Origin of the sequence: Streptomyces sp. NPDC126497 (assembly GCF_040302425.1) — a bacterium.
Lineage (GTDB): Bacteria > Actinomycetota > Actinomycetes > Streptomycetales > Streptomycetaceae > Streptomyces.
On sequence record NZ_JBEORT010000035.1, the window covers coordinates 1 to 56801 of the forward strand.

General features: G+C 73.9%; 50 protein-coding genes and 2 pseudogenes (1 of these 52 running past the window's edge). 26 read left to right on the forward strand and 26 right to left on the reverse strand.

Features of this window, described 5'->3' with window-relative positions:
• The 5 genes and pseudogenes from ABTY20_RS16870 to ABTY20_RS16890 all read left to right on the forward strand — a co-directional run.
• Positions 1-244, forward strand: a pseudogene (locus ABTY20_RS16870) (ATP-binding protein); the annotation flags it as partial.
• Positions 241-651 carry a roadblock/LC7 domain-containing protein gene (locus ABTY20_RS16875; protein WP_030821389.1) on the forward strand — a complete coding sequence of 137 codons (411 nt, stop codon included), beginning with the start codon at positions 241-243 and terminating at the stop codon, positions 649-651. The pseudogene ABTY20_RS16870 and the gene ABTY20_RS16875, both read left to right, overlap by 4 nt.
• Positions 648-1019 carry a DUF742 domain-containing protein gene (locus ABTY20_RS16880; protein ID WP_351997772.1) on the forward strand — a complete coding sequence of 124 codons (372 nt, stop codon included), beginning with the start codon at positions 648-650 and terminating at the stop codon, positions 1017-1019. The genes ABTY20_RS16875 and ABTY20_RS16880 overlap by 4 nt, the downstream gene beginning before the upstream one ends.
• Positions 1000-1605 carry a GTP-binding protein gene (locus tag ABTY20_RS16885; protein WP_351997773.1) on the forward strand — a complete coding sequence of 202 codons (606 nt, stop codon included), beginning with the start codon at positions 1000-1002 and terminating at the stop codon, positions 1603-1605. Before ABTY20_RS16880 ends, ABTY20_RS16885 begins: the two co-directional genes overlap by 20 nt.
• Complete coding sequence (locus ABTY20_RS16890) at positions 1602-2837, forward strand: cytochrome P450 (RefSeq protein ID WP_351997774.1); 1236 nt, start codon at positions 1602-1604, stop codon at positions 2835-2837. The genes ABTY20_RS16885 and ABTY20_RS16890 overlap by 4 nt, the downstream gene beginning before the upstream one ends.
• A gap of 40 nt (positions 2838-2877) precedes the next feature.
• Here the strand turns inward: ABTY20_RS16890 and ABTY20_RS16895 are convergent, their stop codons facing one another.
• Positions 2878-3909 carry a 7-epi-alpha-eudesmol synthase gene (locus ABTY20_RS16895; protein WP_351997775.1) on the reverse strand — a complete coding sequence of 344 codons (1032 nt, stop codon included), beginning with the start codon at positions 3907-3909 and terminating at the stop codon, positions 2878-2880.
• Between the two features lie 323 nt (positions 3910-4232).
• Between ABTY20_RS16895 and ABTY20_RS16900 the strand changes: the two genes are divergently transcribed.
• On the forward strand, positions 4233-4625 hold the full coding sequence (locus ABTY20_RS16900; protein ID WP_351997776.1) for a VOC family protein: 393 nt from the start codon (positions 4233-4235) through the stop codon (positions 4623-4625).
• Between the two features lie 41 nt (positions 4626-4666).
• Here the strand turns inward: ABTY20_RS16900 and ABTY20_RS16905 are convergent, their stop codons facing one another.
• Positions 4667-4978, reverse strand: a complete 312-nt coding sequence (locus tag ABTY20_RS16905; protein WP_351997777.1) for a DUF4235 domain-containing protein — start codon at positions 4976-4978, stop codon at positions 4667-4669.
• A gap of 61 nt (positions 4979-5039) precedes the next feature.
• Positions 5040-6068: a glutathione S-transferase family protein gene (locus ABTY20_RS16910; protein ID WP_351997778.1), complete on the reverse strand. Its 1029-nt coding sequence runs from the start codon at positions 6066-6068 to the stop codon at positions 5040-5042.
• On the opposite strand from ABTY20_RS16910, the gene ABTY20_RS16915 reads away from it, so the two are divergent.
• The gene (locus tag ABTY20_RS16915; protein WP_351997779.1) at positions 6067-7134 is read left to right on the forward strand and encodes a cation diffusion facilitator family transporter; all 1068 of its coding nucleotides are present in this window, start codon (positions 6067-6069) and stop codon (positions 7132-7134) included. The genes ABTY20_RS16910 and ABTY20_RS16915 overlap by 2 nt on opposite strands.
• Positions 7135-7223: 89 nt before the next feature.
• On the opposite strand, the gene ABTY20_RS16920 is transcribed toward ABTY20_RS16915, so the two are convergent.
• The 4 genes from ABTY20_RS16920 to ABTY20_RS16935 all read right to left on the reverse strand — a co-directional run bounded on the left by ABTY20_RS16920 (position 7224) and on the right by ABTY20_RS16935 (position 11642).
• The gene (locus ABTY20_RS16920; RefSeq protein WP_351997822.1) at positions 7224-7667 is read right to left on the reverse strand and encodes a nitroreductase family deazaflavin-dependent oxidoreductase; all 444 of its coding nucleotides are present in this window, start codon (positions 7665-7667) and stop codon (positions 7224-7226) included.
• A 96-nt stretch (positions 7668-7763) separates the two neighbouring features.
• Positions 7764-8396 carry a LysE family transporter gene (locus ABTY20_RS16925; RefSeq protein ID WP_351997780.1) on the reverse strand — a complete coding sequence of 211 codons (633 nt, stop codon included), beginning with the start codon at positions 8394-8396 and terminating at the stop codon, positions 7764-7766.
• A gap of 206 nt (positions 8397-8602) precedes the next feature.
• On the reverse strand, positions 8603-9250 hold the full coding sequence (locus ABTY20_RS16930) for a DUF4232 domain-containing protein (protein ID WP_351997781.1): 648 nt from the start codon (positions 9248-9250) through the stop codon (positions 8603-8605).
• A 13-nt stretch (positions 9251-9263) separates the two neighbouring features.
• Positions 9264-11642, reverse strand: a complete 2379-nt coding sequence (locus ABTY20_RS16935) for a SpoIIE family protein phosphatase (protein WP_351997782.1) — start codon at positions 11640-11642, stop codon at positions 9264-9266.
• 232 nt (positions 11643-11874) lie between these two features.
• Here ABTY20_RS16935 and ABTY20_RS16940 point away from each other — a divergent pair, with 232 nt between their 5' ends.
• The 4 genes from ABTY20_RS16940 to ABTY20_RS16955 all read left to right on the forward strand — a co-directional run bounded on the left by ABTY20_RS16940 (position 11875) and on the right by ABTY20_RS16955 (position 17048).
• Positions 11875-14118 carry a glycoside hydrolase family 9 protein gene (locus tag ABTY20_RS16940; protein ID WP_351997783.1) on the forward strand — a complete coding sequence of 748 codons (2244 nt, stop codon included), beginning with the start codon at positions 11875-11877 and terminating at the stop codon, positions 14116-14118.
• 119 nt (positions 14119-14237) lie between these two features.
• Positions 14238-14483, forward strand: coding sequence for a hypothetical protein (locus ABTY20_RS16945; protein ID WP_351997784.1), 246 nt, complete (start codon positions 14238-14240; stop codon positions 14481-14483).
• Between the two features lie 3 nt (positions 14484-14486).
• Positions 14487-14864: a toxin Doc gene (locus ABTY20_RS16950; protein WP_351997785.1), complete on the forward strand. Its 378-nt coding sequence runs from the start codon at positions 14487-14489 to the stop codon at positions 14862-14864.
• A 540-nt stretch (positions 14865-15404) separates the two neighbouring features.
• A complete protein-coding gene (locus ABTY20_RS16955) occupies positions 15405-17048 on the forward strand; it encodes an RICIN domain-containing protein (protein WP_351997786.1) in 1644 nt (547 codons plus the stop codon).
• A 75-nt stretch (positions 17049-17123) separates the two neighbouring features.
• Here the strand turns inward: ABTY20_RS16955 and ABTY20_RS16960 are convergent, their stop codons facing one another.
• The 3 genes and pseudogenes from ABTY20_RS16960 to abmR form a co-directional block, all read right to left on the reverse strand.
• The gene (locus tag ABTY20_RS16960) at positions 17124-18293 is read right to left on the reverse strand and encodes a lactate 2-monooxygenase (RefSeq protein WP_351997787.1); all 1170 of its coding nucleotides are present in this window, start codon (positions 18291-18293) and stop codon (positions 17124-17126) included.
• Positions 18294-18390: 97 nt separating this feature from the next.
• Positions 18391-19052, reverse strand: a pseudogene (locus ABTY20_RS16965) (alpha/beta fold hydrolase); the annotation flags it as partial.
• 47 nt (positions 19053-19099) lie between these two features.
• Positions 19100-19657, reverse strand: coding sequence for an ATP-binding transcription factor AbmR (abmR, locus tag ABTY20_RS16970; RefSeq protein WP_351997788.1), 558 nt, complete (start codon positions 19655-19657; stop codon positions 19100-19102).
• A 323-nt stretch (positions 19658-19980) separates the two neighbouring features.
• Between abmR and ABTY20_RS16975 the strand changes: the two genes are divergently transcribed.
• The gene (locus ABTY20_RS16975; protein WP_351997789.1) at positions 19981-20415 is read left to right on the forward strand and encodes a subtilase-type protease inhibitor; all 435 of its coding nucleotides are present in this window, start codon (positions 19981-19983) and stop codon (positions 20413-20415) included.
• A gap of 151 nt (positions 20416-20566) precedes the next feature.
• On the opposite strand, the gene ABTY20_RS16980 is transcribed toward ABTY20_RS16975, so the two are convergent.
• From ABTY20_RS16980 to ABTY20_RS16990, 3 genes are read right to left on the reverse strand one after another with little or no spacing between them, the layout of a single operon-like run.
• On the reverse strand, positions 20567-20764 hold the full coding sequence (locus ABTY20_RS16980; RefSeq protein ID WP_351997790.1) for a CDGSH iron-sulfur domain-containing protein: 198 nt from the start codon (positions 20762-20764) through the stop codon (positions 20567-20569).
• Entirely contained in the window at positions 20745-21428 is a 684-nt protein-coding gene (locus ABTY20_RS16985) for a HemK2/MTQ2 family protein methyltransferase (protein WP_351997791.1), read from the reverse strand. Before ABTY20_RS16985 ends, ABTY20_RS16980 begins: the two co-directional genes overlap by 20 nt.
• The gene (locus ABTY20_RS16990; protein ID WP_351997792.1) at positions 21418-22431 is read right to left on the reverse strand and encodes an iron-containing redox enzyme family protein; all 1014 of its coding nucleotides are present in this window, start codon (positions 22429-22431) and stop codon (positions 21418-21420) included. Before ABTY20_RS16990 ends, ABTY20_RS16985 begins: the two co-directional genes overlap by 11 nt.
• A 79-nt stretch (positions 22432-22510) precedes the next feature.
• Here ABTY20_RS16990 and ABTY20_RS16995 point away from each other — a divergent pair, with 79 nt between their 5' ends.
• A complete protein-coding gene (locus tag ABTY20_RS16995; RefSeq protein ID WP_351997793.1) occupies positions 22511-23119 on the forward strand; it encodes a flavodoxin family protein in 609 nt (202 codons plus the stop codon).
• 6 nt (positions 23120-23125) lie between these two features.
• Here ABTY20_RS16995 and ABTY20_RS17000 read toward each other — a convergent pair whose 3' ends face one another.
• The 6 genes from ABTY20_RS17000 to ABTY20_RS17025 form a co-directional block, all read right to left on the reverse strand.
• Positions 23126-23299, reverse strand: a complete 174-nt coding sequence (locus ABTY20_RS17000; RefSeq protein WP_351997794.1) for a hypothetical protein — start codon at positions 23297-23299, stop codon at positions 23126-23128.
• A 44-nt stretch (positions 23300-23343) separates the two neighbouring features.
• Entirely contained in the window at positions 23344-24363 is a 1020-nt protein-coding gene (locus ABTY20_RS17005; RefSeq protein WP_351997795.1) for a Ppx/GppA family phosphatase, read from the reverse strand.
• Positions 24364-24487: 124 nt separating this feature from the next.
• Positions 24488-27313 carry an NHLP bacteriocin export ABC transporter permease/ATPase subunit gene (locus tag ABTY20_RS17010; protein ID WP_351997796.1) on the reverse strand — a complete coding sequence of 942 codons (2826 nt, stop codon included), beginning with the start codon at positions 27311-27313 and terminating at the stop codon, positions 24488-24490.
• Position 27314: 1 nt separating this feature from the next.
• Entirely contained in the window at positions 27315-29537 is a 2223-nt protein-coding gene (locus tag ABTY20_RS17015; RefSeq protein ID WP_351997797.1) for an NHLP family bacteriocin export ABC transporter peptidase/permease/ATPase subunit, read from the reverse strand.
• Positions 29534-30340, reverse strand: coding sequence for an HlyD family efflux transporter periplasmic adaptor subunit (locus ABTY20_RS17020; RefSeq protein ID WP_351997798.1), 807 nt, complete (start codon positions 30338-30340; stop codon positions 29534-29536). The genes ABTY20_RS17015 and ABTY20_RS17020 overlap by 4 nt, the downstream gene beginning before the upstream one ends.
• Positions 30341-30448: 108 nt before the next feature.
• Complete coding sequence (locus ABTY20_RS17025) at positions 30449-30664, reverse strand: hypothetical protein (RefSeq protein WP_030863769.1); 216 nt, start codon at positions 30662-30664, stop codon at positions 30449-30451.
• Between the two features lie 567 nt (positions 30665-31231).
• Between ABTY20_RS17025 and ABTY20_RS17030 the strand changes: the two genes are divergently transcribed.
• Positions 31232-32494 carry a S1 family peptidase gene (locus ABTY20_RS17030; RefSeq protein WP_351997799.1) on the forward strand — a complete coding sequence of 421 codons (1263 nt, stop codon included), beginning with the start codon at positions 31232-31234 and terminating at the stop codon, positions 32492-32494.
• 35 nt (positions 32495-32529) lie between these two features.
• On the opposite strand, the gene ABTY20_RS17035 is transcribed toward ABTY20_RS17030, so the two are convergent.
• Positions 32530-34656: a SpoIIE family protein phosphatase gene (locus ABTY20_RS17035; RefSeq protein ID WP_351997800.1), complete on the reverse strand. Its 2127-nt coding sequence runs from the start codon at positions 34654-34656 to the stop codon at positions 32530-32532.
• A 235-nt stretch (positions 34657-34891) separates the two neighbouring features.
• Between ABTY20_RS17035 and ABTY20_RS17040 the strand changes: the two genes are divergently transcribed.
• From ABTY20_RS17040 to ABTY20_RS17055, 4 genes are all read left to right on the forward strand, one after another.
• A complete protein-coding gene (locus ABTY20_RS17040) occupies positions 34892-37339 on the forward strand; it encodes a SpoIIE family protein phosphatase (protein WP_351997801.1) in 2448 nt (815 codons plus the stop codon).
• A gap of 717 nt (positions 37340-38056) precedes the next feature.
• Positions 38057-38860: a class I SAM-dependent methyltransferase gene (locus ABTY20_RS17045; RefSeq protein ID WP_351997802.1), complete on the forward strand. Its 804-nt coding sequence runs from the start codon at positions 38057-38059 to the stop codon at positions 38858-38860.
• A 646-nt stretch (positions 38861-39506) separates the two neighbouring features.
• Complete coding sequence (locus tag ABTY20_RS17050; protein ID WP_351997803.1) at positions 39507-40007, forward strand: metallophosphoesterase family protein; 501 nt, start codon at positions 39507-39509, stop codon at positions 40005-40007.
• Positions 40008-40394: 387 nt separating this feature from the next.
• On the forward strand, positions 40395-42068 hold the full coding sequence (locus ABTY20_RS17055) for a multicopper oxidase family protein (RefSeq protein WP_351997804.1): 1674 nt from the start codon (positions 40395-40397) through the stop codon (positions 42066-42068).
• 88 nt (positions 42069-42156) lie between these two features.
• Here the strand turns inward: ABTY20_RS17055 and ABTY20_RS17060 are convergent, their stop codons facing one another.
• The 3 genes from ABTY20_RS17060 to ABTY20_RS17070 form a co-directional block, all read right to left on the reverse strand.
• Positions 42157-43407, reverse strand: coding sequence for a YncE family protein (locus tag ABTY20_RS17060; RefSeq protein WP_351997805.1), 1251 nt, complete (start codon positions 43405-43407; stop codon positions 42157-42159).
• 255 nt (positions 43408-43662) lie between these two features.
• Positions 43663-44028 (reverse strand): nuclear transport factor 2 family protein, encoded by a 366-nt coding sequence (locus ABTY20_RS17065; RefSeq protein WP_351997806.1) that lies wholly within the window; start codon positions 44026-44028, stop codon positions 43663-43665.
• A gap of 123 nt (positions 44029-44151) precedes the next feature.
• Positions 44152-45906, reverse strand: coding sequence for an ABC transporter ATP-binding protein (locus ABTY20_RS17070; protein ID WP_351997807.1), 1755 nt, complete (start codon positions 45904-45906; stop codon positions 44152-44154).
• A gap of 133 nt (positions 45907-46039) precedes the next feature.
• On the opposite strand from ABTY20_RS17070, the gene ABTY20_RS17075 reads away from it, so the two are divergent.
• The 6 genes from ABTY20_RS17075 to ABTY20_RS17100 all read left to right on the forward strand — a co-directional run bounded on the left by ABTY20_RS17075 (position 46040) and on the right by ABTY20_RS17100 (position 50246).
• Positions 46040-47128: an S-(hydroxymethyl)mycothiol dehydrogenase gene (locus tag ABTY20_RS17075; RefSeq protein ID WP_351997808.1), complete on the forward strand. Its 1089-nt coding sequence runs from the start codon at positions 46040-46042 to the stop codon at positions 47126-47128.
• On the forward strand, positions 47128-47757 hold the full coding sequence (locus ABTY20_RS17080) for an MBL fold metallo-hydrolase (RefSeq protein ID WP_351997809.1): 630 nt from the start codon (positions 47128-47130) through the stop codon (positions 47755-47757). The genes ABTY20_RS17075 and ABTY20_RS17080 overlap by 1 nt, the downstream gene beginning before the upstream one ends.
• Positions 47758-47858: 101 nt before the next feature.
• A complete protein-coding gene (locus ABTY20_RS17085) occupies positions 47859-48773 on the forward strand; it encodes an SDR family oxidoreductase (RefSeq protein ID WP_351997810.1) in 915 nt (304 codons plus the stop codon).
• A gap of 50 nt (positions 48774-48823) precedes the next feature.
• Positions 48824-49057 (forward strand): hypothetical protein, encoded by a 234-nt coding sequence (locus ABTY20_RS17090; RefSeq protein WP_351997811.1) that lies wholly within the window; start codon positions 48824-48826, stop codon positions 49055-49057.
• A 142-nt stretch (positions 49058-49199) separates the two neighbouring features.
• Positions 49200-49895 carry a L,D-transpeptidase family protein gene (locus ABTY20_RS17095; RefSeq protein WP_351997812.1) on the forward strand — a complete coding sequence of 232 codons (696 nt, stop codon included), beginning with the start codon at positions 49200-49202 and terminating at the stop codon, positions 49893-49895.
• 165 nt (positions 49896-50060) lie between these two features.
• Positions 50061-50246 (forward strand): hypothetical protein, encoded by a 186-nt coding sequence (locus ABTY20_RS17100; protein ID WP_078661831.1) that lies wholly within the window; start codon positions 50061-50063, stop codon positions 50244-50246.
• A gap of 411 nt (positions 50247-50657) precedes the next feature.
• On the opposite strand, the gene ABTY20_RS17105 is transcribed toward ABTY20_RS17100, so the two are convergent.
• The gene (locus ABTY20_RS17105; protein WP_351997813.1) at positions 50658-52037 is read right to left on the reverse strand and encodes a S1 family peptidase; all 1380 of its coding nucleotides are present in this window, start codon (positions 52035-52037) and stop codon (positions 50658-50660) included.
• Between the two features lie 336 nt (positions 52038-52373).
• On the opposite strand from ABTY20_RS17105, the gene ABTY20_RS17110 reads away from it, so the two are divergent.
• Positions 52374-52754: a PPOX class F420-dependent oxidoreductase gene (locus ABTY20_RS17110; RefSeq protein WP_351997814.1), complete on the forward strand. Its 381-nt coding sequence runs from the start codon at positions 52374-52376 to the stop codon at positions 52752-52754.
• 28 nt (positions 52755-52782) lie between these two features.
• Here ABTY20_RS17110 and ABTY20_RS17115 read toward each other — a convergent pair whose 3' ends face one another.
• Positions 52783-53199: a Zn-ribbon domain-containing OB-fold protein gene (locus ABTY20_RS17115; RefSeq protein WP_351997815.1), complete on the reverse strand. Its 417-nt coding sequence runs from the start codon at positions 53197-53199 to the stop codon at positions 52783-52785.
• A gap of 452 nt (positions 53200-53651) precedes the next feature.
• On the opposite strand from ABTY20_RS17115, the gene ABTY20_RS17120 reads away from it, so the two are divergent.
• Positions 53652-54482, forward strand: a complete 831-nt coding sequence (locus ABTY20_RS17120) for an ATP-grasp domain-containing protein (protein ID WP_351997816.1) — start codon at positions 53652-53654, stop codon at positions 54480-54482.
• A gap of 183 nt (positions 54483-54665) precedes the next feature.
• On the opposite strand, the gene ABTY20_RS17130 is transcribed toward ABTY20_RS17120, so the two are convergent.
• A protein-coding gene (locus tag ABTY20_RS17130) for a SpoIIE family protein phosphatase (RefSeq protein WP_351997817.1) crosses the window boundary here: on the reverse strand, positions 54666-56801 show its 3' portion. The gene runs 261 nt beyond the window's last position; 2136 of the gene's 2397 nt are visible here — the last part of the coding sequence; its start codon lies beyond the right edge, outside the window; the stop codon is at positions 54666-54668.

The following is a 56801-nucleotide window of genomic DNA, read 5'->3' on the forward strand; positions in this document are numbered from 1 at the left end:
GGCCGACACCACCCCCGGCGGACTGCCCCGCCGCCGCAGCGGCGGGCGGACCGGCGCGGACGCCCCGCGGACCGCCGCGCAGACCGGGGCCGGGCCGGGCGCCGCCGTGGCCGCCGTACCGCCGGACGCCTCCTTCGCCGGCCTCGCCGCCTTCGCCGTCGCCGGACGCGCCGGCGACCATGACACCCCCACCGGACGCGAGTCCACCGAGCACCGCACCGAAGAGAGCGACCAGACCGCATGACGCAGCAGGGAACCGACGTGAGCTGGGCGCTCCGCGACCTCGTCGAGAGCATCCAGGAGATCCGCTTCGCCCTCGTGGCCTCCAGCGACGGCAAGGCCATCACCTCCTACGGGGCGGACGACCCCGACGACGTCGACCGCTTCGCGGCGGTGGTGGCCGGTCTGCAGGCCCTGGCCCAGCCGGTCGCCGAGCAGTTCCCCGCCTACGCGGGACAGCTGCGGCTGGCGATGATCGAGGTCGACGGCGGCCACCTCTTCGTGGTCCGCGCCGGCGTGGAGACCTACCTTGGCGTCCTCGCCCGGGAAGGCCTGGACCAGGGACTGCTCGGCCACCAGATGAGGGACCTCGCCCGCAGAATGGGCGAACTCCTCGGGACCACTCCGCGCCTGGAGGAGCACTCTGGATGAGTGCTCCCCGCCGGCCGACGGACCCGTCCGGTCTCGAGCGCTACTACGTCCTCACCCGGGGGCGCAGCGGACCGGGCGGTGCGGCGGCCGGCCTCGACGTGGCGACCCTCGTCGTCTCCCGCCCGGGTCCCCTCCCGGGCCTGCAGCACGAGCACGAGGAGATCGTCCGGCTCTGCCGTGAGCCGCTCTCGGTCGCCGAACTCGGCGCCCACCTCGGGCTGCCGTTCAACATTCTCGCGGTGCTGCTGTCGGACCTGCTGGACGCGGGCCGGGTCGAAGCCCGTGACCCCGTCCCGGCACACGTCGCCGGCCGCGGGCCCGACCTCGCGCTCCTTGAGGAGGTACTCAGTGGACTTGAAAGGCTTTGACCGGCCCGGCCGGCACGGCGACGGAGGCATCCGCTCGGTCAAGGTGATGATCGCCGGTGGCTTCGGAACCGGGAAGACCACCATGGTCCGCTCGGTCAGCGACATCAGGCCGCTCACCACCGAGGAGACGCTCACCCAGGCCAGCGTCGGCGTCGACGACCTCATCGGGGTCGCCGACAAGTCGCAGACCACCGTCAGCCTGGACTTCGGCAAGATCGGCCTCAACGACAGCCTGGTGCTGTACCTGTTCGGCACGCCGGGCCAGGAGCGGTTCTGGTTCCTGTGGAACGGGCTGTTCAAGGGGGCGCTCGGCGCGGTCGTCCTGGTGGACACCCGGCGGCTGGCCTCCAGTTTCCGGGCGATCGAGGAGATGGAGCGGCAGCGGGTGCCGTTCGTCATCGCCCTCAACGTCTTCCCCGACTCCAAGGACTTCCCGGTCGAGGAGATACGGGACGCCCTGGACATCCCCGCGCACATCCCGGTGGTGTCCTTCGACGCCCGTGACCGTGCCTCCAGCCGTGACGTGCTGGTCGCCCTGATCCGGCACCTGAGGGAACGCTCGGCCGTCGCCGTGGAGTCCCGATGAGCGGCCCCGAGACCCCCCGCGGCTGCCCCGTCGCCCACCACGGCGCCGAGCTCACCCGGCTGTACGGACCGGAGGCGGCCACCGACCCGGCCGGCATCTACGAACGGCTGCGCAAGGAGCACGGCCCGGTGGCGCCCGTGCTCCTGGAGGGCGAGGTGCCGGCCTGGCTGGTGCTCGGCTACCGGGACGCCCGCCGGGTCCTGGACAATCCCCGCCAGTTCACCCGGGACGCCCGCATCTGGCGGGACCGGGCCGAGGGCCGCGTCGACGAGAACTCACCGCTGATCCCGATGCTCGGCTGGCGTCCCGACTGCGTCTCCCAGGACGGCGAACCGCACCGCAGGCTCCGCGCGGCCGTCACCGACGCCCTCCAGGCCGCGGCCGGCCGCGGCATCCGCCGGCACGCCACGCACTACGCCAACAAGCAGATCGACGCGTTCGCGGACACCGGGCGCGCCGACCTGGTGCACGACTACGCCGAGTACCTGCCGATGCTGGTGCTCAGCCGTCTGCTGGGGCTGCCCGAGGCGGAGGGGCGCGCCCTGGTCGAGTCCTGCGCCCAGGTCCTCAGGGGCGGCGAGAACGCCGTCGCCCACGACGCGCGCATCCAGGAGATCCTCGGCGAACTCGTCGTGCGCAAACGCTCCGAGCCCGGCAGCGACCTCGCCACCGCCCTGCTGGAGCACCGCGCCGGGCTCGACGAGGACGAGGTCGTCAGCCATCTGCGTCTGGTGCTGATCGCCGCGCACACCACCACCAGCAATCTGCTGGCCCGGGTGCTGCAGCTGGTGCTCACCGACACCTCGCGGCTCTCCGGGCTGGTCAGCGGCCGGCTGAACGTCTCCGAGGTCGTGGAGGAGGTCATGTGGGACAGCCCGCCGCTGGCCGTCCTGCCGGGCCGCTTCGCCGCGAGCGACCTCGAGCTCGGCGGTCACCGCCTCCAGGAGGGCGATCTGCTGGTGCTGGGGCTCGCCGCGGGCAACCGGGACCCCGAGATCCGCCCGGACGCCGGGGTGCCCGTCCAGGGCAACCAGGCGCACCTGGCGTTCAGCTCGGGCCCGCACGAGTGCCCCGGGCAGAACATCGGCCAGGCACTCATCGAGATCGCCGTCGGCGTCCTGCTGCACCGGCTGCCCGGACTGCGGCTGGCGGTGGACCCGGAGGAGCTCAGCTCGACCGCCTCCACCTGGGAATCCCGACTGGACGCCCTGCCCGTCGAGTTCGGCGGGTGACGGCGCCGCCCGGCCCCGGCGGCCGGGCGGCACGGCCCTCTCACACGGTCAGCAGATCGTCCACCGAGCCCCGCCCGGCCTGTTCGGCGGTGGCCACGGGGCCCTCCTTCGCCGCCGCGTACCGGCCGGTGGTCAGCGCCCACTCGTAGTTGCCGTTGATCCAGTGCCGGATGGCCTCCACGCCCCGGTGCACCCGGTCCCGCCCGTCCGCGTCCAGTCCGAGCTCGTCGCACATCCCCGGCACCCGCGCCTCGAGTTCGACGTACTCCGCCAGACGGGCGGTCGTCATGCGGTACGCCTCGGCGGCGGCCTCCTCCCAGGAGCAGCCCCGCTCCCGGTGCAGGACGGCGATGAGGTTGTGCCCGTCGCCGCGACGGCGCTCCCGCTCGAAGGAGTGGACGTCGTTCATGAACCCGATGGTGTCCGCGGCCAGATCGCGCAGCCGCTCCATCAGCGGGTGCGCCATCGCCTGCGCGGGGACCTCGAAGCCGCGGCTGCGCTCGCCCGCGTCGATGCTGTGGTGGATGCCGACGGTACGGCGCCGGAAGGCCGCGTACTCGTCCAGGCCGAGGGTCCCGGCCAGCCCCCGGGCGGCCAGGTCGACCTCCTCGCAGTGCGCCACCAGGAACCGCCCCCAGGAGGCCGCGAACCGGGTCTGCCAGGTCAGGGACATGCCGTCCGAGAGGCGGGCCCAGACCTGGGCCCAGGCCAGCGTGATGGGGCAGGCGACCCTGGGTGTGCTCCCCGCCGGCCGCAGCGGGGTCACGATCAGCTCCCGGGCCACCTCGGCTATGCGGTCGGCGCGGTCGGGCCGCCCGGCGTCGAACTGGTCGTCGAAGAGGAACGCGAGGGAGAACCAGTTCATCAGGACGACCAGATCCTCCGCCGAGGCGTACGGATAGGTGCGGGCGGCGGCCTGGGGGAGGTCCCAGGACCGGTACTCCTCGAAGCCCGCCCGGCTGCGGACCAGTCCCATCTCCCGCACCCAGCGCAGATGACGTGCCCGCGCGTACTCCAGATGGCCGCTGACGGGAGTGTCGAAGGGGAGGTCGAACCGGACGTCCTGAGACATGTGTTTCCTTTCGGGAGACGGAACGCAGAGTCCCCCGGCCCTGCGAGCGGACGGCCACGACGGCTGCCGTCCGCGCACTCGAACTCGGCTTTTCGAAACGGAAGTTGAATCGAGAAGCGCTACGAGGATGCCCCAAGATCAAATCATCTACACCGTGACGGTTGGTGATCTCCGTTACTGCGGATGGCAGTTGGGGCGTGTACCTTCGTCCTTCCTCCGGAAGTCCCCTGCGGCGGAACCCGCTTGAATCCGGCGAGCGGGGATAGGCGTCACCTACAGGGCGGGGCAGGAGCGCCCCGTGCCCCGGACCCCGCGGAGGAGACATGACCCTGGTGACGACCGGCGTGGTGGTGCTGGACTGTGCCGAACCCGAGAAACTCGCCGAGTTCTACAGGGAACTGCTGGGCGCGCAGGACGTCGACGCCCATGCCAACCGGGTGGAGATCAGGGCCGCCGACGGCTTCCGCCTGGCGCTGCGCCGCGACGTCAACGCCACCGCCCCGAGCTGGCCCCGCCCGGAGAACTCCCTCCAGGCGCACCTGGAGTTCGTGGTGGACGACCTGGACGCGGTGGAACGCCTGATCGTGGGCCTCGGCGGGCGCCCGATGGAGGCGGGCGACGCCTCGGGCCCCACCGGGGAACGCGGCTACGCCGACCCGGCGGGCCACTCCTTCACCGTCCGCCGGGGCACACCGACGGCGCCCAAGCAGGGCTGACCCGCCGTCCCCGGGGACGGCGGGCCGGGCGTGCGTCCCCGTCAGTCGCGGCCGCCCCGGTCCGGGACCGGCCAGGTGCCCGTGGAGCGTTCGATGGCCTTGGCGCCGGCCCGGTCCACGGCACTGCGCACCACCGCGAAGATGGCGCCCTGGATCGCCGCGGCCAGCAGGATCTCCCCCCAGCGGCGGTCCCGGTCCAGCGCGTCCGGAGCGTCGTCCTCGTGCCGGATCACCTTCCAGGTCTTCTGGAACGCCATCCCCGCCACGGTGCCGCTGGTCCAGCCCAGCGCGAAGCCGATCGGCTTGTACGCCAGGGGCAGCTTCTTCTTCGCCTTCTTGCTCTTGTTCGCCACGTGGATCTCCTAGGGTCGTCTTCGTCGTCTCGTCGGTGGATGGGGCGTCGGGTCCGGGCGGTCAGGGGCGGCCCGGAGCCGGCACCTCCTCGCCGGCCGGCACCGGGCCGGGCGGGGTGCCGTCCCCGAACGGCCGGCCGCCCAGCTCCTCACGGTGGTGGGGCGCCGTCCAACCGGACAGGTCGGGACCGAGGGGCACGATGCCGGACGGGTTGATGCCGGTGTGCACCCGGTAGTAGTGCCGCTTGATGTGGTCGAAGTCCACGGTGTCGCCGAAGCCGGGCGTCTGGTACAGGTCGCGGGCGTACGCCCACAGCACCCGGTTCTCCGACAGCTTCCACCGGTTGCACTTGAAGTGGCCGTGGTACACCGCGTCGAACCGCACCAGTGTGGTGAACAGCCTGATGTCCGCCTCGGTGAGGGTGTCGCCCACCAGGTACCGCTGCCGCTCCAGCCGCCCCGCCAGCAGCTCCAGCCGCCGGAACAGGGCCGCGCACGCGGTCTCGTACTCCTCCTGGCCCGTGGCGAAACCCGCCCGGTACACACCGTTGTTGACGTCCTGGAAGACGTCCTCCATCAGCGCGTCGATCTCGTCGCGCCGCGCCCGCGGATACAGATCGGGCGCCCCCTCGCGGTGCAGGGCCGTCCACTCCGTGGCGAGGTCCAGGGTGATCCGCTGGTAGTCGTTGGTGACCAGCTGCCCGCTGGGCACGTCCACGACCGCCGGCACGCTCACCCCGCCCGGGTGGCCCGGCTCCCGCCGGTCGTACGCCTCGCTCAGGTACCGGATGCCGAGCACCGGGTCGCGGCCGTCCGGATCCAGGGTGAAGCGCCAGCTGCGGTCGTCCTGGACCGGGTCCGCGACGGCCAGGGACAGCGCGCCCTCCAGCCCGAGCAGCCGCCGGGAGACCAGTGCCCGGCTCGCCCACGGGCAGGCACGGCTCACCACGAGCCGGTAGCGCCCGGCCTCCACCGGCCACCCGTCCCGCCCGTCCGCGGTGATCCGGTCCGCGAAGTGGGCCCTCGACCGCTTGAACGCCTTCCTGCCGTACGCGCTGTTGCCGCCGCCCCCGTCGTCGCGGCCGCCCATGACGCTCTCCTTCCCGCCGTTCGGATGTCCCGGTGACCGCGTTCCCCGTTTTCCGCCGACGGCACGGTGTGACGTGGGCCGACCGGGGCAATCGGCCGACGTGAGCACACGATCGGATCGCAGAACACGCGTCACCGTGCTGGTGGCGCTCGCAGCCAACCTGGTGATCGCGGTCGCCAAGGCCGTCGGCGGACTCCTCGCGGCCTCGCCCGCCCTGCTCTCGGAGGCGGCGCACTCGGTGGCCGACAGCCTGAACGAGGTGTTCCTGCTGGCCGCACTGCGGCGCAGCCGGCGCCCCGCCGACCGGCGCCACCCCTTCGGCTACGGCAAGGAACGGTTCTTCTGGTCGCTGCTCGCCGCCGTCGGGATCTTCGTGATGGGCGGCTGCTTCAGCTTCTACCAGGGCGTCGACGCCCTCAGGAACGGCGGCGACGAGAAGCTGAGCGGCTACGTCGCCGGGCTGGTCGTGCTCGGTGTCGCCCTGCTCGCCGAGGGCGGCTCGCTGCTGCGGGCCCTGTACCAGGTGCGCCGGCAGGGCGGCTCGGCCGACGGGCTGCGCGATCCGGCGCTGCGCACGGTGGTCGCCGAGGACGGCACCGCGGTGGTGGGCGTCACCCTGGCCATCGCCGGCATGGCACTGCACATGATCACCGGTCAGGTGGTGTGGGAGGCGTCCGCCTCGCTCGCCATCGGCGCGCTGCTGGTCTACGTCGCCTACCGCCTCGGGCGCGAGGCCCGCGACCAGCTGATCGGCGAGGCCGCGGACCCCGAGGCGAGCGGACGCATCCGGGAACTGCTGCGGGCCCAGCCCGAGATCGACAGCGTGGAGGCGCTCCTCACCATGAAGACCGGCCTGGACAGCGTCCTGGTGGCCGCACGCGTCGATCTGGTGCCCGGAATGGACAGCGAACGGGTGGAGGAGGTCGCCGTGCGCATCAAGCGGTCCATCGCCCGTGTGTTCCCCGAGGCGGAACAGATCTTCCTCGACGTCACCGACCGGGGCTCCCCGGAGGCGCGGGAGGCATGGGAAAGCCCCGCCGCGACGGGGGAACGCGGCGGGGCCTGAGGCACGGATGCCCCGCGGGCGGGGCTCCATGCGCACCGGGGCGAGGAATTTCCGCCCCGGCCCTCCCCCGCCCGCCGGGCCCGCGCCCGTCAGTCCCGCCCGGACCGCTCCAGGACGAAGACGGGGATCTCACGGTCCGTCTTCTCCTGGTACTCGGCGTACGGCGGGAAGGCCGCGACGGCGCGCTTCCACCACTCGGCCTTCTCCTCGCCGGTGACCTCACGGGCCGTCATGTCCCACTTGAGCGGGCCGTCCTGGAGCTCGACGTGCGGGTCGGCCTTGACGTTGTGGTACCAGACCGGGTGCTTGGGCGCGCCGCCCAGCGAGGCGACCGCCGCGTACCGTCCCTCGTGCTCGACCCGCATCAACGGGGTCTTGCGCAGCTTGCCGCTCCTCGCGCCCCGGCTGGTCAGCACGATGACGGGCCTGCCCTGCAGGGTCGTCCCCTCCGTGCCGCCGGAACTCTCGTACAGCTCCACCTGTTCGCGCACCCACTGCGTCGGACTCGGGTCGTACTCGCCCTGGAGAGGCATGGCATCCATCCCGTCGTTCTCGCGTACTGCGATCGAGTCGATCATTCCTGCACCACCATCGCACGCCGAACGCGTCCGAACCGGGGCCGCGGGCCGTCAGGCGGGCGCCACCGCCATGCGGACCGCGAGGGCCGTCATCACCCCGGAGGCCACCAGCGCGGTCACCAGCCGGCCCCGGTGACCGGTCAGCGCCCGGCCCAGCAGGGCGCCGCCGGCGGCGAGCAGCACCTGCCAGCTCGCGGACGCGGCGAAGGCCGCCGTCACGAAGACGGTCCGCTCCAGGGGGCCGGCCGCCTCCCCGCCGCGGGAGCCGAGCACGAGCGCCGTGAAGTAGATCACGGTGGTGGGGTTCAGCAGGGTGATCCCGAGCAGCGACAGATACGCGCGGGCGGCACCCGGGGGAGTGGCCCGGGGGCGGGTGGCGAGCGGCCGCCCGCGGTAGCGGCGCACGGCCCCGGCCGCGCCCCACGCCGCCAGTGCGAGCAGCACCGGCACACAGGCCCACCGCATCGGCCCCAGGACCGGCCGCAGCGCCGACGCGAGGGCCGAACCGCCCACCGTGGCGGCGAGGGCGTACAGTCCGTTGGCCGTGGCGACGCCGAGGGCCGCGCAGATCCCGGTGCGCAGGGTGGTGCGGGCGGTGAGGGAGACGAGGTAGGTCCCGACGGCGCCCACGGGTACGGCGATGGCGTAGCCGGCGAGCAGCCCCGCGAGCAGGGCGGCCGTCATGGGCGCGGCGGCGTCGGGCCTCCCCGGGGAGCGGACCGCTGCTGTCGGTCCCCCGCGGCGGCGGTGGCGGACGACGGCGACGGGAGGAGGCTCGTGGGCATGGCAGGATCCTGGGACCCTCCGCCCGCGACGGGCAAGCGGTTTTCCGTCCGGCCGCGGCACCCACGGGCGGATCCGGCGAGGCCCGCCGGGCGCGGGCCGGAGGGTCAGGGGCCGGTGCCCGGCTCCAGTACCGTGAGGAAGACCGAGGAGGCGTTGCCCGACACCGGGACCGCACCGGCCCTCCACGGCACCTTCAGGGGATCCCGTTCGTCCGGCGGGGTGACGAGGAGCGCCGCCGGGGTGGCCGCGCGGGCGCCGCTGACCCCGGGGCTCGCGTAGCGCAGCCCCGCCCAGGCGCTGGCGCCGGGCGCCAGGGTGACGGTCGCCGGGTCGCCGGGGGCGCGCTTCGGGTCCCGGCCCAGCCGCTCACCGGCCGCGTCCACGAAGGCGGCGCCCGGATGGCCGTACAGGGTGCAGGTGCGGGAGGAGACGTTCGTCAGCACGACGGGGAGGTTGCGCTGGCCCGCGCCCGGGTCCATCCGGCCGACGGCGGCGCTCAGCTCGGCGGTGCGGCACCGGGACACCGGGCGGTCCGGGTGCCCGGCGGCCGTCGGGGACCGGCCGTCCGCGGCACCGTCGGCGTCGCTCGGGACGGCGCCGCGCGGGGAGTCGACGACCGTCCGCGCGGCGGACGCGGGAGGCCGCGGGGCACCGCCCGCCGTCCCGTCGCCGGTGCCGCAGGAGGCCAGCGCGCCCAGCAGCACCAGCGCGCCCGTCGCCACCGCCGTCGTGCGCCGTGACCCGTTCGCCATGGCTCATCCCCTGTCACATCTCGTCCACCAGGGCCAGTTCCGACCAGATGGTCTTGCCGTCGGCCGTGTGTCTGCTGCCCCAGCGCTGGGTGAGCTGGGCGACCAGCAGCAGGCCCCGGCCGCCCTCGTCCCAGGTCTTGGCCCGGCGCAGGTGCGGCGCGGTGTGGCTGGTGTCGGACACCTCGCAGATCAGCGTCGAGGCGTCGTGGATCAGCCGCAGCCGGATGGGCGGGGCGCCGTACCGGATGGCGTTGGTGACCAGCTCGCTCACCACCAGCTCCGCGGTGAACGACGCCTCGGTCAGCGCCCAGGCGGCCAGCTGGTCGAGGACCTGCTTGCGGATGGGGGCGACCAGCGCCGGATCGGCGGGGATGTCCCAGGTGGCGACCTGCGCGGCCGGCAGCCCGCGGGTACGGGCCAGCAGCAGGGCCACGTCGTCCGTCGCGCCGCCCGGCGCGAGCAGGGTGTGCAGGACCCGGTCGCAGGTCTCGTCGAGCGGGCCCGCGGCGTTGGACAGCGCCTCGCGGAGGAGGGCGTGACCGGCTTCGGCGTCCCGTCCGCGGGACTCGACCAGCCCGTCGGTGTAGAACGCCAGCACCGCGCCGTCGGGCAGCTCCAGCTCGGCCGACTCGAAGGGCAGGCCGCCCAGGCCCAGCGGCGGCCCCGAGGGCAGTTCCAGGTGCCGGGCCGGACCGCCCGGCGGGATCAGGACCGGCGGGGGATGCCCCGCCCGGGACAGGCTGCAGCGCCGCGACACCGGGTCGTACACCGCGTACAGACAGGTCGCGCCGACCTCGCCCGACCCGGGGTCGCCGCCCGACTCGTGCGACAGGTGGAGCACCAGGTCGTCGAGGTGGGTGAGCAGTTCGTCGGGCGCGAGGTCGATGTCGGCGAGGGTGCGCACCGCGGTGCGCAGCCGGCCCATGGTCGCGGACGCCTGGATGCCGTGTCCGACGACCTCCCCGACCACCATGGCCACCCGCATCCCGGACAGCGGGATCACGTCGAACCAGTCCCCGCCGACACCGGAGCGCGCGGCCGGCAGGTAGCGGGTGGCCGCCTCCACGGCGGCCGTGTGCGGCAGGGCGCGGGGGAGCAGGCTGCGCTGGAGCGCCAGGGTGGTCTCGCGCTCCCGGGAGTAGCGGCGGGCGTTGTCGATGCAGACGGCGGCGCGTGCGGTGACCTCCTCGGCCAGCAGCACGTCGTCGTGGGTGAACGACTCGGGACGGGCGAAACGGGTGAAGGCGGCCACCCCGAGGGTCGTGCCGCGCGCCTGCAGCGGGACGGACAGCATGGAGTGGACGCCGAACTCCCGGACCTGCCGGGCGCGCGCCTCGTCCACCGCGAGCCACGGGTCGAGGTCGCCGGAGGGCACCGAGGCCACGATGCTGTGCCCGGCGATCAGCGAGTCGGCCTGGGGCGCGGCGGCGGGGTAGACGACGACCTCACCCGTGCGGGCGACCGCCTCGGGGCTGCCCGGGGTGAGGGACTGGTGGGCCACCCGGCGCAGTGAGACCGGTGTGGTCAGCGGGCCCGCGGGCTCGCCCCCGGGTTCCTCGGGCTCCAGCAGGTCCACGCTGACGAAGTCGGCGAGCGCCGGCACGCACACCTCGGCCAGTTCCTGCGCCGTCCGGGCGACGTCCAGGGTGGTGCCGATGCGGATGCTGGCCTCGTTGACCAGCTGCAGCCGCTCCCGCGCCCGGAACTGCTCGGAGAAGTCGTGGGCGGTCACGCACACGCCCCGCACCCGGCCGGACCGGTCGGTGAGCGGGGCGAGCCGGGCCAGCCAGGCGTGCGCGCGGTTCTCGCTGGTGGCCTTCATGTACGTCTGCATGTCGTGCGGCCGCCCGGCTCGCAGCACCTGGCGCAGCTGCCGCTCGAGTTCGGCGTGCTGCGGCCGGCCGCCGATGTCGGTGGGCCTGAGCCCCCGCAGGTGGGGGGCGGGCAGGCCGAGGAGATGGGCCATGGCGTCGTTGACGCCGCGCAGGCGCAGCCGCTCGTCGAAGACCATCGTGGCGCAGGGCGACTGGAACACGGCCGTCCTGACCAGCGGATCGTCGGGCAGTTCCTGGTCCGTGGCCTCCAGCGGGGTGACGGCGAGCCAGTCACCGGTGCCGCCGTCCGCCGGCTCCCTGTGGTGGGCGAGCACCCACACCGTGACGGTGCCGCCGTCGCGGTGCCGCAGGGCGAGGGTGCCGCTCCAGCGGGCGGCCGGGAGCCGGGGCGGGCCCGAGCCCTCGGCCAGCAGCTCGACGGCCGAACGGCCGACGACCTCCTCGGCCGTGTGCCCCAGCAGCAGGCGCGCGCCCTCGCTCCACCGCGTGAGCGTGCCGTCGGCGGCGATGACGGCCCGGGCCGCCACGGCATCGTCGAACGGGTCGTCCGGCCTCATCCTCGCCACTCCATCGCGCACACTCACCGTGAACCGGTGCATCGCCTGGGCCCAGCCTAGTGGGTCGCGGCCCGACGCGGACTGCGAACCTCCGCTCCGGGCGAGCGCCACCAGTCCTGTCCCCACCGTTGACGCAGTGTCACACCTGCCACAACCATGGTCCGCGTACGGAAATGGGAGCGCTCCCATAAGTGCTCCCCGTGCCCCCGCACCTCCCCAAGAGGAGCCATACGTGAACAGACGCAGAACCGCCCTGCTGTCCCTGACCGGCCTGCTGGCGACCGCGCTCACCGCGCTGCCCGCCGCTCCGGCCGGGGCCGACGAGGTGGAACAGGTCCGCAACGGCGCCTTCGACAACGGCACCGACTCCTGGTGGGCCTCCGCCGACGTCGCCGCGGGCCCGTCCGAGGGCCGCCTGTGCGCCGACGTCCCCGGCGGCACCGCCAACCGCTGGGACGCGGCCGTCGGCCAGAACGACATCACCCTGGTGAAGGGCGAGTCGTACCGCTTCTCCTTCAGCGCCACCGGCTCGCCCGCCGGTCATGTCGTGCGGGCGATCGTCGGCCTGCAGGTGGCGCCGTACGACACCTACTACGAGGTGTCCCCGCAGCTCAGCGTCTCGGGGGACACCTACTCGTACACCTTCACCTCGCCCGTCGACACCGCGCAGGGCCAGGTCGGCTTCCAGCTCGGCGGCAGCGCGGACCCCTGGCGGTTCTGCGTGGACGACGTGTCCCTGCTGGGCGGGGTCGCCCCCGAGCCGTACGAGCCCGACACCGGCCCCCGCGTCCGGGTCAACCAGGTCGCCTACCTGCCCTCCGGGCCGAAGAACGCCACCCTGGTCACCGACGCGACCGAGCGGCTGCCCTGGCGGCTGAAGGACGGCGCCGGCCGGGTGGTCCGCACGGGCTGGACGGTGCCGCGCGGCACCGACGCCTCCTCCGGGCAGAACGTCCACTCCCTCGACTTCGGCGGCCACCGCAAGCGGGGGACCGGCTACACCCTGGTCGTGGACGGCGAGACCAGCCGGCCCTTCGACATCGACGCGAGCGCCTACGAACGGCTGCGGCTGGACTCGGCGAAGTACTACTACACCCAGCGCAGCGGCACGGCGATCCGCGACGACCTGCGCCCCGGCTACGGCCGCCCGGCCGGACACGTGGACGTCGCTCCCAACCAGGGCGACGGCGACGTGCCCTGCCAGCCCGGCGTCTGCGACTACACCCTCGACGTCACCGGCGGCTGGTACGACGCAGGCGACCACGGCAAGTACGTCGTCAACGGCGGCATCAGCACCTGGGAGGTGCTCAGCACCTACGAACGCGCCCGGCACGCCCGCACCGGCGAGGCGGACAAGCTCGGCGACGGCACGCTGAACATCCCGGAGAGCGGCAACAAGGTCCCGGACATCCTCGACGAGGCCCGCTGGGAGCTGGAGTTCCTGCTGAAGATGCAGGTCCCCGACGGTGAGCCGCTGGCCGGAATGGCCCACCACAAGATCCACGACGAGCAGTGGACCGGGCTGCCGCTGCTGCCGAGCGACGACCCGCAGAAGCGGGAACTGCACCCGCCGACCACCGCCGCCACCCTGAACCTCGCGGCCACGGCCGCCCAGGCGGCACGCCTGTACCGCCCCTACGACAAGGAGTTCGCGGCCACCGCCCTCGCGGCGGCCCGCAAGGCCTGGACGGCGGCCCTGGCCCACCCGGACCTGCTCGCCGACCCGGACGACGGCATCGGCGGCGGCGCCTACCCCGACGACACGGTGTCCGACGAGTTCTACTGGGCGGCCGCGGAGCTGTACCTCACCACGGGGGAGCGGCAGTTCAGGGAGTACGTGCTGAACTCCCCGGTGCACACCGCCGACATCTTCGGCCCGACCGGCTTCGACTGGGCGCGCACCGCCGCGGCCGGCCGGCTCGACCTCGCGACCGTGCCCAGCAAGCTGCCCGGCAAGGACAAGGTCCGCCGCTCCGTGGTCAAGGGCGCCGACCGCTACCTGGCCACGCTGAAGGCCCACCCGTACGGCATGCCGTACGCGCCGGACGGCAACGTCTACGACTGGGGCTCCAGCCACCAGGTGCTCAACAACGCGGTCGTCCTCGCCACCGCCTACGACCTCACCGGCGCCTCGAAGTACCGGGACGGCGCGCTGCAGAGCATGGACTACATCCTGGGCCGCAACGCGCTGAACATCTCGTACGTCACCGGTTACGGCGAGGTCAACGCGCACAACCAGCACAGCCGCTGGTACGCCCGCCAGCTCGACCCGAACCTGCCGAACCCGCCCGCCGGCACGCTCTCCGGCGGTCCCAACTCCAGCATCCAGGACCCCCTCGCGCAGTCGAAGCTCCAGGGCTGCGTCGGTCAGTTCTGCTACATCGACGACATCCAGTCCTGGTCCACCAACGAACACACCATCAACTGGAACGCGGCCCTGACCCGCATGGCCTCCTTCGTGGCCGACCAGGGCTGACGCACCCCTTCCGGAAGAGGCCGGCGGCCGCTCGGTCGCCGTCCTCTTCCGGTACCCCTTGAAACCTGCTCTGACCTGCGGTTATTTACGATTCAGTACCCGAGCGGTACCGTGAAGACATGCCAGCTCTCAACGTGGAGTTCAGCGACCGCGAACTCGAGGACCTGCGGCAGATCGCCAAGGAGCGCGGTACGTCCATGAAGGCGCTCGTGCGGGAGGCGGCCGCGGCGGACATAGCCCGCCACCGCGCCCTGCAGGAGGGCGCGGAAGCCTTCCGCCGGTTCTTCGCGTCCCACGCCGACGAATTCGCCGCGGCCTTCCCGGACGACGAACCCTCCGTCCGGGGCGAGGGGCGGGCCGCCTGACCGATGGCACCCGTCCTGCACATCGACGTGCCCTGGCTGCTCCAGCGGCACGAGGAGGTCCTCCCGGACCAGCCCACCGTCAACGACTTCTCCGCCCTCGTCGCGGCCGTCGCCCGGCACCGCGTCGACCCGCCCCGGCTGGGCGTCGACTCCGATCCGGCCTGGCGGGCGGCGGCCCTGCTGCACACCCTCGCCGTGCTCCGGCCGCTGCCCTCGGCCAACGCCCGCTTCGCCTGCGCCACCGCCGTCGCCTACATGTTCGTCAGCGGGGCCGGCATCGACCCGCCCTACGGCGCCCTGGTCGACCTGGCGCGTGACCTGATCTCCGGCGGGACCGACGTCTACGGCGCGGCCGACCGGCTGCGTTCCTGGCAGATCTGAGGCCGCGCCGGACGGGCCGCGCGGGCCGCCGGGAGCCCTCCGGGGCCGCCGGCCGGGGCGGGGGGACCGGGACGGCGGCCGTGCGCGCGGGAGAGCCGCCCCCTTCGCGCACGACCTCCGAGAAGGGCCGTGACCAGGCGACCGCGCTCCGGCGTGCGCCGGGAACGTGCGCGGAGCGCCGTCATGAGCGCGGAGTTCGCACGGGGTGCGGCGGGGATCCGGGCGCCCCCCGGGTCGCCCCGGCTGTGGGCGGCGTGAAAACCCGGGGCGAAAGCCGCCGGCCGCCTTTCCTTTCTGACTTCCTGTCAACGCGCGGATGTTGCCCGAGCGCCTTGTTGGCCGAGCGCGGGTTGTGCGAGAGTGAGCCACCCGTGCGGGGGGTAAAGGCCGGGGTCGCACGCGAGTTGATGAACCGGGTCCGATTCGCCGTCGGTGAATTCGCGCTCCCCGCGCCCCGCCAAAGAGGTATGAACCGATCGGTCTTCCTTTCGGCGTCGGAAACCTCGAAAGACACATGCGCTGTGGGAAGGAACCATCTCAGTGCACACCCCCCACCCCCCTCGGCCCCCGTACCCCCCGCCCGGCGGGGATCCGGAGGAATCCGACGAGTTCCTCGCCGCCCGGCTGCGGAACCGTCCGGAGGGCGAGGCCGCCCGCTCCGTCGCGCTGCTGACGGCGCGGCACTGGCCGTCGATGCACGACTACGCGACCGTCTGCCTCGCGTCGTCGGGGCCGCTCGCCGCCATGGTCACCGCGGCCGCCCTGCACCGGACACTGGGCCGGGTCGCCATCGGCGAATCGGCCGTCGCGCTCCGGCCCGCGCTGCTGGTGGCCGTGCGGGACACGGTCCGCGAGTGGGCCGCGGACGATCGAATAACCGGGGTGGTGCCGGAGCTGCAGAAACCGGCCGGCGGGCGCGGCATGCGCGCGGCGAACACCATGACTCCGGAAAATCGCTCACTCGCTCAGCGGGCATTCCGGTCGCTGCCCGCACGCGCGCGCTGTTTGCTCTGGCACGTCGAGGTCGAGGCCGAGCCGATTTCCGTACCGGCCGGTCTGCTCGGCATGGACCTCGCCGTCGCGACGGGCGCACTCGAACAGGCACGTGAAAAATTCCGTCAGGGTTGTGTCCACGCCCATCAGGAACTGGCACCGACGAAGGACTGCCGCTTCTACAACCGTCTCCTCGACGTCCCCATCCGGCGGGGCGGGGCCCTGCTGCCGGACGTCCGGCAGCATCTGGCGGAGTGCCGCCACTGCCGGAACGCGGCCGAGCAACTGAGCCACTTCGAGGGCGGGCTGGGCACGCTGCTCGCCGAGGCGGTGCTCGGGTGGGGGGCCCGGCGCTACCTCGACTCGCGCCCGGGGCGCGCGACGTCCGGCCCGCGCGGCGGACGCGCCGCCCGCCGCCGGCGCGGGGGCGGGGGCGGGCGGCCCGGCAGCGGCCGGCACCGCGTGCTGTCCCGCATCCCCGTGCCCGGACGGCTGACGGGCCTCGCGCTCCCGGACCCGGTGCGCTCCACCAGGACCCTGCTCACCGGCCTCGGCGCGGTGTCCGCCGGGGTGCTGGTGAGCGTGCTCATCGCCGGGCCCTCCACGCCGGACGGGGGCGCCGCCGATCCGACGGGCTCCACCGGAGCGGTGGGCGGCCACGCGGCCGTGCCCTCCGCGTCCCCGCCCGGCGCCGCCGGGCTGCCCACCGCACCGGAACGGACGCGGTTGCGCAACGTCGCCTCCGGCCGGTGCCTCGACACCCGGGGCGAGCCCCGGGACGGCTCCGGGACCCGGCTGGCGGACTGCTCCTCGGCGTGGACCCAGCAGTGGACGTACGAGGAGGACGGGCTGCTGCGCAGCGTGGCCGACCCCGGTCTGTGCCTGGACTCGCACAAGGACGCCGGTGTCGTCGTCCTCGGCACCTGCGCCGACCCCGGTGACCGGCGGGGCGCCGACGTGCGCTACGACCTCACCGCGCAGGGCGAGCTGGTGCCCCGCTGGGACGTCCAACTGGCCCTCGCTCCGGCGACCCCTGACGCGAACGCCGACATCGTCGTCAAGGTGCGCGACCGGACCGTGGACCAGCGCTGGACCCCCGAACCGGTGCGGACGGACACGGGCTCCCTGTCCATCAGCGGCGCGGACGCCCCGCCGGCCCGGCACGCGGGACTGGCCGGGCCGGTGACGTGATCCCCGGCCGGGGCGGGGCGGGGACCGGCCCCGCCCCGCCCCGGCGCGTGGCGTGGTGGAGCGGGCCGGGGCGGGTCAGCCCGCCGTCTCCGTGAGGGCCTCGGGACCGATCGTGGACGGGGTGGCGTGACCCGACAGGGCCATGGTGAGGTCGAGTTCGGCGAGCAGGCAGCGGATCACGTGCTCGACCCCCGCCTGTCCGTCGAGGCCGAGCCCGTAGACGTACGGACGCCCCAGCAGCACCGCCCGCGCGCCGAGGGCGAGCGCCTTGAAGACGTCGTCGCCGGTGCGCACCCCGCTGTCGAAGAGCACGGTGAGCCGGTCGCCGACGGCCTCCACCACGCCGGGCAGCGCGTCCGCCGCGGCGATCGCCCCGGCCACCTGGCGCCCGCCGTGGTTGGACACCACCACGCCGTCCATCCCGGCGTCGGCGGCGAGCCGCGCGTCATCGGGGTGGAGCACGCCCTTGAGGACGATCGGGCCGTCCCAGTTCTCCCGCAGGAACGCCAGGTCCGGCCAGGACTTGGCGGGGTCGGCGAACATGCCGACGAAGTGCATCACCGCCGCGTTCGGGTCCTCGTGCACCGGCTTGGCCAGCCCCGCCCGGAACGCCGGGTCCGAGAAGTAGTTCGCCGTGCCCACTCCGTGCAGGAACGGCAGGTACGCCTGGTCCAGGTCGCGCGGACGCCACGACAGCAGGGGAGTGTCGAGCGTGACGACGAGCGCCGTGAACCCGGCGGTCCTCGCCCGGTCCAGGAAGCTCCGGGCCACCTCCACGTCCTTCGGCCAGTACAGCTGGAACCAGCGCTCCGCCCCGCCCATCGCCTCCGCGACCTGCTCCATCGGGGTGCTGGACGCGGACGACAGCACGAACGGCACGCCCTGCGCGGCCGCCGCCCGGGCGGCGGCGGACTCGGCGTCCGGATGCATGATCGACAGCACCCCGACCGGAGCCAGCGCGAGCGGCGCCGGCAGCGCGCGGCCCAGCACCTCGACCGACAGATCACGCTCGTGCACGTCCCGCAGCATGCGCGGCACGATCCGGCGGCGCTCGAGCGCGGCCCGGTTGGCGCGGGCGGTGCTGCCGTCGCCCGCGGAGCCCTCGACGTACCCGACCGGCCCCGGGCCCAGCCGCTGCCCGGTCAGCTCCTCCAGCCGGGTCAGATCGGTCGGCAGCCGGGGCACGGCCCCCGTCATCCCGTTCAGATAGATCTCGTACTGGAAGTCGGCCCAGTGCTTCGCCATCCGCCCGCCTCGTCTCCTCGAGCCCGTCGTCCCGGAGCATACTGGCCGGTATGCGCGGGGCGCGTCCAGCGGGGGCGGCAGCGGATCGGCGGTCACCCGCCTCCCGCGGGGTCCGGGCCGGTTCGCGCGGCCGGGAGGACACCGGCCAGTGCCCGGTGTCCATGGTCACCGGCTCCCACGTTCCGCTCCTCAGCGGCTCCATCACGGCCGGAAGGGGCTCCTCGCCGTCCAGTGGACACTTCACCCACGTCACCGGCGGCTCGCCGGGCGGCCGCTCCGGCACGGCCGGTTCGGTGGGCGTGGCGCCCGGGTGCGGGGCCGGTCCGGCGACGACACGGGCCGTCTGCGCGTCGGTCAGGCCCTGGCCCGCGTAGCCGTCGGCCCCCCCAGGGGCGGCCAGGACCCGCCGTCGGCGTCGATCTCCCGCCGGACGTCGTCACTCGGCCGGCCGGACAGGGGCGACTCCCCGTCGACCGGCACGCTCGCGTCGACGAACACCACGCGCCGCAGCCGCCCGCCGATCCGCTCGGCCGACCGGCACGCCGGATGAGCCGTGCCGCACACGAGGACGACGTCCCGCAGGTCGGGCCGCTCCATCTCGTCCACGATGTCCTGGACACGGGTCCGCCGCCCCGTCGGCAGCCCCTGCCTCCCGGCGACCGGACGGCGTCAGGGGGGCGCCCCGTGCCCGCCCGCGCGCGGCTCGTCCGCCACCTCGTCCCACGCCCGGGTCCCGGGCCGGGCACCGGCCACCCGCACGAATCGGCTCGTGCCCGCACCGTGACGGACGCCGGGGACGAGGCCGTTCACCCGCCGTCGGCGCCGGGCTCCGCCTCCTCCGGTTCGTTGTCCGGCCCCCGGTCCCGCACCCGCCGGACGTGCTCCAGCGACTCGCGCAGCTCGGTGAGCCAGTCGTCGGTGTGCCGCTGGACCAGGCGTACGCACCAGGCCAGCGCCTCGCTGCGGCTGCGGGCCACCCCGCCCGCGATGAGGGTGTCGAGGACCTGCCGCTCGGGCTGGCGCAACCGGGTCATCACGGGCGCCGCCACATGCGTGAACAGGACGCGGCGTCCGTCGCACTCCACGCCCCAGGAGACCTTCCGGCCGAAGCGGTGCTCGGCGTCCCGGGCGACCGCGATCCGGTCGCCCCGGGTGCGCTCCCGGAATTCCTGGACGCGGCCCTCGACCGCCGCCTCCCGTTCGGCCGGCGAGGCGTCCTCCGCCGGCCGGGGACCGGGGATGCGGCCGATGACCGTGATCTCCTCGCGGTCGACCGTGACCTCGGTCAGTTCTTCGAAGAGATCGTCGGGGAGCCGGCCGGTGAACCAGCCCCGCAGTTGCTCCCGCTGTTCTGCCGTAATCATGTAATGACGATTACTCGCCTCGTTCATGAACACAAGGTGTCGCGGAACGGTCCGCCGAGAGCGGAACCGGAATGTTTCAGGCCGATTACCGAACGGCCGCATTCCGGCCATCTGGCCACTTCGCGCACCCGCCGTCCGTGCGGTTACGGGGCCGTGCCCCGTACCTTCCGTGACTTCGCGCCACTGATTCAATACGCAAGGTTACCGAAATCCGCATGCCCGATGTGAAGTTCCGGCGCGGACTCGGCAGACTCCCGCACGCCGGTTCGGCACCGACCGGGCACGAGCCGGCGACTCGTCACACGAGCGGAAGGATGCACACAATGCGGAACACCGCGCGCTGGGCCACCACCCTCGGCCTCACGGCCGCCGCCGTCTGCGCACCCCTGTCCGGGGCGGCGCTGGCGGCCCCGGGAACCGCCCCGTCCGCGCTCTACGCCCCCTCGGCCCTGGTGCTCACCGTGGGCCACGGCGACAGCGCGCCGACCGTCACGCCGGAACGCGCGGTCACCCTGACCTGCGCCCCCGGGCCCTCGGGCACCCACCCGGCCGCGGGCGCGGCCTGCGCGGAGATGGACCGGATCGACGGCGACCTCGACGCCCTGACGATGCGGGAGGGCGTCTTCTGCACCCAGCAGTACGACCCGGTGCTCGTCACCGTCGAGGGGGTGTGGCGGGGACAGCGCGTCTCCTACGAGCGCGTCTTCTCCAACGACTGCGTGAGGAACGCTCACGGTTCGAGCGTCTTCGCGTTCTGAGACCGGGATCGCACGGTTTCCCGTGACCGCGCGACGGCCGGTGGATCTGGGGAGTGCCGGCCCTCCCGCGGAGCGTGCGATCCCGCGCAAGGAGGTCGGCGGGCGGAGTGGGGCCGCCCGCCGGCCTCCGGGCCCTCCCGGACCACAGGGCTCAGGCGCGGTCCCGGTGACTGGTGTCGCACCAGGGATACCGCCGACTGCGGCGGCAGGTGCACAGGGCCACCCGGAAGCGGTCGGAGGCGACGACCGTGCCGTCCTCCAGCTCGACCTCCACGGGTCCCTCCACCAGCAGGGGGCCCTTGCGCCGGACGGTGACGCGGCGCGGCGCGTCAGACGGGGAGTTCGGCACGGATCACCACCAGCTCTTCCTTGTCATCGGTCGTGGACAGCAGTCCCCGCTCCCGCAGCCAGCGCTCCCGGCCCCGCACCACGGGGCCGAAGGCGATGCGCCGGCGGCGGACCACCGCGGCCTTCGTCCCGGCCGCCCGCAGCCCGCCGACCGTCAGCTCGGGGTCGCTGAGCGCCGACTGCACCAGCAGCAGGACGCCGCCCGGCCGCAGCAGCGCGGGCGCCTCCCGGCAGATCCGGTCCAGGACGAGCCGTCCGTCGCCGCCCGCGTCCCAGGCCCGGGCCGCGCCCCGCGGCAGCGAGCCGCCGGGCGCCGGGACGTAGGGCGGGTTGGCGAGGATCAGGTCGAACGACTCGCCCCGCACCGGCGCGAACAGGTTCCCGCGCCGGACCCGGACCGACACGCCTGCCCGCAGCGCGTTCAGCCGGGCCGCGCACACCGCCCGCCGGGAGACGTCGACCGCGGTCACCCGGAAGCCGCGCCGGGCGGCCTCGACCGCCAGCGCGCCGGATCCCGTCCCCACGTCGAGGACGTCCGCGCCCGGAGGGACGGGTTCGTCGGACAGGACACCGGCCAGCAGCTCGGTGTCCTCCTGAGGGGCGTACACGCCCGGTGGTGCCAGTGGAGTCACGAACCGCCGGGTACCCCCGCCGTCAAGAAGCATGGGTGAACTCCTGGGGCAGGGGAGTACGCAGCGACGACCGGCCGGCGCCCCAGTCCGCGAGCAGCCGCTCTCCCAGGCGGTCCTCGGCGAAGACGGTGGCGTCGACGCCGAAGGCGACGTCCGCCGCGAGGTGCGGTTCCACCTCCAGCAGACCGGCGACGACCTCGTGGCGCACCACCTGCTCGTGCACCGCGTCCGCCTCCACGTGCTCGTCGTAGAAGTGCTCGGCGGCGGGCCCCGCGCCCGTCCGGCGCATCGCCTCGGCGAGCCGCCGCGAACCGGGCGAGGAGGTGATCTCGACCGCCGCGAAGTGGCCCACCAGCGCGCCCCGGAGGGAGCGGCGCAGCCCGAAGAGGGACATCAGGTTCACGGTCACGAGCAGTTCGGCGCAGGCCGCGTCCAGGTACCGGCCGTACGTCGTGTCCAGACCCAGGTCCGTCATCAGGTCGGCGAAGAGCCGGGCGTGCACGCGGTCCGCGCGTCCGCCCCCGTACTCGTCGAACTCGACCGCCGCCATCGCCGCCTTGGCCCGTCCCCACAGCCGGGGCAGCACCCACGCGTGCGGATCGGCCTCCTTCAGGTGGTACAGGGACCGCTGGGCGGCGTACTCGCGGACGTGCCACAACTCGCCCTTGTCGCGCAGGAAGTGGCTGACGCCCGTGCCGTCCACCGGCTCCACCAGGATCCCGGCGAGCGCCTCGTCGACGTCGTCGTGCCGCCGGGCGTCCGCGCGGAGCGCGGTGAGGAAGCGGTCCTCCAGGGCGGCGCGGACGCGCAGCAGCCCGGGATCCCACTCGAGGTCCGCCGCCACGCCCGCGAACCCGCGGTAGTGCAGCTCGTAGCACAGGTACAGGGCGAGCTGGAGGTCGTCGCCGTACACGGGGGCGGCGGTGATCTCCTCGTCGGGAGGCAGCGGGCCGGTGCCCCGCAGATGGTCCTCGACGGCGCTGCTCAGGGGGCCGCGCGGTGCGGGCAGCCGGGGTTCTTCACAGGGGTGATCCATGGGCCCCGGGTACCCGGACGGCCCACGGACACCCCCGTCCGCGTGGCAACCGGCCGCCCGCGGGGTACTCCGTGACCACATGAAGGCACTAGTGATCAACTGCACCCTCAAGAAGTCACCGGAGACCTCCAACACCGAGGCGCTGTTCCGGACCGTCACCGAGCAGCTGGAGAAGGACGGCGTGGAGGTCGACGTCGTCCGCGCGGTGGACCTGGACATCGCCCCCGGCGTGGTCAGCGAGGCCGTGCACGAGGGCGACGCCTGGCCGGGCGTCCACGAGAAGATCCTCGCGTCCGAGATCCTCGTCATCGCCTCGCCGACCTGGCTCGGACAGCCGTCGTCGGTCGCCAAACGGGTCCTGGAGCGGATGGACGCCATGCTGTCCGAGACGGACGACGACGGCCGGCCGGTCGCCTACAACCGGGTCGCGGGCGTCGTCGTCACCGGGAACGAGGACGGCGCGCACCACGTGATCAGCGAGATCACCGGAGGTCTGCAGGACATCGGCTACACCATCCCCGGCCAGGCCTGGACCTACTGGAACCAGGGCCCCGGTCCCGGACCGAGCTTCCTCGAGGGCGGAAGCGGCCACGACTGGTCCCGCAGGACCGCCCGGGCCATGGCCGCCAACCTGCTGGGCGTCGCCCGGGCCCTGGCGGCGCGCCCCCTCGGCCCGCCGCCGCAGTGACACCCGCTAGTCGCCCCGGGACTCCTCCTGCGCCTCGGTGTTCGGGGTGACGGCATCCGAGGCCTCACCTCGGTGGTGGCTCCCGCCGGCGTCCTCGGTGCGCCGCTCGGCCTCCTCGACCTCGCGCAGCACCTCGTCGAGGGCCGTTCCGGGCTTCTCGCGGTCGTCCCGCTCGGACATGGGTTCTCTCCTTCCGTCGTATCTGTGTACGGGTTCCGTCGTGCTCATGCGCGGGGCAGTCGCGCGGGGGCGGTGCGCAGCGGTACGGGACCGTCGCCCACCGCCTCCTTCTCGTTGAGGCGGATGATCTCCGCCCACCACGACGGACCCTCCTCGATGTGGCGCAGCAGCACGCCCTCGCGCAGCGCCCAGGGGCAGATCGTCACCGTCCGCAGGCCGGTCAGCTTCATCGCCGTGTGCCCCACGACCGCGCCCGCCAGGCTCTGCGCGGAGCGCGGCGCGGAGATGCCGGGCAGCCGGGCGCGCTCGGCTGCGGGCAGGGCGGCCAGCCGGTCGATCGCTCCCCGCAGGTCGGAACAGGACAACTCCCGCTCCACGAACGGACCGTGCCGTCCGGGCGCGGCCCCGCACAGCCGCGCCAGCTGCTGGAAGGTGCGGGAGGTGGCGACCGCGGTGCGGGGCCCCTCCCAGCGGATCCGGGCGGCCACGTCCCGCAGCTGGTGGCGCACCCGCCGGCGCAGTGCCCGCACCTGCTCCGGTGACGGGGGGTCCGCGTCCGCGAAGTACTCGTGGGTGAGCCGGCCCGCCCCCAGCGGCAGCGAGGCGACGAAGTCGGGCAGCCGGCCGCGTCCGAAGGCGACCTCCAGCGAACCCCCGCCGATGTCCAGCAGCGCCAGCGGCCCGCAGCGCCAGCCCATCCAGCGCCTGGCCCCGAGGAACGTGAGCTCGGCCTCCACCTCGCCCGGCAGCGTGCACAGCTCGACGCCGGTCCCGGCCCGGACCGTGCTCAGCACCTCCTGCCGGTTCGGAGCGCCGCGGACCACGGCGGTCGCGAACGCCAGGGGACCCGTGGCCCCCCATCGCACGGCGGTCCTGTTCGCCGCGGCGACGGCGTCCACCAGCCGCTCCACGGCCTGCTCCGGCACCGGCCCCCCGGGCGTGACCTGCTCGGAGAGCCTGAGCGGCCACTTCGCCGTGTGCACCGGCAGCGGCGCGCCGCCCGCCGTGTCGGCCACGACGAGTCTGACGGTCTTCGATCCGACGTCCATCACGCTGGTTCGCATGGCCCGTGGGTACCCACTCACCGCGCGGAGCAACGGACGGGCCCGCGCGTACGGCGAAGAAACGCCCCCGGTGTGTCCGGACGGCGACGGTCCGTCGCCTCGGGCCCCGTGCGCGCACGGCGTCTCATGCCAGCTGCCGCCGCACCAGTTCGTGCAGCCGTCCGCCGGTGTCGGCGAGCAACCGGGCGGGCGGGCCCTGCTGGACCACCTTGCCGCCCTCCATCACCACCACCCGGTCCGCGTCGAGCACCGTCGACAGCCGGTGCGCGATCACGATCCGGGTCGCGTTCAGGGCCTTGGTGCTCTCGATCACCGTGCGCTGCGTCTCGTTGTCCAGGGCGCTGGTCGCCTCGTCGAAGAAGAGGATCCGAGGCCGTCGGATCAGTGCCTGGGCGATCATCAGCCGCTGCCGCTGACCGCCGGAGACCGCGCCGCCGCCGGACACGATGGTGTGCAGCCCCATCGGCATCCGCCTGATGTCCTCGGCCAGCCCCGCCATCTCCGCCGCCGCCATCGCCTCCTGGGGCGTGTACGGCTCGGTCCCGCAGATGACGTCCATGATCGACCCGGTGAACGGCTGGGCGTGCTGGAGCACCACCCCGCACTGCCGGCGCACCGCCGACCGGTCGAGCGCGGCCAGGTCCTGGCCGTCGTACAGCACACTGCCGGACACCGGCCGGTCGAAGCCGATCAGCAGCCGCAGCAGCGTGGACTTGCCGCAGCCGCTCGGGCCGACCACCGCCACGAACTCGCCCGGCCGCGCCTCGAAGGACACGTCGTCCAGGACCAGCGGACCGTCGTCGGAGTAGCGGAAGGACAGCCGTCGCGCCTCCACCGCCCCGGTCAGCGGGCCCGGCCGGGTGCTCGCCGCGCGGACCTCCGGCGTGGCGTCCAGCACCGGTCTGATCTGCTCGAACAGCGGCAGCGCGGCGACCGCCGAGACGAACGCGCCGGTCAGCTGGGTGACCGAGGTCAGCACCATCGTCACCGACGTGTTGAAGGTGAGGAACTCCGCCGCCGTCATCGAACCGCGCGCCGGACCGGCCAGCAGCATGAACATCACCAGCGTGACCAGCGGCAGGTGGACCGCGCCCAGCACCGCCGTGAGGTTCTTGATCCGGCCGGCCCTCCGCTGGAGCTCACGGCTGCGGGCGAATTCGGACGCCCAGGCGGCGTACGCGTAGTTCTCCGCCGCCGCCACCCGCAGCTTCGGCAGCCCGCGCAGCGTCTGGAAGGCCCGGTTGTTCAGCTTGTTGGTGAGCACCACCAGACGCCGCTGCCAGCGCACCTGCCACAGTCCGAGCCCCAGGAACACACCCGCGACGACCACCAGCATCCCGAGCGCGGCCAGCGCCATCGGCACGCTGAACCACAGCAGCAGCCCGAGGTTCACCGCGCCCACGGTGGCCGACTGGGCCACCGTGGGGCCGACCCCGGCCAGCATGCGGCGGATCGCGCTGATGCCCATGGCCGCACTCGCCAGCTCACCCGTCGAACGCCCGGTGAAGAACGTGGTCGGCAGCCGTAGCAGCCTGTCCCACACGGCCGGCTGGAGCGTGGCCTCCACCCGGCCCTCCAGACGCAGCAGGGTGAGGTTCTGCAGCAGCGTGAACGCCGCGGCCACCACACCGCCGACGATCACCGCGAGACACGTCTGCGCGATCAGCCCGGTCTGCGCCTTCGGCACGTACTCGCCGAGCACCTTGCCGGTGGCGAGCGGCACCAGGGCCCCGATCGCCACGGTCACCAGACCGCTCAGCAGCAGCCCCGTCAGGTCACCTCGCGTGCCCGTCATGCAGAACCGCAGCAGCCGCAGCGGGCTCGGCCGCCGCTCGGGCAGCGGACGGTAGAACATCACCGCGCGGGGCTCGAACTCCCCGGCGTTCGCCTTCTCGACCGGTGTCTCGCGGCCGGTCGTGGGATGCACCGCCACGTAGCCGCCGCGCCGCCACAGCAACGCCACCGGCGCACCCGACAGCGCCCGGTGGCCCACCAGCGGCCCCACGTCGTCGCGCCACCAGCGGCCGTCCAGCCGTACGACACGGGTGCGCACGCGGGAGGCCAGCGCGATCCGCTCGACCGGATCGAGCCGGTCCCCGCCGGTGCCGGACCGCGCGGGCGCGGCCAGCGTGATCCCGGCCGCCCGCGCGACCAGTGTGCAGGCCGCGTACGTGGCGTCCGCGTCCGCCGCCGTCGTGCGCCGCCCGGAACGCCCGCCGATGGCGGCGAGCAAGGTGCGGTCGGCCCGGGCACGCACCGCCTCACCGGCCGCGATGCCCTCCGCGGTCCGCGCCTCGTGGGTGTGCTCGAGCTGTTCGATCCACCGGTCCAGCGTGGTCATCAGCCGGTACTGCTGGTCGACCAGGCTCTGCCACAGCGCCGGATCCATCAGCAGATCGGCCGCCGCCTCCGCGCCGTACAGCGAGCCGTACTGCGCACTGCCCGGCGGGACCTGCATCCAGAACACGTCGTCGTCACCGGGCGCGGCGGCCCGCTCCGTGGCCACCGGCGCCTGGAACAGCACCGCCAGACCGCGGCCCACACCGAGCGCGAGGGCGTGCTCCAGCGGGCTCGTCGCCGGCGGCACGTACTGCGGATCTCCGTAGTCGTCGTACGACCAGGTCCGGGCGCCCGCCGGCCGGTACAGCTCGCGCAGCCCGATGCGGCGCACCACGCAGCCCCGCAGCGGACGCGCCACCAGGGTGTGCGCCGGGCCGGTCACCGGGCCCAGCACCAGCGATCCCGCCTCCAGCCGGCCCAGATGGTGCCAGTGGCCCTGCCGTCCGGCGTCCACCGCGAACAGGTCCACGGCCCCCGACGCGATCAGCCACAGCACCTGCGGCCCCTCCAGGTCGAGGCGGCCGAGCCCGGAGCAGTCGATCGGCGTGCCCAGTGACCCGAGCGCGCCCAGGACGAGGTCCTCGCCCCGGGCCTCGTGCACGGTCGTCATCTCATCGCTCCCTGACCAGCGCCGCGTACGCGCCGCCGCGCGCCACCAGCTCCTCGTGCCGTCCGCGCTCCACGACCGTGCCGTGGTCCAGGACGACGATCTCGTCGCTGTCGCGCACCGTGCTCAGCCGGTGCGCGATCACCACACAGGCACAGCCGCGCCGGCGCAGGTTGTCCATCACCACCAGCTCGGTCTCGGCGTCCAGCGCGCTGGTCACCTCGTCCAGCACCAGGACGCTCGGCCGGCGCACCAGCGCCCGCGCGATCTCCAGGCGCTGGCGCTGCCCGCCGGAGAAGTTCCGGCCGTCCTGTTCGACCGGGCTGTGGATGCCGCCCGGCCTGCGCGTGATCACGTCGTACAGCGCCGCGTCCCTGAGCGCCTCCACCACCGCCTCGTCCGGGATCGAGGGGTCCCACAGCGTCACGTTGTCCCGGACGGTGCCCTCGAACAGGAACACCTCCTGGTCGACGAAGGAGACGGACGCGGCCAGCGCCCCGCGCGGAATGTCCTCGATGCGCTGCCCGTCGATCCGGATCACGCCCTCCCACGGCGTGTACAGCCCCGAGATCAGCCGGGAGACGGTGGACTTGCCGCTGCCTGAGCCGCCCACCAGCGCCACCTGCTGTCCCGGGCCCACGGCCAGGTCGAACCCGGTCAGCAGCGGCTCGTCCAGCGGGTTGTAGCCGAAGGAGAGGTTCTGCAGCTCGACGTGGCCGCGCAGACGGCGCGTCGACTCCCCGGTGCCCGGGCGGCCGTGGAGCGGGTCCGCCCGGAAGTTCTCCACGTCCCTCAGCCGGGCCACGTCCGCGGCGAAGTCCTGGATCCGGCCCGCGACCCCGTTGAGCCGGGTCAGCGGAGCGGTGAACCGGGCGACCAGCGCCTGGAAGGCGACCAGCAGACCGACCGAGATGTGTCCCTCGACCGCCCGCGTGCCGCCGATCCACAGGATCAGCGCGCTGTTGAGGGTGGCGAGCGTCGGCGCGACGACGCCGAGCCAGGCGCCCGGCACCCCGAGCCGCTGCTGCTCCTCCAGCGTGGTGGCGTGCTGTCCGGCCCACTTGCGGAAGTAGCCGTCCTCCCCGCCGGTCGCCTTCAGCGTCTCGATCAGCTGCAGACCGGTGTACGCCGTGTTGGTGAGCCGCGCGTTGTCCGCGCGCAGCTTCGCGGTACGGGTGGCGCGCAGCCGGACGACGATCCGCATCGCCACGACGTTCAGCAGCGCCACACCGACGCCCACGAAGGTGAGCTGCGGGTCATAGGTGTAGAGCAGCACCGCGTACAGCACGACCACCACCGCGTCCACGCCCGCCGCCGACAGGTCGCGGGCCAGGGTCTCGGCCACCGCGTCGTTGGACTGCAGCCGCTGCACCAGGTCGGCCGGGCTGCGCTGGGCGAAGAACGTCACCGGCAGCCGCAGCAGATGGCGCAGGAAACGGGCGCTGGACAGCGTCGAGGAGACCAGCCGGCCGTGCAGCAGGTTGCCCTGCTGCAGCCAGGTCAGCACCAGGGTGAGCAGCACGCAGGCGCCCATCGACGTGAACAGCACGCCGAGCGTCGAGGTGCGGCCGCCGATCAGGAACTCGTCGATGAAGGTACGGCTGAGCCCGGGCACCGCCGCGCCCACCGCCACCAGCAGCAGGCTGGACAGCACCACGGCCGGCATGGTGCCCGCCGTGCCGCGCAGCCGGGCCGGCATCGCACCGAGCACGCCGGGTCTGCGGCCGCCCCGGGCGAAGTCCTCGCCGGGCTCCATCACCAGCACGACACCGGTGAAGCTGCCGTCGAACTCCTCCAGGGGGACGAACCGCCGCCCCTTGCCGGGGTCGTTGATGTACACCCCGCGACGGCCGAACCGCCGGCCCATGCCGTCGTAGACGACGTAGTGGTTGAACTCCCAGAACAGGACGGCCGGCGCCGCCACCTCGGCGAGGGCGGCCAGGTCCATCTGCATGCCCTTGGCGGTCAGCCCGTAACCGCGGGCCGCCTTCAGCAGGTTGCTGGCGCGCGAGCCGTCCCGCGAGACGCCGCAGGCGATGCGCAGCTCCTCCAGCGGGACATGACGGCCGTAGTGGCCGAGCACCATCGCGAGGGAGGCGGCACCGCACTCCACGGCCTCCATCTGCAGCACCGTGGGCGTACGGACGGTCTTCGCGCGGGACGCGGGCGCCGCGCGTTTCGGCGGTGCGGCGCGGCGCCGGCCACGGGTCTCCCGGGCGGTGGTCATGGCAGCAGCCAGTCGACGGGACGCCGGTCGGCCAGCCGGATCGAACCCGTGGCCAGGGTCATCGAGGTCAGCGCGAACGGCGGACCGTCCGTGGAGGACCACTCGTAACCGCTCTTCGTGGCGGACGACTCGTTCAGCTCGACCGTGACGGCCACCGGCCTGCCCTCCTTGGTGAACTGCTCGCCGAGCTGGGCGTCCCCGAGGAACGCGGCGATCTGCCGGGGCGACTGGGCCGAGCGGCCCACCGACTTCACCTCGCCGCGCAGCACGCCGTACTCCTGGCTCGGCACCGACTGCACGGTGAGGTCCACGGAGGCGCGGGCGGGGATGCCGGCGGCGTCCCCGGCGGGGACGTACACCGTCGCGTACAGGGGGGCCTCCGCACGGTCGACCTTCTCCACGGCGGCGACGTTCGCGCCGGTGGGGATGATCTGTCCGGTGCCGACGGCGAGCGCGGTGATCCGGCCCGCGTCGAGGGTGCGGACGACCTCGTCGCCCCGCCCGGTGCGCACTTCCAGCACGGGGGAGCCGGCGGGCAGCCGCTCGCCCTCCTTCGTGAGGACGGCGGTGACCTGCCCCGCGACCGGGCTCTGCAGCACGTAACTGCCCCGCCCGTGCGTGAGGACCGCGGGCGCGCCGATCGTGGACGACACCGATCCGGTCACCGCCCACACCGAGGCGGCCGCCATCGCGACCACCGTCACGGACAGCACCAGCCAGCCCTGCGGGCGCGCGAAGCGCACCGGGAGGTCGAGCTCCTCCGGCGACTGGAGCCTGGCGAGGGCCTGTTGGCGGAACTGCACGGATCTTCCCTCACCTGCGTGGACTGTGCGACGTGATCCAAGGGACCGTGGGGGCACCGCGAAGCCCCGGAGCCGGGGGCTCCGGGACTCGGCGGCGAAAGGGCGCGGTCAGAGACCGGCGACCAGGTTCGTGACCGGGGCGGTGTTCAGGCCGGTGACACCCTCGACGGTGCCGACGACCGTGTCGACCAGGCCGGAGACCGGGGCGATGCCGTCCACCGCGCCCGTGAGGGTGTTCACGGCGTTCACGGACAGGCCGCCGGAGACGTTGTCGAGGTCGGCGTCGGAGATCTCGGCGGTCTCGACCTGGGGGGTGGAGTTCATGATGGAACTTCCCTTCGTATGGATGTTTCACAAGGGGGAGCGGCCCCCTCCGGGGACGGACGAAGGCCGCGACCGCGGGCGCCGAGCGCCCGTCGCCGGGAGCCCGGAACGGCCTTGCGGTGCGATGGATCAAAGCACGCGGCGAGCGCGGGCTTCCACTCAACCAAACCTCTCACCAGGCAATTTGCACCCCGCGGGGATCCAGGCGTGCAGACGTGGGCACGCCTCGGCGGCGACTTCTTCACATGCCCCACCGCATCGCCCCGTCCGACCGCTTGCGCCCCGCCGACCGGAATCCGGCACACCGGACCCAAAGGCGCGCCCCGGCCGGCCGGCCTGTGGACGGACCCCGGTTCCGGTGACCGGGTTGGGCATTCGCTGTGCAGATTCGCTGAAGCCGGGACTCCGCTCCGCGTCCGTGACCGCAAGCTCCCGCCCGGTGACCGGGAGTGACGGGGCGGGCCGGATTGAACGCCCCTCGCGGCCCGTGCGTACCACCGGCCGTCCAGGCGCCCCGCAGCCGCCGAGCACCGGCGCGACTCCGGTCCCCCCAGGAGGTCGAGAAGTTTGAGTCACAAGCGAATTCCGAAGCGCAAGGCCGCGATGGCGGTGGGCGGCGCGGTGGCGCTCGGCGCCGCCGCCGTCCTGCTCCCCCACGCGAACGCCTCCCAGGACGGCGCGTCGGGCGGTGCGACGGCGGCGGCTCCGAGGACCCTGAAGGCGGGTGACGCCTCGGATCTCGCCTCACGGCTCGCCGGGCTCCTCGGCGACGCGTTCGCCGGCTCCTACTACGACGGTGAGAACAAGCAGCTCGTCGTCAACGTCGTGCCGGGCGACGACGACAACGCGATCGTGCGGGCCGAGAAGGCGGGTGCGGCCGTCCGCGAGGTCGACAACAGCATGACCGAGCTGGAGGCCGGGGCACGGACGCTGAGGTCGGAGGCGACCGTCCCGGGGACCTCCTGGGCCGTCGACCCGCGCACCAACAAGATCCTCGTCACCGCGGACAGCACGGTGACCGGGGACGAGTGGGACCGGCTGGAGTCCACCGTCGAGAGCCTCGGCTCCGGCATGGCGACCATCAGGAAGTCCGCGGGCGCCTTCAGGACGTTCGCGTCCGGCGGCGACGCCATCTTCTCCGGCGGCGCGCGCTGCTCCCTCGGCTTCAACGTCACCGCGGGCGACGGCTCCCCGGCGTTCCTGACGGCCGGTCACTGCGGTGGCGCGGCCGAGCAGTGGTCCGACGCGCAGGGCGGGCAGCCGATCGCCACGGTCGACCGGTCGGTCTTCCCCGGCGCGGGCGACTTCGCGCTCGTCCGGTACGACGATCCCGCGACCGTCGCGCCGAGCGAGGTCGACCTCGGTGACCGGACCCTCCCCGTGTCCCGGGCCGCGGAGGCCACCGTCGGCCAGGAGGTGTTCCGGATGGGCAGCACCACCGGGCTCGCCGACGGCCGGGTGCTCGGCCTGAACGCCACCGTGAACTATCCGGAGGGCACGGTCACCGGCCTCATCCAGACGGACGTCTGCGCCGAGCCCGGTGACAGCGGCGGCCCGATGTTCACCCGGGACGGCCTCGCCGTCGGCCTGACCTCGGGTGGCAGCGGCGACTGCACCGCGGGCGGTGAGACGTTCTTCCAGCCGGTCACCACGGCCTTGGAGGCCGTCGGCGCGACCCTCGGCGCGGAGGACGGCGCGGGCGCCGGTGACCAGGCGGGTGGTGACCGGACGGGCGGCGGTCAGGCCGACGGCGACGGCCGGACGGGCGATGAGGGAGCGGGCGCGGGCCAGGGCGCCGGGTACGACGCCGGCCCGGCCGGGAACCACTGACGTGCCCCCGGCGTCCGGCGGGGCCGGACGCCGGGTCAGCCGTCCGGCAGGGCCCGCAGGAGGAGCAGCGCGATGTCGTCCAGCCGGTTCTCCGCGTCCGCGCCGTGCCGGACCAGGGCGTCGGCGAGATCGTCCAGGGGGAGGTCGCCCAGGTCGGTGAGGCGGCGGCACAGACCGGCGACGGCGTCCTCGAAGTCGGTGCCGGGGGACTCCACCAGGCCGTCGGTGTAGAGGACCAGCAGCGAACCGGGGGAGAGGCCGACCTCCGTCGACGGGTACGCCGCCGAGCCGTCGATGCCCAGCAGCGGGCCGCCGGCCAGGTCCAGCACCCGCACCCGCCCGTCCGGCCCGCGCAGCAGCGGCGGCGGATGACCCGCGCGGGACAGCACGGCCCGCCCGCGCGCGGGATCGAGCCGCAGGTACAGACAGCTGGTGAACAGGTCGGATCCCAGGTCGAGCAGCAGCCGGTTGGTGCTGCGCATCACCTCCTCGGGCGCCTGCCCGACCGCGGTGTACGCCCGCACCGCGGTACGGACCTGCCCCATCAGCCCGGCCGCCGTCACGTTGTGCCCCTGCACGTCCCCGATCACCGCCGCCGCCATCCCCTGAACCGGCACCAGGTCGTAGAAGTCGCCCCCGATCTCCATGCCCCGAGTGGCCGGCAGATAGCGGGCCGCCGCCTCGATCCCCGCCAGCGACGGCAGTGTGTGCGGCAGCAGCGCCTCCTGCAGCCCGTGCGCGAGCCGGTGCTTGGCGTCGTAGAGCAGGGCCCGTTCCAGCGCCTGGGCGATCAGGCCCGCCAGGTTGGTCAGCATCGCCCGCTCCTCCGTCGCGAAGCGGTGCGGTGCCGCGTACGACAGCACACACGTCCCCACCGGGCGCCCCGAGGCGATCAGCGGCAGATACGCCCACGCCGCGAACTCGGACGGGTTCACCAGCAGCGCCGGGTACAGGCGCTCGACTTCCTCCCGGCTCTCGAAGAAGGCGGGCACCCCGGAGCGCAGCACCTGGCTGCCGGGGATGGGCTCCGACAGCGGCATCCCGTCGAACCGCTCCACGACCCGCGCGTCCGCGTACCCCCGGTGGCCGAGGACGCGCAGCCGGCCCGCCCGGGAGCCGAGGACCACCAGCCCCTGGCTGCCGACCGCCGGCGCGATCTCGTCCGCGACCAGCTGCACCACGTCCCGAACCCCGACCGCCTCGGTCAGTGCCCCGGCCAGGCCCAGCACCTGGGTGATGGTGACCAGCCGCGGCTGTCCCCGCGCGGGCTGCGGCGCCTCGCGGTTCATCTCCCTCACCGCCCGCGCCCGGCTGATCCGCACACTGAGTCCGGTGCTGCTCGGATACAGCCGGAACGACAGCCACTCGTCCGGCGGGCGCAGCGCGACGAACGAGGTGACGTGCTGGCCGAACAGCGCGGCCCGGTACCGGTCCTCGTACACGGGATCGTTCAGCCACGGCACCGACGCCCACATCGGGGTCCCGAGCAGCCGGTTCACCGGGACGCCCAGCAGCTCCGAGGCGGCGGCGTTGGCGAAGCCGATCCGCCCGTGCAGATCGAGCGAGCACAGGCCGTACGGCAGCCGGGACACCATCCGGGCCGCCTCCACCGAGCCGGGCGTGCCGGCCGCCCCGCCCGCCGACGGCGTCACCAGCAGATCCGGCTCCGGCGCCAGGGGCAGGCTCTGCTCGGCGGCCTGCTCCAGCTGCGCCGCCAGCCGGTCGCAGACGGCGGTCAGATGGTCGCGCTCCCGGTCGGACAGCTCCTGCGGACGCGCGCCGGGCCAGGTCACGAAGACCGCGCCGTACGCCCTGGCGGCGGTCGCCACCGGCAGCGCGGCCAGCGCGAAGGGGTACGGCAGCACCATGGCGATCCGGGGGTAGCGGCGAGCCATCTCCTCCTCGTCGCCCACCCACACCAGCCGCCGCTCGCGCACCGCGTCGGAGACCGGGACGGGCGCGCTCAGCCCCACCCGCTCCCACGGGGCCGCGAAGGCGCGGGGCAGTCCCGCCATCACCGCCATCTCCAGCACCGGCCGGTCCGGCGCGAGCAGGTACACCGCCCCGGAGTGGGCGTGCACCCCCTCCATCATGGAGGCCAGCGTCAGCGACAGCAGCGGACGGTCGGCCGGCGCCCGCGCGGACGACTGTCCCTCGGACACGCCGACCACCTCCTCGCACGGCCGCGCCACCGGCCTCGGCACCCGATCTTCCCCCCGCCGGGCCGCCGCGCACGACGAGCGCCGGACAGGGGACCGCACGTCCCACCGGGGCGCACCACTTCCGTTTACCCCGGACCCCGGGTCTCAAGAGCCCGTCCGGGCCCTCCGTGCCCCGCGCACACCGGGAACGGCCGAACGCGTACAGGGGCTGCGCGGATGCCCCGCACGCGCTGTAATGGCGAGCGTGGTCGGTGAGGGCGCTGCGGGACGCAGCACGAGAACGCTGCGTGCGGAAGGCGCCCTGACGGCGATCGCGGTCACCCCCGAGTCACCCGAGCGGGTGCGCAGGATCCTGGAGCAGGCCCTCGTCTTCGCCGGTGCCGAGGTCGCCGCCGTGTACACGCCCAGCGTGGACGGAGAGGTGCTGCACCTGGTGGAGTCGGTCGGGGTGCCGAGGATCCTGTGCGGGGTGCGGGACAGCTACCCCGCCTCGGGGAGTTCCCCGGTGGCCGGGGCCCACCGGGGGCGGCCGGTGTGGCTGGGCCCGGACGACCCCGCCGCGCAGGCGCAGTCACGGCGCGTACCCAGCCGCGACCTCCACCTGGCGGCCCTGCCCGTGCGCGGCGACGGCGGTGGCTGCCTGCTCGCGGTCTGCGAGCGCGCCGGCGGCTTCGACGCCGACGACCGCGTCTGTCTCGGCCTCGTCGCCGACGCCCTCGCCCCTCCCGTGCCGTTCGCGGCAGCCGACGGCACCGACCTGCAGCCCGGGGGTTTCAGCCTCGCCATGGACACCGGACGGGTCCGGGTCGGCGAGGACATCCTGGAGCTCTTCGGCCTGGAACCGGACGGTTTCGACGGACGGGTGGAGACCCTGCTGGGGCTGGCGGTGCCGGAGGACCTGCCCTCGCTGATGTCCGTCGTCGAGGCCGACCACATGACGATCGGCGAGCGCGAACTGGAGTTCCGGGTGCTCCGGTCCGACGGCCCGCCCAAGTGGCTCCGGCTGCGCGGCCGGCTGGTGCCCGGCGGCGCGGGACGGCCCGCCCGGCTGGTGGGCTCCGTCGCCGACGCCTCCACGCTGCGCTCCGACATCACGGACGTGGCCCGCATCCAGCGTCTGGCCGCCGCGCTGGCCACCGCGGTCACCGTCCGCGACGTCGGCAAGGCCGTGGTCGCCGCGCTGCGCCGGCCGCTGCGGGCCGACCGCATCGCACTCGCCGAACTGGAGAACGAGCGGCTCGTCGTCACCGTCCTCGATCCGCCGGAACCGGAGGCCTGGCCGGAACTGTGGCGGGCGGAGTGGCGCACCGAGTGGCCCGACGCGCCGGTGCGCGCCATGCCCACGCTCGCCGCCGCCCTGCGCGAGGGCCGCGCCCGGATCTGGCTGGCGGACTCCCCGCTGGAGACCGCCCTCGCCGAGGTCGGTCCCGGCGGCCTGGCCGCGCTGCCCCTGTCCGCCGGGAACCGCATGGCCGGCGTGTGTCTGATCGGCTGGGACGCCCCGCACGACTTCGGTCCGGACGAACGCGCCCTCCTCACCGCCGCCGCCGGCCTCGCCGGACAGGCCCTGATGCGGGCCCGCGCCTTCGACGCCGAGCACGAACTGGTCGGCATGCTGCAGCGCCAGCTGCTGCCGCGCCGCCTGCCCCGGCTGCCCGGCGCGGTCGCCGTCGCCCGCTACCTGCCCAGCACCGCGGGCCTGGAGCTGGGTGGCGACTGGTACGACGTGATCCCGCTGGCGGACAACCACGTCGCGCTCGTCATCGGCGACGTCCAGGGCCACAGCGCGGGCGCCGCCACCCTCATGGGCCAGATGCGCACCGCGCTGCGCGCCTACGCCGTCGAGGGACATCCCCCGGACGTGGTGGTGTCCCACGCCAACCGGCTCCTGGTGGACATGGAGACCGACCTCTTCGCCACCTGTTGCTATGTCGACGTCGACATGGAGGAGGGCTTCGCCTGGTGCGTCCGCGCCGGTCATCTGCCACCGGTGCTGCGTCATCCGGACGGCCGCACCGAGATCGCGGAGGCCGAGGGCGGTCCACCGCTCGGCGTGGTGCGGCAGAGCGACTTCCCCATGAGTCCGCTCGGACTGCGGCCCGGCACGACGGTCGCGCTCACCACGGACGGCCTGGTGGAGTCCCCGGACTCCGACATCGACGAGGGCATGAGCCGCTTCGCCCGGCAGCTGTCCGCCTCCGACCCCGCCGACCTCGGGCCCGTCGCGGACGCCCTGCTCGGCGAGGCCCCGCGCAGCGACGACGTCGCCCTGCTGCTGATGCGCTACGACGGCATGGCCGCCCGTCCGCTCAGGGAGAGCTGGACGGTGTGGCGGGTGCCCCAGGCGGTCGGACACGCCCGCCGCTTCACCCGGCGCACCCTGCGCTCCTGGGGCGTGACCGCGGACACCGACGGTGCCCTGCTCGCCGTCTCCGAACTGGTCACCAACGCCCTGGTGCACACCGAGGGGCAGGTCCGGCTGGACATCACCCTGGTCGACGACCGGCTGCGGCTGGCGGTCGCCGACGCCTCCCCCCGCACCCCCGTGAAGCCCACCAGCATCGGCTGGGAGGCCACCGGAGGCCGGGGCATCCTCCTCGTCGAGGCCGTGTCGGCCGCCTGGGGAACGCTTCCGGTCAGTGGGGGCAAGCAGGTGTGGGCGGAGTTCGTGCTGCGGCCCTGACGGTGCCTTCCGTGCGGGCCGGCGGAACTCCCCGCACGGGTGAGGGAGTCGGGAACGCGCGGGCCCGCGCGGAGACCGGACGGGCACGGGCCCGGCGGCTGCGCGGCAAGGACCCGCTGCGGGCCCGCCGGCCGGCCGTGGACCGCGGTACCGCCTCCACCACCCCGAACGCGAGTGCGGAGGGAAACACCGCGGGAGGTGAGGACCGGCCCGCGGTCCGGGTGACCGGCCGGCCCCCTCGCGGGATTTCGTGATGCGCGATCAGGCAAGTGATGTTCCAGCCGCCGGAACACGACTATGGTGAGGCGGATGAAGGCTCTCATGCTGTCCGGCGGCGCCGGAATCCGGCTGAGGCCGATCACCCCTACCCCGGCGGGAACCGGCGTCACCGGCGCCGGGACGGCCATGGGTGACGCGGCCGCGCGGATTCCGCCCGCCCGTGCCGCCGGCCCCGCCCCTTTCCCGGACGGGCCCTCCCGGCACGGCGCGCGCCGCCGGCCGCATCGAGGCCCCGTCGGCCGGAAGACCCCCGGTGACCGCGGCGAGGTGCGGACCCCTTCATGAACGTTCCGCTCGCCGTCCACGGCCGCGGGTTTCCCGCGCCCTCGTACAGCGCCCCGCGCACGACCGCCGGCAGGGGATCGGCCTGCCCGCGTCGCGCGGGGGGCGCAGCCCTGCACGAAGCACTGCCCCGCATCCGCAAGGAGAGTCCCCTTCGTGAAACGCCATGAGTTCCTCCGGGAGCTGCACAAGGTCAGCGCCAACCGCAACTACCTGGAGATCGGCGTCAACGACGGCCGCAGCCTGCGTCTGTCACGCGTCCCCAGCATCGCGGTCGACCCCGCCTTCAAGGTGGTCTCGGAGCTGAAGTGCGACGTCCACCTGGTGAAGGCCACCAGCGACGACTTCTTCGCCCGCGACAATCCGCTGGCCCACCTCAAGGGCGGCCGGCACCCGCTGCGCAACCTGCGCCGGGGCCGCAGCCCGATCGGTCACTGGCGCCGCACCACGCTCGACCTGTCGTTCATCGACGGCATGCACCTGTTCGAGTACGCCCTGCGCGACCTCATGAACGTCGAGAAGCACTCCGACTGGGCCAGCGTGATCGTCCTCGACGACATGCTGCCGCGCAGTGTGGACGAGGCCGCCCGCGACCGGCACACCAACGCCTGGACCGGCGACGTCTACAAGATCACCGAGGTGCTGGCGCGCTACCGTCCCGACCTGGTCACCGTCCTGGTCGACACCGAGCCCACCGGTCAGCTCGTCGTCTTCGGCGCCGACCCCGCCAACACGGTGCTGCACGACAAGTACGACGAGATCATGGCGGAGTACAAGGTGCCGGACCCGCAGAAGGTGCCCGAGACGATCCTGGAGCGGGCCGGGGCCGTACCGCCGGAGGCGCTGCTGGGGGCGGGGTTCTGGCGCGCGCTCGCCCAGGCCCGCAACCGCGGCCTGCCGCGGCGCGTGGGATGGGAGCCCCTGCGCCGCGCCCTGGAGCAGGTCGGCGTCAGCCGCTGAACTCCCTGCCGCGCGGCCCCTGGTGGGCTGTGCGGCAGACCTCGTACGACGGCGTCGGGCCGGGGCGCTTGGTCCCGGTCCGGCGCCGGCTCTCCCGCGCCGGTGACGGGTGCGGTCCCGTCACCGCCCTCCACCGATCAGGGGGACTCGTGCGAACGGCGCCGAGCGCCCGCCGCGCAGCACCTTCCGCACCGTACCGGGACGCGCGGGAGCGGGACCACCAGCACGCCGCCACCGGCGGAGCGCAGCGCGAACGGCAGTCCCGTCCGGGCGGGCCGGCCGAGCCGGGCGGGGGTCCCGTCGGTCGAACCGTCGTCGGCGAAGACCGCCTGGTACTCGTCGGGGGCAGCGACTGCCGCTGCGGCGAGGGGACGCGGTCCTCGATGCAGCTCCCCGGGGTGTGACGGGAACGATGACGCTGACCTCGACCGGCATCTGGTCCGGGGCCCTTCGGGTCCCCCGCCGTCGGACGTGCGGGCTCGGCACGCGTCGCCCGGCCGTAGGGCCGCGGCCGCCGTGTTCCCCGCCGCGCCCCGCCGTCGCGGGCGCACCGTGACGGTCACCGGCCCCGTCGCCCGGCGGGCTCGCGGGGCCGCCCGGGGCAGGGTCTCCCGCCGGAGGCGCGGGGCCGTCTAGTCTGCCGCCCGTGCGACTCCTTCTGACCACCGACACCCATCTGCCCAAGCGCGCCAAGCGCCTGCCCGCGCCGCTGCTCGACGAACTCCCGCGCGCGGACGTCGTGTTCCACGCGGGGGACTGGGTCGACACCGCCACCCTCGATCTCCTGGAGGACCGCAGCCGCAGACTGGTCGGCGTGTACGGCAACAACGACGGACCCGAACTGCGGGCCAGGCTGCCGGAGATCGCGTACGCGGATCTCGACGGGCTGCGCTTCGCCGTGGTCCACGAGACAGGACCGGCGCCGGGGCGGGAGAACCGGTGCGCGGCGCGCTTCCCCGGGATCGACGTGCTGGTGTTCGGACACAGTCACATCCCGTGGGACACCACCGCCCCCACGGGACTTCGCCTGCTCAATCCGGGATCGCCGACGGACCGCCGCCGACAGCCCCACTGCACCTACATGACCGCCACGGTCGCGGAGGGCCGGCTCACGGAGGTGGAACTCCACCGGCTGCCCCCGCGCTGACGGGCCGGGCCGCTTCGTGTCGGTGGAAGCGGCCCGGACGCTGCGATGGTTGCGCTCTCACGGACCTCCTTCCCACGATCGGAGGTGGTACCGGGCGACTACCCCTCCCCACCGGACCCACACACCCGTTCCCGGGTTTTTCCCGACCCGCCGCCACCGGCGTGTCCGCGCCACCGCCACACGACCACGGCGATCCGTCACCGCTCGTCGTGACCGGTGGGAGCCGAGGGGGCGGGGGACCGGTGGTGTCGGTGCTGGTCGCCGTGTCCGAGCCGGTGCAGTATGTGGCGAGTTGTCCGGCGGTCCGCTGCCGCACACCGTCCTCGGCGCGCCGTGCGCCGCGACCGTCCACCACGCACGCGCGAGCACCTCGCGCCGGGAGCGCCCATGTCTGACCAGCCGATCCCCCACGGGCCGGAGGCCGGCCCGTACGGCGCCAAGTCCCCCCGGACCCTCCGCCGGGACCCCGGGCCCGGCACGGAACCGACGCGACGCCGGGTCCTCGGGCTCGGCGCCGCGCTGGGGCTGGTCGCGGCGGGCGCCGCGGACGCCGCCGCCGCGCACCGCCCGGGCGGCACCGGGAAGCAACTGCGCAGCGCCGTACCGCTGCCCGAGCCGTACACCGTTCCCCTGCCGGTCCCGCCCGTGCTGGCGCCGACCGCCACCTCCGGGGGCACGGACCGGTACGAGATCACCCAGCGCCAGGTGACCGCCCGGATCCTGCCGGGGGTGACCACGACGCTGTGGACCTACAACGGCACCTACCCCGGCCCCACCATCGAGTCCCGCCGCGGCCGGCCGGTCACCGTGCTGCACCGCAACGAACTGCCGGTGCCGACCGTGGTGCACCTGCACGGCGGACGCACCCCGGCCGAGTCCGACGGCTACCCCACCGACCTCGTCCTCCCGGACGGCCGGCCCGGCGCCGGCTCCCGCCGCCGACGGCGCCGCGGTGGCGCGCACACGGCGCACGACCCGCGTGCGGTGACGAGCCGGGGGACCCGCGCCTACACGTATCCGCTCGACCAGCGCGCCGCGCTGCTCTGGTACCACGACCACCGGATGGACTTCACCGGCCCGGCGATCTGGCGAGGGCTGGCCGGGATGCACATCGTCCGCGACACGGTCGAGGACGCCCTGGACCTGCCCTGCGGCGAGCGGGAGCTGGCCCTGATGATCGCCGACCGGGCGTTCGCCGCCGACGGGTCCCTCTCCTACCCGGCCCTCGACCCGGAGCTGCGCGACCGGCCCGGAGTGACCGGGCCCTACGCGGCCGGAGTGCTGGGCGATGTGATCGTCGTCAACGGGGCGCCGTGGCCCGTCCACGAGGTCGAGGCCGTACGCCACCGGCTGCGGCTGCTCAACGCCTCCAACGCCCGCCACTACCGGCTCGAGGCCGTCACGGACGACGGGCGCCGGCTCGGCCTGGTGCAGATCGGTGCCGACCAGGGGCTGCTCGCCGCCCCCGTCACCCACACCACCCTGCCCCTGGCGCCGTCGGAGAGGTACGACGTGGTCATCGACTTCGCGGGTCTGCCGGCCGGCAGCCGGGTGCGCCTGCGCAACCGGCTCGGCAGCGGACGCACCCGCGAGGTCATGGCGTTCCGCGTCACCCGCAGGGCGCACGATCCCAGCACGGTCCCCGGCGTGCTCTGCGACGACCTGCCCGTCTGGCGGCGCTCACAGGCGGCCACCGTCCGCGAGTTCGCCTTCCGCGCCGGGAACCCGGAGCAGGGGCACGGCTGGGTCGTCGACGGCAAGCCGTTCGACCCGTCGCGCACCGACGTCCGCACCCGGCTCGGCGCCGTCGAGGTGTGGCGCCTCACCGCCGACGTCCACCATCCGGTCCACCTCCACCAGACCGGCTTCCGGGTGCTCTCCCGCGGCGGGCGCGCACCGCTGCCGCACGACGCCGGCCTGAAGGACACGGTGTCACTGGGGCCCGGCGAGACGGTGGAGGTCATCACCCGTTTCGACGGCTACCGAGGGCGCTACCTCTTCCACTGCCACAACGCCGAGCACGAGGACATGGGCATGATGGCCAACCTCGAGATCGTCTGACACGGAGATCGTCTGACACGCCCCGGAACCCCCGCCGTGCCGGTCCGCACGGGTCGCGGGCGCCCCCGCCGGGCCGTGCCGGACCGGCTCAGCCGGCCGACGGACCGGACCAGCCGGCCTCCACATGGCCGAGGCGCACCCGCTGCGGGTGGTCGCCGACGGGTACGGACACGGTCTTCTCGCCGGTCGCGAAGTCGATGGCGGTGACCCGGTCGGCGCCGCTCTCGGAGACCACGCAGGACCTTCCGTCACCGCTGACGGTCGCCCAGTACGGCTTGGACGCGGGGACGAGCGGCCCCTGCTGCAGGGTCGCGCGGTCGACGACCGTCGCGTAGTCGTCCATGGTGCCGGCCACGCACAGCTTGGTGCCGTCCGGTTTCATGGTGATGCCGTGGTGGCGCGAGTCGTTGACCCAGGTGGTGCGGTCGTCACTGGTGGCCGGGTTCTCCGGCAGGGTCTTGGTGCGGGTGATGCGGTCGGTGGCGACGTCGTACTCGAAGAAGCCGTTGAAGAACGAGACCTGGAAGTACAGCTTCGACTCGTCCGGGGAGAACGCGGCCGGGCGCACCGCGTCCGAGTGGCCCTTCAGGCCGGCGGCGTCGAGCCGGTTCCGCATGTCGATCACCTTGGTCTGCTTGAACGTGGCCGCGTCGACGACCGTGATGCGGCGGTCGCCCTTCGTCCAGTCCAGCCAGGGGGCGTCGAGCGCGGTGTTCACCTCGCCGATGGACATGTTCCAGATGGTCCTGCCGTCGCGGCTGAAGACGTTCTCGTGCGGCTTGTCGCCGGTCTTGAACGAACCGACCTCGTCACCGGTCACGATGTCCAGGACGTGCACGGTGTTGGAGGTCGACGCCGAGACCGCGACCCGCTTGCCGTCGGGGGAGACGGCCATGTGATCGGAGCGGTGGCCCGACACGGGGAAGCGCCAGTTGACCCGCCCGGTGGCGAGGTCGAGGGAGACGACGTCGGCGAAGCTGGGCCGGGAGACCACGACCGAGGTGCCGTCCGGGGTGGAGTACATGTCGTCGACGAACTGGTCGTGGCCCTCGCCGACGCCGTTCCGGATGGCCATGAAGTAGATCCAGCGGATCGGGTCGGCGTTGATCTCGGCCATCCGTTCGTCCTTGTCGGGGACGACGTCGATCCGCCCGATCCTCGCGAAGTCACCGGAGGACTCGATGACGTCGGCGGTGCCGTCCCAGTTGTTGCCCACGAACAGCACCTCGCGCAGGCCGGAGGAGCCGGTGGTGGTGGCGGCGGCTGCGGCGGGGGCGGTGGCGGTGAGGACGAGCGCGGCGGCGATGGCGCACAGGTGCCTGGTTCTGCGGACCGGCATGACGGCTCTCTCCAGAATCGGTAAGCATGTGCTCCGGGAAGCGACTTACTGAAAAGTAAGGAAGGGAGCCGTTCGCGACAAGACCGCGTACACGACAAAATCAGACGGCGTCGGCCGCCCTGTCCGAGGAACGGAGCGCGTGCCGGACGCCGGACGGCCGGCACACCGGACCCGCCGCGGCCACCGACGAGGACGGGCCGGCCGTGTCATCCGGTGCGGCGCCCGGGTGCCCCGGTCACCTCCGTACCGCCGTTCCTACTCGTCCCAGGCCTGGATCGTCACCTGCTCGGTGATCCTGCCGTTCCGCAGCGTGAGCACCGACTCCGACAGCACCCGCACCCCGTCCGCGTACCGACAGCTCTCGCAGTAGGCGGCGTGATCGCCCTGGACGACGCACGCCTCGAGGGTGTGCGTCATGTCGCGGCTGTAGACGTCGTCGAGCAGGGCGGCGATCTCGTCCCTGCCGTGCAGGACCCTGGGGTGGCTGGGCTGGGTGTTGCGGTCCACGATGCGCAGTTCCGCGTCGTCCGCGTAGAGCGACACCAGCGGCGCCGACGTGTCCGCCTCGACGCCCCGGCGCAGCGTGTCGGCGTCGAAGACGGGATGTGCCGCGGTTGTCATGATGACGCACCTCCTCCGAGGAGCCGCGGCCCGGTCCTCCGGCGGGCTGGAACGGCCCCTCCTACGAGCGTCCTGCGGTCCGCCGGGCACGGCAAGCCGGGCCCCCGCGCCGTCCGGCCGCGCTCACTCGGCCGCCGCCAGGAACTGCGTGGCCGCCAGCTCCGCGTACAGCGGATCGGCGGTCACCAGCTCCCGGTGCGTGCCGACGGCCCGTACCCGGCCCGCGTCCATCACCACGATCCGGTCGGCCGCCGTCACCGTGGACAGCCGGTGCGCGACGACCAGGACCGTCGTCGTGCGCGCCACGTCGGCGACCGTGTCCCGCAGCGCCGCCTCGTTCACCGCGTCGAGCTGCGAGGTCGCCTCGTCGAGCAGCAGCAGCCGGGGGCGGCGCAGCAGGGCACGGGCTATGGCGACCCGCTGCCGCTCACCGCCGGACAGCCTGGTGCCGCGGTGGCCGACGAGGGTGTCGAGCCCGTCCGGCAGCCGGGACACCAGTCCGTCGAGCCGGGTCGTCTTCAGCACCCGCGTCAGGGTGCCGTCGTCCGCCCCGGGGTTGCCCAGCAGCAGGTTGTCCCGCAGGGATCCCGACAGCACCGGCGCGTCCTGCTCCACGTACCCGATCGAGGCTCGCAGCCGCGGCAGTTCCCAGTCGGCCAGGTCCCGGCCGTCCAGCGTGATCACGCCGGAGTCGGGGTCGTGGAACCGCTCGATGAGGGAGAAGACGGTGGTCTTGCCCGCTCCGGAGGGACCGACGAACGCCGTCATGCCCCGGGCGGGCACGGTGAACGTCACCCCGTGGTGGACGTACGGCAGGTCGTCGGCGTACCGGAAACGGACGTCCTCGAAGGCCAGCGCGGCGGGCTCGGCGTCGGACGCGGGCAACGGCGCGGGCGCGGCGACCGGTTCCGCGGGCAGCCGCAGCGCCTCCTGGATCCGGGCGAGGGCGGCGCTGCCCGTCTGGTACTGCGTGAGCGCTCCGACGACCTGCTGGATCGGCGCCATCAGATAGAACACGAACAGCAGGAACGCCACCAGCGTCCCGATGTCGATGGCGCCGGTCGCGACCCGCGCGCCGCCCACCGCGAGCACCGTGATGAACGCGACCTGCATCGCGAGCCCGGCCGTGTTGCCCGCCGCGGCCGACCACTTGGCGGCGCGCACGCTCTGCCGCCACGACTCCCGCGCGGCCTCGTGCAGCGCGCGCTCCTCCCGCGGCTCGGCACCGGACGCCTTGACCGTGCGCAGCGCGCCGAGCACCCGCTCCAGCGAGGCGCCCATCATCCCGACCGCGTCCTGCGCCTGCCGGGAGGCCCGGTTGATGTGCGGCACGATCACCCCCAGCACCGTGCCCGCGAGCGCGATCACGCCCAGCGTGACGCCCAGCAGCACCGGGTCCACGAAGCCCATCAGCGCCACGGTCGCGAGGAGGGTCAGCCCACCCGTGCCCAGACCCACCAGGGAGTCGGTGGTCACCTCGCGCAGCAGGGTGGTGTCGGAGGTGATGCGGGCCATCAGGTCGCCCGGCTCGCTGCGGTCCACGGCGGTGATCCGCAACCGCAGCAGATACGACGACAGCGAGCGCCGCGCCCCGAGCACCACCGACTCGGCGGTGCGCCGCAGGACGTACGAACCCAGTGCGCCGAGCACGGCGTTGGCGACGACGAGCGCCGACATCAGCAGCAGCGCGCCGGTGATCGCCCGGTCGTCCGAGAGGTCGTCGATCAGGTCCCGGGCCACCAGCGGCAGCATCAGCCCCGTCGCCCCGGTCATCAGGGACAGTGCGGCGCCGCCCAGCAGCGCCCACCGGTGCGGCCGTACGTACCCGAGGAGCAGCCGCCAGGCGGGCGGACCGGATCCCTCTGCTGCGATGCTCACGTCGCCCCCCTCGGCGTCGGTCGGAGGTCCAGGCTACGTCGCGGGGGCGGCCCCGCCGCACGGCGGGCGGCGGAAGCGATCATTCCCGCGTAGGGTCGGGGGGACGGACACGGCGGACGAAGGAGTCAGCAGGATGGCGCAGGAAGTACGCGGCGTGATCGCACCCGGCAGGGACGAGCCGGTGCGGATCGAGACGATCGTCGTGCCCGATCCCGGCCCCGGTGAGGCGGTCGTCCGGGTCCAGGCCTGCGGGGTGTGCCACACCGATCTGCACTACAAACAGGGCGGGATCAGCGACGACTTCCCGTTCCTGCTCGGCCACGAGGCCGCGGGCGTGGTCGAGTCGGTCGGCGACGGCGTCACCGACGTCGAGCCCGGCGACTTCGTGATCCTCAACTGGCGCGCGGTGTGCGGGAAGTGCCGCGCCTGTCTGCGCGGACGCCCCTGGTACTGCTTCGACACCCACAACGCGCAGCAGCGGATGACCCTCGCCTCCACGGGCCAGGAGCTCTCCCCGGCCCTGGGCATCGGCGCCTTCGCCGAGAAGACCCTGGTCGCCGCCGGACAGTGCACCAAGGTCGACCCCGCCGTCTCCGCGCAGGTCGCCGGGCTGCTCGGCTGCGGCGTGATGGCCGGCATCGGCGCCGCGATCAACACCGGGAACGTCGGCCGGGGCGACTCGGTCGCCGTCATCGGCTGCGGCGGCGTCGGGGACGCGGCGGTCGCCGGGTCCCGGCTGGCCGGAGCGGCGAGGATCATCGCCGTGGACATCGACGACCGCAAGCTCGAGACCGCCCGCTCCATGGGCGCCACCCACACCGTCAACTCGCGCGAGACCGACCCCGTCGAGGCGATCCGCGAGCTCACCGGCGGCTTCGGCGCCGACGTGGTCATCGAGGCCGTCGGCCGTCCCGAGACCTACCGGCAGGCCTTCTACGCCCGTGACCTGGCCGGCACGGTCGTCCTGGTCGGCGTGCCCACCCCGGAGATGAAGCTCGAACTGCCGCTGCTCGACGTCTTCGGCCGCGGCGGCTCCCTGAAGTCCTCCTGGTACGGCGACTGCCTGCCCTCCCGGGACTTCCCGATGCTGATCGACCTGCACCTCCAGGGCCGCCTGGACCTCGGGGCGTTCGTCACCGAGACCATCCGGCTGGACGAGGTGGAGCAGGCGTTCGAGCGGATGCACCGCGGCGACGTGCTGCGTTCGGTGGTGGTGCTCTGATGGCCGCCCGCATCGAACGACTCGTCACCTCGGGGCAGTTCAGCCTCGACGGCGGCACCTGGGACGTGGACAACAACGTGTGGATCGTCGGCGACGACCACGAGGCGATCGTCATCGACGCCGCCCACGACGCCGACGCCATCGCCGAGGCGGTGGGGGACCGGCGCCTCACCGCCATCGTGTGCACCCACGCCCACAACGACCACATCGACGCCGCGCCCGCCCTCGCCGAGCGCACCGGCGCCACCATCTGGCTGCACCCCGACGACCTGCAGCTGTGGCAGCAGACCCACCCCGACCGCGACCCCGACTCCTGGCTCGTCGACGGCCAGGTGATCGAGGCCGCCGGCGCCGACCTCACCGTGCTGCACACCCCGGGGCACGCGCCCGGCGCGGTCTGCCTGTACGACCCGGGGCTGGGGGCCGTGTTCACCGGCGACACCCTCTTCCAGGGCGGTCCGGGCGCCACCGGCCGCTCCTTCTCCCACTTCCCGACGATCATCGACTCGATCCGGGACCGGCTGCTGACCCTCCCGCCCGGGACGAAGGTCCTCACCGGCCACGGCGACCCCACCACCATCGGCGCGGAGGCCCCGCACCTGGAGGAATGGATCGCACGCGGCCACTGAGCGGGCCCGCCGGACGACCGGCGCGAAAAGGCGACAGAAGATGTCCGGCTTACCCGTCACCCTCGAAGCGACAGCAGGAAACCGGTGACGGGAGGCCGTACATGACGGAGCAGCTCGAGGGCAGGGTCGCGCTGGTGGCCGGGGCGACCCGGGGAGCCGGGCGGGGCATCGCCGTGGAACTGGGGGCCGCGGGCGCGACCGTCTACGTCACGGGCCGCACCACCCGCGAACGCCGCTCCGAGTACGACCGCCCCGAGACCATCGAGGACACCGCCGACCTGGTCACCGAGGCGGGCGGCCGGGGCATCGCGGTGCCGACCGACCACCTGGAGCCGGGGCAGGTGAAGGCGCTGGTCGACCGCATCGCCGACGAACAGGGCCGCCTGGACGTCCTCGTCAACGACGTCTGGGGCGGCGAGATGCTCTTCGACTGGGAGGCACCCGTGTGGGAGCACGACCTGGACAAGGGACTGCGCCTGCTCCGCCTCGCCGTCGAGACCCACGCGATCACCAGCCACCACGCGCTGCCGTTGCTGCTGCGCCACCCCGGCGGACTGGTCGTCGAGGTCACCGACGGGACCGCCGACTACAACCGCGACCACTACCGCGTCTCCTTCTTCTACGACCTCGCCAAGTCCTCCGTCCTGCGCATGGCGTTCGCCCTCGGCCACGAACTCGGCCCGTGCGGCGCCACGGCCGTCGCCCTCACCCCGGGCTGGCTGCGCTCGGAGATCATGCTCGACCACTTCGGCGTCCGCGAGGACAACTGGCGCGACGCCCTGGAGAAGGTCCCGCACTTCGCCATCTCGGAGACCCCGCGCTATGTCGGGCGGGCCGTCGTCGCCCTCGCCGCCGATCCGGAGGTGGCCCGCTTCAACGGCACCTCCCTCTCCAGCGGCGGCCTCGCCCGGGAGTACGGCTTCACCGACCTCGACGGCAGCCGCCCGGACGCCTGGCGCTACATCGTCGAGGTCCAGGACGCGGGCAGGCCGGCGGACGTCACCGGTTACCGCTGATCCCGTCCGGACCCCGCCCCGGTGACCGCCCGGGTGGCCACCGTCACCCCATGACGGCGCACGCAGGGCGCTCCACGGAGTGCGGGGTTCTCATCACCGGGGCGGCACGCGGCACCGGCGCGGCCGCGGCACCGCGGTTCGCCGGGGACGTCGCGGCCGCCGTCGCCTTCCCCGCCTCCCGCGGCGCCGCACGGCTCACCGGTACCACCCCCACCGTCGACGGCGGCATCGCGGCGGTCGACGCGGGATTCCGGCGGGCGCTGGGCGGAATGCCGCCGCGGTGACCGGTCCTTCCGGTCCTGTCCACCGGATGTCACCGTTCGGTTGCACCCCGGCGTGTCCGTACAACCGATTCCTCCGCCGGGCCGTCTTTCTGGCAGAGTGCGCAGGTCATGCGCCCACTTCTGCGGAAAGGCAAAACGGACCATGGGGGACAAACGTAGGCGGAGTGCCGTCATCCTGGGGGTCACCTCACTGGTGGCTCCGCTCACACTCGCGCTCGGCGCGACGCCGGCGCAGGCCGCGAGCTGCACCACCTCGGCGGGCCCGTACCAGAAGAAGGTGGAGAAGTTTCTCGGCCGCCCGGTCGACGGGAAGCAGTCCTCCGCCGACTGCAAGGCCATCCGTGCCTTCCAGACCAAGCACGGCATCACGCCGAACGTCGGGTACGCCGGCCCCGTCACCTGGGGCGTGATGGACCTGATGAACAAGCAGAAGGCCGTCGGGAAGAACCCGAACAAGGCGGGCAAGTGCCCCACCAACAAGGGCCGTATCGCCTGCGTGAACCTCACGCTCCAGCTCAGCTGGATCCAGGACGGCAAGAAGCTGGTCTACGGCCCGGTCCCGGTCCGCACGGGGCGGAACGGGTACGAGACCCGCACCGGTCTGAAGAAGGTCTACTGGCGCAACATCGACCACGTCTCGACCATCTACGACGTGCCGATGCCCTACAGCCAGTTCTTCGACGGCGGACAGGCCTTCCACTCGGTCGGCGTCAGCATGTGGAACCCGCCCGGCTCCCACGGCTGCGTCAACATGACGAAGACCGCCGCCAAGAAGTACTGGTCGCTGCTGAAGAAGGGCGACGACGTCTACGTGTACGGGCGCAAGCCGGGCACCTGATCGCCGGGGGCGCCCGGCCCGCCGGGCGCCCCGCATCCGGACGCCTCCCCGAGGGCCGGGTGTGAACTCACCCACGTTCCTTGGCAGATGGACGTGATCAGCGACACTGCCCGAAATGCCCGACGTGCGTGCGATTACTCACAGCGTCTTCACGTCCGGCCCCGTATGCTTCACGGCATGTCCACCACTGTTGAACCCTCTTCCGAGCGATCGGCTGACGAGGTCAACGAGGAGATCCGGGCCCTGTGGCTCCGGTCGGGCGGGACACTCAGCGTCGAACAGCGCGAGGAGTACCAGCGCCTGGTCCAGGAGTGGGCCTCGGCCCTCCCGCAGCCGGCCCGGGCCGCCTGAGCGACCCCGTATCACCCTCCCCTCGGCCGGGCACCCGTCGTCGAACGGGTGCCCTCCTCACACCGACCCCGGCCCTCCGCCACGGCATCGTCGACTTCGCCGGCGGGCTGCCGTCCCGCCGTGTGCCGCACGCCGCCGTCCCCTGTCCGCCGGCACCCCCGTCGGCCCCGGCCTCCTCCGGGGGCCCTGTCCGGCGTCGGCAGCGCCGCCGCCGTGCGCTTCCTCGACCGTGGCCCGAGTCACGGCGCGATGAGCGTGGTCGTGCCGGTGAGCACCGTCACCGGCGTCGCCGTGGAGCACGTCGCCCCGGGCCAGGACGATCCCGCGAGCGGGCTGTGGCCGGTCGTCGCAGGCCGGGTCGCCGCGGTTCCCGGCGCCCCGGGATCCCGCGGCCGCGGACCCGCCGCCCGCTCAGCCCCATGTCGCCGAGTAGCGACGCCGGTACGCCTTGCGGTCCTGCTCCGCCCGGATCCAGCGCGACGCCACCAGGGCGACCAGACTGCCCGCGATCACCAGCAGCCCCGGGCCGACGTTGCGGGGGTCGGCCAGCCGGGACAGCAGCGTCGACGGGTCCGGGACGATGCCCCGCACCGGTGTCGACGATCCCGGCGAGGCGGTGTCCGCAGCCGCCGCGCCCCGCCCGTCCGACGGAGCGGGGGAGGGGGCCGCCGCACCGCCGTCGGCCCCGGGCGCCACGACGAGCCGTACACCGAGCCGCGCCAGCGCCTTGGTCACCGGCTGGAAGTACGTCGTACCGCCCGTCCGGCAGTCACCGCTGCCGCCCGACGTGACGCCGAGCGCGATGCCCTCGGAGAACATCGGGCCGCCGCTGTCCCCGGGTTCGGCGCACACGTTCGACTCGATGAGACCGCTGACCGTGCCCTCGGGATAGTTCACCGTCGCGTTGAGCGCGGTCACCTCACCGTCCCGCAGTCCGCTGGTGCTGCCGCTGCGGAACACCCGCTGGCCCACCGCCGGATCCGCCACCCCCGTGATCCGTACGCCCTTGCCGCCACCGACGGCCACCACGCCGGCGCCCTCGCCGGCCCGCCCGCCGGCGTACTCGATCAGCGAGTAGTCGTCCCCGGGGAAGCTGCCGCCGACCGTCGTCCCGACCTCCTGCCTGCCCTGGCCGTCGGCGAACCACACCGATCCGTCGGGCCCGCAGTGCCCGGCCGTGAGGATGAAGTCCCGTCTCCCGTCCGTCACGTTGAAGCCCGCCGAACAGCGGCCGGCCGCCGACAGGATGGGCCGCGCCCCGTTGAGCCGGGTGGTGAAGGCGCCCTCGCTGCGCTCCATGCGGACGAAACCGCCGATGCCGTCGGCGACTTCGGTCAGTTCGGACCAGTCCTCCGCCGACACCGTGCTGTCGCCCCGGACCACCACCTCGTTGGTCCGGTAGTCCACGGCCCACGCCGTCCCGGGCACCCGCGGCGCCGAACCCAGTGTCTCGGTCGCGGACTTGAGGTCGTCCATGCTGTGCCGCACCATCCTCGGCTCGGCGCCGGCCGCACGCACCTCGGCCGCCGCCTCCTCGTCGGTGACCGCGACCACCGCCTTGCCGTCGTCGGCGATCCAGCTGCCCGCCGTACGGGACGTGCCGAGCTTCGCCACCAGGCCGGCGCCCGGTCCGGCGTCCGCCGTCCCCTCGGCGGTGGCGAACGGAACCGCGCCGGGCGCACGGGGCTCACCGGCGACGGCGTGGGTGACCATGGTGGCCCCCAGGAGGAGTCCGCCGACGGCCGCCAGCCGTGTCACTCGCCGGACGACCCGTCGTCGTGCGTGCCTCATGCGTGGCTCCCGAACCTCGGCGGCGCGGTGCGCACACCGCGAGGGCCTCCCCTCGAGTCGAAGGCCCTCTTCCCATACGGGCCCGCGGCCCGGCGCGTTCAGTCGGGCACGGTCCCGTCCGCCCCGTCGTCCCGGCGCCCGTGAGCGGCGGGGCCCCTATCGTGTGCCCATGACCAGGACCCCGCACGAGACGTCCGGTGAACCGAATCCGCTGCACGCCCTCGACCCGGACCGACTGCGCCGCCGCACCGGACGGCACCCTGCGGGACGCCCCCGGCCGCCCGGGCCGGGAGCTCGGCTTCGTCGCACGGCGTCCGGGCGCCTAGACTTCCCCGCATGGACGACGCGTTGAGGGACCGGCTCGGGGCGGGGAAGTACCTGTTGCTCACCAGCTACCGCAAGAACGGCACCCGCGTCGCCACGCCGGTGTGGGTGGTGCGGGACGGTGACGCGCTCGGGGTGTGGACCGTCGCCGACTCGTGGAAGGTGAAGCGGATCCGCGCCCGCGCCGACGTCCTCGTCGGCCCCTGCGACGTGCGCGGCAACCCCACCGGCGACCAGGTCCCCGCCACCGCGGAGGTCTGCGACCCGGCGACCACGGCCCGTTACCGCAAGCTGCTCGCCCGCAAGTACGGCGTCCTGGGACGGCTGACCCTCCTAGGCAGCCGGCTGCGCCGGGGAACGGACGGCACGGTCGGGATCCGCGTCACCCTCTGAACCGCGTACCGGCCCGTCCGGCGGCCCGTCAGGTCCAGGCCCGGAGCGGCTCGTCCACCAGCTGGAAGACCGGCTCGCCCCGCACCGGGTCCTCGGCCGTCGACAGCCGTACCCGGTCGCCGCCGTGGATGCCGATGGGCGGCCCCATGACCCGGCCGCGCACCACGAACCCCTCGGCCATCTCGATCAGGGACACATTGCGGGCCGCCGGGGTGTTGCGGTGCAGCACCGTGGAATGGCGGACCGTCCCGAGGCCCTCGCTGCGCTCCGTGCGCAGGTCGCTGCCCTGGCAGACCGGACAGAGCAGCCGGTGGTACATGGCGGTGCCGCACCAGGTGCAGCGCTGGAAGAGCATGGCCTCCGCGTGGCCCTCGCCCCGGGGGTCGAGGAGGCCCGTCGTGGAGCCGGCTGCCTGCTGAGCGACGCTTCCTGAGTGGTGGTACACGCTGGTCAACTCCCTGCGCTCGGCCGGAATCCCGCGTGCGCGGTCACCCGGCACGCACGTGCCGGTGCGCCCCGCCGCCGTGCACAGCCACAGGTTATGGCACTCAGTGCCACTAGTAAAGGCACTCCGTACCCTCGGCTGCGGGCGGGCGGGCGTGCCGGGTCACCCGCGTCCGAACGCGGTCCCCGGCTCCCGCACCACCCGCCACAGCGGTGCCCCGCGGGGCCGGGTGAACCTCGTTCGCCGCGCCGACGGGCCCGGCGCCGAACGCGGCCCGCACACGTCCCGGCGCACGGCCCACCGCGGCCTCCGCGCCCCCCTCCCGTGCGAACGCGGCACCGGGAGGCCCCTGCCGGCACCCGGCGCGCACCGGCCACGGAACCCGGTACCGCCGCGCCTCCTTTCCGCAGGTCGTCCCTATGATCGAGCCACCGCCGTCCCGAGGAGCCCGTATGCCGCCCGCCCGCCCCCGCGTCCTGTACGTCACCGACCTGGCCTACCCGGCCCGCGGACGCCGCTACGGCGACGAGGACGTCTTCCTCACCTCCCGGCTGCGCGAGCACGCCGACCTCGCCCTGTGCCACCCGCGGGACGCCGTCGCCCTGATGGACGGCTTCGACGCCGTCGTGGTCCGCAACAGCGGCCCGGTACTGGAGTACCAGGACGCCTACGAGGCCTTCCGCGAGCGTGCCGCCACGACCGGCACGCCGGTCTACAACCCGCTCACCGGCCGGGGCGACATGGCCGGCAAGCAGTACCTGCTCGACCTGACCGCCGCCGGCCGTCCGGTGATCCCCACCGTCGACCGGCCGGAGGACCTGCACCGGCTGCCCGCGACGGAACGGTACGTGGTCAAGCCCAGGCTCGGCGCCGACTCCATCGGGCTGCGCGTCGTCCCCGCGGACGAGGTGCGCGGCCTCGTCGACGGGGACGTCCTGGTGCAGCCGCACATCGACTTCGCCTACGAGGTCTCCTTCTACTTCGTCGACCACGACTTCCAGTACGCCCTGTACGCCCCGCACACCGGGCGGCGCTGGGAGCTGGAGCCGTACGAACCCGGCCCGGACGACCTGGCATTCGCCCGGGGCTTCATCGACTGGAACACCCTCGACCACGGCGTCCAGCGCGTCGACGCCTGCCGCGCGCCCGACGGCGAACTGCTGCTGGTCGAACTGGAGGACCTCAACCCCTATCTCTCCCTCGACGCCCTCGACGACACCGGCCGGGAGGCGTTCGTGTCCGCCCTGACGGCGTCGCTGCGCCGTTTCCTCCACACCGCCTGAACCGGCGGGTCCTTCGTCACGTGTCCCCCCGCGCGGGCGGGCCGCCCCGCCGCCCGCCGCACCGCCGTCGCCCGCTTCCAGCTCCGGTACGGCGGCCGGGGCGACGGGACCGGCGTCCACGGCGACCACACCGGCCTCGCGCTGGAGTCCCGCACCGCGCTGCCGGACGGGCTGGCCCGGTGGTCACCGCTCCTTCGGCACCCGGATGTCCAGTACGCACACGTCGTCGCGGCGTTCGTCCTCCAGCATCGTCTCCAGCAGCGACCCCAGCGACCCGGTCCCGTCGCCGGGGTGGGCGGCCACGGCCTCGGCGAGACGCCCGAAGCCCACGTCGATGTTCTCCGGGGGCCGCTCCACCAGGCCGTCCGTGTAGAGCAGCAGCCGGTCTCCGGGCTCGAGACGGCACTCGGCCTCCTCGAAGCGCGGCCCGGTGGCACCGCCGAGCAGCATGCCGCTGGGCCGGCGCAGGTACGTCACCTCGCCGTCGCGCAGCAGCAGGGGCGGGGTGTGCCCCGCCTGGGCCCAGACCAGGCGCCGCTGCGCCGGCCGGTAGCGGGCCAGCACCATGGTCGCGGTGGCGTGGCTGTCCCGGGAGTGCAGCAGCAGGGTGTTGAGCCGGGCGAGCGCGCCGGTCAGCGAGGAGCCGGTGATGACCATGCCCTTGGCGGTGAACCGCAGCTGGGCCATGGTGGCCACGGCGCCGATCCCGTGCCCGGCGACATCGCCGATGACGAACAGGGCGTCGCCGTCGGGCAGCTCGATGGCGCTGAACCAGTCGCCGCCGACGTGTATGCCGGCCTGGGCGGGAAGGTAGGCGACCTCGACGCGCAGCCCGGCCAGGTCGACCGCCCGCTCGGGCAGCGGCAGCAGGGCGTTCTGCAGCCGGGCGACCAGGGACCGCTCGGCCTGGAGCACGTCGTGCTGGGTGAGGATGGCGCGCTCGGTCTCCACCAGGGCGAGCTCGGCCCGGCGCCGCGCGGTCAGGTCCTGCAGGAAGCCGTGCACCTCGACGGGGGTGCCGCGCAGGTCGGCCACCGCCTCGGCGGCCAGGCGCAGGTGCCGGACGCCGCGCGCGTCGCGGATCCGGAACGGGGCGTCCAGCGGTATCCCCTCGTGGACCAGGGCGCCGACGACGCGCTCCAGCGCGGACCGGTCCTCGGGCACCGCCAGTTCCGGGAGGTCGACGAGCCGGACGGGGCCGTCCGCGGGGTCGCGGCCGAGGATCGCGAAGACCTGTGACGACCAGGACGCCTCGCGCGTCGCCAGGTTCCAGTTGGCCCAGCCCAGGTTGCCCAGCCGCTGCAGGTCGGCGAGCCGCTGCTCCTGCCGGTCGGAGGAGGCGTGCCGGACCCAGGTGACGACCAGCACGTCCTTGGACCGGGTCATCCGTACGGAGTACGTGGCCGGCTCGGTGACGCCGTCCACGACCTCCTGGTGGACGAACGGCTCGCTCTCGTACGTCTCCCCGGTGGCCTGGGCGTCCAGGCAGCCCTGCCACACCGGCGTGTCCACCAGGTCGGGACGCACCTCCCGCAGCCGCCGCCCGGCCGGATCGCTCCCGGTGCCGCCCAGGATGTCGGCCGCCCGCGGTGTCACGGCGTCGATCCGGAAGTCCTCGGTCACGCCGCACGGGCCGGGCAGCGGGGTCAGCAGCATCGCCGCCACCGGCAGCGCCGTGAACAGTGCCCGTACGGAGTCCGGGAGCGGGTCGGCCGCGGGCCCGGACGGGGCGGTGAACGTACGCAGCCGGTCGGCGCAGAGCCGGACCACTTCGCGCAGACGGGCGCGGTCGCGCGGGGTGAAGGGGCCGGAGCGTTCGCGCAGCACGCCGACGCAGATCCCGGGGCTCTCCCCGCCGGGCAGCGGCAGCCAGGCGTGCGAGCGCCATCGCTCGGGCGGATCGCCGATCAGCAGGTGGCGCCTGCTGTCGTCGGCGAAGTCCTCCGGCCAGAGGGGTTCGCCGGATTCGAGGGCGTCCAGCACGGCCACGCCGCTGAAGGGGGGCACCTGGCGCCACCGGGCGGCCAGCCGTTGGTCGATCCCGGCGTGGCCGAGCAGTTCGAGACCGCCGCCGGTCCGGCGGGTGTAGATCATGACGGAGTCCGCGGCCACCTCCGGCCCGAGGTGTTCCAGCAGGCAGCGGGCCAGCTCGTGGGGCGTGCCGGTGCGCACGAGGAGCCGGGCGAGGCGGGCCAGGGAGTCGGCGACGCCGTCGGGGGTCGGGGGAGCCGCCGGCGCATCGGTCCCGGGGCGGGCGGCCGTCGCGTCCCCGGTGTTCCCGGAGGGCCGCGCGGAGAGCCCGTCGGCCCGGGAGGGAGC

Coding starts and splice junctions, on each gene's coding strand:
- ABTY20_RS16875 (WP_030821389.1), top strand. CDS start 241: ATGACGCAGCAGGGAACCGACGTGAGCTGGGCGCTCCGCGACCTCGTC.
- ABTY20_RS16880 (WP_351997772.1), top strand. CDS start 648: ATGAGTGCTCCCCGCCGGCCGACGGACCCGTCCGGTCTCGAGCGCTAC.
- ABTY20_RS16890 (WP_351997774.1), top strand. CDS start 1,602: ATGAGCGGCCCCGAGACCCCCCGCGGCTGCCCCGTCGCCCACCACGGC.
- ABTY20_RS16895 (WP_351997775.1), bottom strand. CDS start 3,909: ATGTCTCAGGACGTCCGGTTCGACCTCCCCTTCGACACTCCCGTCAGC.
- ABTY20_RS16900 (WP_351997776.1), top strand. CDS start 4,233: ATGACCCTGGTGACGACCGGCGTGGTGGTGCTGGACTGTGCCGAACCC.
- ABTY20_RS16915 (WP_351997779.1), top strand. CDS start 6,067: ATGACGCTCTCCTTCCCGCCGTTCGGATGTCCCGGTGACCGCGTTCCC.
- ABTY20_RS16910 (WP_351997778.1), bottom strand. CDS start 6,068: ATGGGCGGCCGCGACGACGGGGGCGGCGGCAACAGCGCGTACGGCAGG.
- ABTY20_RS16920 (WP_351997822.1), bottom strand. CDS start 7,667: ATGCCTCTCCAGGGCGAGTACGACCCGAGTCCGACGCAGTGGGTGCGC.
- ABTY20_RS16925 (WP_351997780.1), bottom strand. CDS start 8,396: ATGACGGCCGCCCTGCTCGCGGGGCTGCTCGCCGGCTACGCCATCGCC.
- ABTY20_RS16930 (WP_351997781.1), bottom strand. CDS start 9,250: ATGGCGAACGGGTCACGGCGCACGACGGCGGTGGCGACGGGCGCGCTG.
- ABTY20_RS16935 (WP_351997782.1), bottom strand. CDS start 11,642: ATGAGGCCGGACGACCCGTTCGACGATGCCGTGGCGGCCCGGGCCGTC.
- ABTY20_RS16945 (WP_351997784.1), top strand. CDS start 14,238: ATGCCAGCTCTCAACGTGGAGTTCAGCGACCGCGAACTCGAGGACCTG.
- ABTY20_RS16950 (WP_351997785.1), top strand. CDS start 14,487: ATGGCACCCGTCCTGCACATCGACGTGCCCTGGCTGCTCCAGCGGCAC.
- ABTY20_RS16960 (WP_351997787.1), bottom strand. CDS start 18,293: ATGGCGAAGCACTGGGCCGACTTCCAGTACGAGATCTATCTGAACGGG.
- abmR (WP_351997788.1), bottom strand. CDS start 19,657: ATGATTACGGCAGAACAGCGGGAGCAACTGCGGGGCTGGTTCACCGGC.
- ABTY20_RS16975 (WP_351997789.1), top strand. CDS start 19,981: ATGCGGAACACCGCGCGCTGGGCCACCACCCTCGGCCTCACGGCCGCC.
- ABTY20_RS16985 (WP_351997791.1), bottom strand. CDS start 21,428: ATGCTTCTTGACGGCGGGGGTACCCGGCGGTTCGTGACTCCACTGGCA.
- ABTY20_RS16990 (WP_351997792.1), bottom strand. CDS start 22,431: ATGGATCACCCCTGTGAAGAACCCCGGCTGCCCGCACCGCGCGGCCCC.
- ABTY20_RS16995 (WP_351997793.1), top strand. CDS start 22,511: ATGAAGGCACTAGTGATCAACTGCACCCTCAAGAAGTCACCGGAGACC.
- ABTY20_RS17000 (WP_351997794.1), bottom strand. CDS start 23,299: ATGTCCGAGCGGGACGACCGCGAGAAGCCCGGAACGGCCCTCGACGAG.
- ABTY20_RS17005 (WP_351997795.1), bottom strand. CDS start 24,363: ATGCGAACCAGCGTGATGGACGTCGGATCGAAGACCGTCAGACTCGTC.
- ABTY20_RS17010 (WP_351997796.1), bottom strand. CDS start 27,313: ATGACGACCGTGCACGAGGCCCGGGGCGAGGACCTCGTCCTGGGCGCG.
- ABTY20_RS17015 (WP_351997797.1), bottom strand. CDS start 29,537: ATGACCACCGCCCGGGAGACCCGTGGCCGGCGCCGCGCCGCACCGCCG.
- ABTY20_RS17025 (WP_030863769.1), bottom strand. CDS start 30,664: ATGAACTCCACCCCCCAGGTCGAGACCGCCGAGATCTCCGACGCCGAC.
- ABTY20_RS17040 (WP_351997801.1), top strand. CDS start 34,892: ATGGCGAGCGTGGTCGGTGAGGGCGCTGCGGGACGCAGCACGAGAACG.
- ABTY20_RS17055 (WP_351997804.1), top strand. CDS start 40,395: ATGTCTGACCAGCCGATCCCCCACGGGCCGGAGGCCGGCCCGTACGGC.
- ABTY20_RS17060 (WP_351997805.1), bottom strand. CDS start 43,407: ATGCCGGTCCGCAGAACCAGGCACCTGTGCGCCATCGCCGCCGCGCTC.
- ABTY20_RS17065 (WP_351997806.1), bottom strand. CDS start 44,028: ATGACAACCGCGGCACATCCCGTCTTCGACGCCGACACGCTGCGCCGG.
- ABTY20_RS17075 (WP_351997808.1), top strand. CDS start 46,040: ATGGCGCAGGAAGTACGCGGCGTGATCGCACCCGGCAGGGACGAGCCG.
- ABTY20_RS17080 (WP_351997809.1), top strand. CDS start 47,128: ATGGCCGCCCGCATCGAACGACTCGTCACCTCGGGGCAGTTCAGCCTC.
- ABTY20_RS17085 (WP_351997810.1), top strand. CDS start 47,859: ATGACGGAGCAGCTCGAGGGCAGGGTCGCGCTGGTGGCCGGGGCGACC.
- ABTY20_RS17090 (WP_351997811.1), top strand. CDS start 48,824: ATGACGGCGCACGCAGGGCGCTCCACGGAGTGCGGGGTTCTCATCACC.
- ABTY20_RS17095 (WP_351997812.1), top strand. CDS start 49,200: ATGGGGGACAAACGTAGGCGGAGTGCCGTCATCCTGGGGGTCACCTCA.
- ABTY20_RS17100 (WP_078661831.1), top strand. CDS start 50,061: ATGCTTCACGGCATGTCCACCACTGTTGAACCCTCTTCCGAGCGATCG.
- ABTY20_RS17105 (WP_351997813.1), bottom strand. CDS start 52,037: ATGAGGCACGCACGACGACGGGTCGTCCGGCGAGTGACACGGCTGGCG.
- ABTY20_RS17110 (WP_351997814.1), top strand. CDS start 52,374: ATGGACGACGCGTTGAGGGACCGGCTCGGGGCGGGGAAGTACCTGTTG.
- ABTY20_RS17120 (WP_351997816.1), top strand. CDS start 53,652: ATGCCGCCCGCCCGCCCCCGCGTCCTGTACGTCACCGACCTGGCCTAC.